Source organism: Actinosynnema sp. NPDC050436 (assembly GCF_040655415.1).
GTDB lineage: Bacteria > Actinomycetota > Actinomycetes > Mycobacteriales > Pseudonocardiaceae > Actinosynnema.
Map to the genome: position 1 here is coordinate 114,634 of NZ_JBFAJV010000001.1, position 57,671 is coordinate 172,304.

At 74.9% G+C, this 57,671-nt stretch carries 47 protein-coding genes (2 of these 47 only partly in view); 27 read left to right on the forward strand and 20 right to left on the reverse strand.

Annotated features, from left to right (window positions below; all coding sequences use genetic code 11):
* Together AB0I60_RS00540 and AB0I60_RS00545 are read right to left on the reverse strand one after the other, a co-directional pair.
* Positions 1-752, reverse strand: the 5' portion of a protein-coding gene (locus AB0I60_RS00540) for a lipase family protein (RefSeq protein ID WP_360724609.1). Its footprint begins 67 nt before the window's first position; 752 of the gene's 819 nt are visible here — the first part of the coding sequence; it begins with the start codon at positions 750-752; the stop codon falls past the left edge of the window.
* A 219-nt stretch (positions 753-971) separates the two neighbouring features.
* Positions 972-2,297, reverse strand: a complete 1,326-nt coding sequence (locus AB0I60_RS00545; protein ID WP_360724611.1) for a hypothetical protein — start codon at positions 2,295-2,297, stop codon at positions 972-974.
* 329 nt (positions 2,298-2,626) lie between these two features.
* Here AB0I60_RS00545 and AB0I60_RS00550 point away from each other — a divergent pair, with 329 nt between their 5' ends.
* The gene (locus tag AB0I60_RS00550; RefSeq protein WP_360724613.1) at positions 2,627-3,772 is read left to right on the forward strand and encodes a histidine decarboxylase; all 1,146 of its coding nucleotides are present in this window, start codon (positions 2,627-2,629) and stop codon (positions 3,770-3,772) included.
* A gap of 12 nt (positions 3,773-3,784) precedes the next feature.
* On the opposite strand, the gene AB0I60_RS00555 is transcribed toward AB0I60_RS00550, so the two are convergent.
* The 4 genes from AB0I60_RS00555 to AB0I60_RS00570 form a co-directional block, all read right to left on the reverse strand.
* Positions 3,785-6,895, reverse strand: coding sequence for an amidohydrolase family protein (locus AB0I60_RS00555; RefSeq protein WP_360724615.1), 3,111 nt, complete (start codon positions 6,893-6,895; stop codon positions 3,785-3,787).
* A gap of 322 nt (positions 6,896-7,217) precedes the next feature.
* Positions 7,218-8,297 carry a hypothetical protein gene (locus AB0I60_RS00560; protein WP_360724617.1) on the reverse strand — a complete coding sequence of 360 codons (1,080 nt, stop codon included), beginning with the start codon at positions 8,295-8,297 and terminating at the stop codon, positions 7,218-7,220.
* A 306-nt stretch (positions 8,298-8,603) separates the two neighbouring features.
* On the reverse strand, positions 8,604-9,260 hold the full coding sequence (locus tag AB0I60_RS00565; protein ID WP_360724619.1) for a hypothetical protein: 657 nt from the start codon (positions 9,258-9,260) through the stop codon (positions 8,604-8,606).
* Positions 9,261-9,514: 254 nt separating this feature from the next.
* Positions 9,515-9,739 (reverse strand): hypothetical protein, encoded by a 225-nt coding sequence (locus AB0I60_RS00570; RefSeq protein WP_360724621.1) that lies wholly within the window; start codon positions 9,737-9,739, stop codon positions 9,515-9,517.
* A 316-nt stretch (positions 9,740-10,055) separates the two neighbouring features.
* Between AB0I60_RS00570 and AB0I60_RS00575 the strand changes: the two genes are divergently transcribed.
* Positions 10,056-10,652, forward strand: a complete 597-nt coding sequence (locus tag AB0I60_RS00575) for an SRPBCC family protein (RefSeq protein WP_360724623.1) — start codon at positions 10,056-10,058, stop codon at positions 10,650-10,652.
* A gap of 52 nt (positions 10,653-10,704) precedes the next feature.
* Here the strand turns inward: AB0I60_RS00575 and AB0I60_RS00580 are convergent, their stop codons facing one another.
* A complete protein-coding gene (locus AB0I60_RS00580; RefSeq protein WP_360724625.1) occupies positions 10,705-13,500 on the reverse strand; it encodes a BTAD domain-containing putative transcriptional regulator in 2,796 nt (931 codons plus the stop codon).
* Positions 13,501-13,613: 113 nt separating this feature from the next.
* Entirely contained in the window at positions 13,614-14,837 is a 1,224-nt protein-coding gene (locus tag AB0I60_RS00585) for a cytochrome P450 (protein ID WP_360724627.1), read from the reverse strand.
* A gap of 400 nt (positions 14,838-15,237) precedes the next feature.
* On the opposite strand from AB0I60_RS00585, the gene AB0I60_RS00590 reads away from it, so the two are divergent.
* From AB0I60_RS00590 to AB0I60_RS00615, 6 genes are read left to right on the forward strand one after another with little or no spacing between them, the layout of a single operon-like run.
* On the forward strand, positions 15,238-19,011 hold the full coding sequence (locus AB0I60_RS00590) for an amino acid adenylation domain-containing protein (protein WP_360724629.1): 3,774 nt from the start codon (positions 15,238-15,240) through the stop codon (positions 19,009-19,011).
* A gap of 26 nt (positions 19,012-19,037) precedes the next feature.
* Positions 19,038-19,700: a hypothetical protein gene (locus AB0I60_RS00595; protein WP_360724631.1), complete on the forward strand. Its 663-nt coding sequence runs from the start codon at positions 19,038-19,040 to the stop codon at positions 19,698-19,700.
* A gap of 21 nt (positions 19,701-19,721) precedes the next feature.
* Positions 19,722-20,948, forward strand: a complete 1,227-nt coding sequence (locus AB0I60_RS00600; RefSeq protein ID WP_360724633.1) for an FAD-dependent oxidoreductase — start codon at positions 19,722-19,724, stop codon at positions 20,946-20,948.
* Positions 20,949-20,962: 14 nt separating this feature from the next.
* Complete coding sequence (locus AB0I60_RS00605; protein WP_360724635.1) at positions 20,963-21,736, forward strand: HisA/HisF-related TIM barrel protein; 774 nt, start codon at positions 20,963-20,965, stop codon at positions 21,734-21,736.
* A gap of 5 nt (positions 21,737-21,741) precedes the next feature.
* Positions 21,742-22,698, forward strand: a complete 957-nt coding sequence (locus tag AB0I60_RS00610; protein ID WP_360724637.1) for a zinc-dependent alcohol dehydrogenase family protein — start codon at positions 21,742-21,744, stop codon at positions 22,696-22,698.
* 59 nt (positions 22,699-22,757) lie between these two features.
* Positions 22,758-23,075 (forward strand): hypothetical protein, encoded by a 318-nt coding sequence (locus AB0I60_RS00615; protein WP_360724639.1) that lies wholly within the window; start codon positions 22,758-22,760, stop codon positions 23,073-23,075.
* A 63-nt stretch (positions 23,076-23,138) separates the two neighbouring features.
* Here AB0I60_RS00615 and AB0I60_RS00620 read toward each other — a convergent pair whose 3' ends face one another.
* Both AB0I60_RS00620 and AB0I60_RS00625 read right to left on the reverse strand, forming a co-directional pair.
* Positions 23,139-23,543 (reverse strand): hypothetical protein, encoded by a 405-nt coding sequence (locus tag AB0I60_RS00620; RefSeq protein WP_360724641.1) that lies wholly within the window; start codon positions 23,541-23,543, stop codon positions 23,139-23,141.
* Between the two features lie 80 nt (positions 23,544-23,623).
* The gene (locus AB0I60_RS00625; RefSeq protein WP_360724643.1) at positions 23,624-24,397 is read right to left on the reverse strand and encodes a hypothetical protein; all 774 of its coding nucleotides are present in this window, start codon (positions 24,395-24,397) and stop codon (positions 23,624-23,626) included.
* A gap of 176 nt (positions 24,398-24,573) precedes the next feature.
* Here AB0I60_RS00625 and AB0I60_RS00630 point away from each other — a divergent pair, with 176 nt between their 5' ends.
* Both AB0I60_RS00630 and AB0I60_RS00635 read left to right on the forward strand, forming a co-directional pair.
* Positions 24,574-25,509, forward strand: a complete 936-nt coding sequence (locus AB0I60_RS00630; RefSeq protein WP_360724645.1) for a hypothetical protein — start codon at positions 24,574-24,576, stop codon at positions 25,507-25,509.
* Positions 25,510-25,827: 318 nt separating this feature from the next.
* Positions 25,828-26,112, forward strand: a complete 285-nt coding sequence (locus tag AB0I60_RS00635) for a hypothetical protein (protein WP_360724647.1) — start codon at positions 25,828-25,830, stop codon at positions 26,110-26,112.
* Between the two features lie 75 nt (positions 26,113-26,187).
* On the opposite strand, the gene ligD is transcribed toward AB0I60_RS00635, so the two are convergent.
* Entirely contained in the window at positions 26,188-28,188 is a 2,001-nt protein-coding gene (gene ligD, locus AB0I60_RS00640) for a DNA ligase D (RefSeq protein WP_360725738.1), read from the reverse strand.
* A gap of 472 nt (positions 28,189-28,660) precedes the next feature.
* Here ligD and AB0I60_RS00645 point away from each other — a divergent pair, with 472 nt between their 5' ends.
* The 6 genes from AB0I60_RS00645 (at position 28,661) to AB0I60_RS00670 (ending at position 37,549) form a co-directional block, all read left to right on the forward strand.
* Complete coding sequence (locus AB0I60_RS00645) at positions 28,661-28,933, forward strand: hypothetical protein (RefSeq protein WP_360724649.1); 273 nt, start codon at positions 28,661-28,663, stop codon at positions 28,931-28,933.
* Positions 28,934-29,265: 332 nt separating this feature from the next.
* Entirely contained in the window at positions 29,266-32,292 is a 3,027-nt protein-coding gene (locus tag AB0I60_RS00650; RefSeq protein ID WP_360724651.1) for a BTAD domain-containing putative transcriptional regulator, read from the forward strand.
* 372 nt (positions 32,293-32,664) lie between these two features.
* Entirely contained in the window at positions 32,665-34,197 is a 1,533-nt protein-coding gene (locus AB0I60_RS00655) for a bifunctional 3-(3-hydroxy-phenyl)propionate/3-hydroxycinnamic acid hydroxylase (RefSeq protein ID WP_360724653.1), read from the forward strand.
* A gap of 213 nt (positions 34,198-34,410) precedes the next feature.
* Positions 34,411-34,989, forward strand: a complete 579-nt coding sequence (locus tag AB0I60_RS00660; RefSeq protein ID WP_360724655.1) for a hypothetical protein — start codon at positions 34,411-34,413, stop codon at positions 34,987-34,989.
* A gap of 117 nt (positions 34,990-35,106) precedes the next feature.
* The gene (locus AB0I60_RS00665) at positions 35,107-36,363 is read left to right on the forward strand and encodes a signal peptidase I (RefSeq protein ID WP_360724657.1); all 1,257 of its coding nucleotides are present in this window, start codon (positions 35,107-35,109) and stop codon (positions 36,361-36,363) included.
* 658 nt (positions 36,364-37,021) lie between these two features.
* Positions 37,022-37,549 carry an SMI1/KNR4 family protein gene (locus AB0I60_RS00670; RefSeq protein ID WP_360724659.1) on the forward strand — a complete coding sequence of 176 codons (528 nt, stop codon included), beginning with the start codon at positions 37,022-37,024 and terminating at the stop codon, positions 37,547-37,549.
* Here the strand turns inward: AB0I60_RS00670 and AB0I60_RS00675 are convergent.
* Positions 37,542-38,213 carry a DUF1062 domain-containing protein gene (locus AB0I60_RS00675; RefSeq protein WP_360724661.1) on the reverse strand — a complete coding sequence of 224 codons (672 nt, stop codon included), beginning with the start codon at positions 38,211-38,213 and terminating at the stop codon, positions 37,542-37,544. The genes AB0I60_RS00670 and AB0I60_RS00675 overlap by 8 nt on opposite strands.
* A 411-nt stretch (positions 38,214-38,624) precedes the next feature.
* On the opposite strand from AB0I60_RS00675, the gene AB0I60_RS00680 reads away from it, so the two are divergent.
* The 3 genes from AB0I60_RS00680 (at position 38,625) to AB0I60_RS00690 (ending at position 41,020) form a co-directional block, all read left to right on the forward strand.
* Positions 38,625-39,608 (forward strand): serine hydrolase domain-containing protein, encoded by a 984-nt coding sequence (locus AB0I60_RS00680; protein WP_360724663.1) that lies wholly within the window; start codon positions 38,625-38,627, stop codon positions 39,606-39,608.
* 94 nt (positions 39,609-39,702) lie between these two features.
* On the forward strand, positions 39,703-40,212 hold the full coding sequence (locus AB0I60_RS00685) for a hypothetical protein (protein ID WP_360724665.1): 510 nt from the start codon (positions 39,703-39,705) through the stop codon (positions 40,210-40,212).
* Positions 40,213-40,222: 10 nt separating this feature from the next.
* Positions 40,223-41,020, forward strand: a complete 798-nt coding sequence (locus AB0I60_RS00690; RefSeq protein ID WP_360724667.1) for a class I SAM-dependent methyltransferase — start codon at positions 40,223-40,225, stop codon at positions 41,018-41,020.
* Positions 41,021-41,047: 27 nt separating this feature from the next.
* On the opposite strand, the gene AB0I60_RS00695 is transcribed toward AB0I60_RS00690, so the two are convergent.
* Complete coding sequence (locus tag AB0I60_RS00695) at positions 41,048-41,449, reverse strand: MerR family transcriptional regulator (protein ID WP_360724669.1); 402 nt, start codon at positions 41,447-41,449, stop codon at positions 41,048-41,050.
* Positions 41,450-41,498: 49 nt separating this feature from the next.
* On the opposite strand from AB0I60_RS00695, the gene AB0I60_RS00700 reads away from it, so the two are divergent.
* A complete protein-coding gene (locus AB0I60_RS00700) occupies positions 41,499-42,383 on the forward strand; it encodes an NAD(P)-binding domain-containing protein (RefSeq protein WP_360724671.1) in 885 nt (294 codons plus the stop codon).
* 99 nt (positions 42,384-42,482) lie between these two features.
* On the opposite strand, the gene AB0I60_RS00705 is transcribed toward AB0I60_RS00700, so the two are convergent.
* Positions 42,483-42,851, reverse strand: coding sequence for a hypothetical protein (locus tag AB0I60_RS00705; RefSeq protein ID WP_360724673.1), 369 nt, complete (start codon positions 42,849-42,851; stop codon positions 42,483-42,485).
* 189 nt (positions 42,852-43,040) lie between these two features.
* Between AB0I60_RS00705 and AB0I60_RS00710 the strand changes: the two genes are divergently transcribed.
* Positions 43,041-43,787: a phosphatase PAP2 family protein gene (locus tag AB0I60_RS00710; RefSeq protein ID WP_360724675.1), complete on the forward strand. Its 747-nt coding sequence runs from the start codon at positions 43,041-43,043 to the stop codon at positions 43,785-43,787.
* Between the two features lie 34 nt (positions 43,788-43,821).
* Here AB0I60_RS00710 and AB0I60_RS00715 read toward each other — a convergent pair whose 3' ends face one another.
* Positions 43,822-44,253, reverse strand: coding sequence for a hypothetical protein (locus AB0I60_RS00715; protein WP_360724677.1), 432 nt, complete (start codon positions 44,251-44,253; stop codon positions 43,822-43,824).
* Positions 44,254-44,302: 49 nt separating this feature from the next.
* On the reverse strand, positions 44,303-44,794 hold the full coding sequence (locus tag AB0I60_RS00720) for a hypothetical protein (protein ID WP_360724679.1): 492 nt from the start codon (positions 44,792-44,794) through the stop codon (positions 44,303-44,305).
* Between the two features lie 278 nt (positions 44,795-45,072).
* Here AB0I60_RS00720 and AB0I60_RS00725 point away from each other — a divergent pair, with 278 nt between their 5' ends.
* The 6 genes from AB0I60_RS00725 (at position 45,073) to AB0I60_RS00750 (ending at position 52,211) form a co-directional block, all read left to right on the forward strand.
* Positions 45,073-45,936 (forward strand): amidase family protein, encoded by an 864-nt coding sequence (locus AB0I60_RS00725; protein WP_360724681.1) that lies wholly within the window; start codon positions 45,073-45,075, stop codon positions 45,934-45,936.
* Positions 45,896-46,717: an alpha/beta hydrolase gene (locus tag AB0I60_RS00730; protein ID WP_360724683.1), complete on the forward strand. Its 822-nt coding sequence runs from the start codon at positions 45,896-45,898 to the stop codon at positions 46,715-46,717. The genes AB0I60_RS00725 and AB0I60_RS00730 overlap by 41 nt, the downstream gene beginning before the upstream one ends.
* On the forward strand, positions 46,714-47,154 hold the full coding sequence (locus tag AB0I60_RS00735) for a MarR family transcriptional regulator (protein ID WP_360724685.1): 441 nt from the start codon (positions 46,714-46,716) through the stop codon (positions 47,152-47,154). Before AB0I60_RS00730 ends, AB0I60_RS00735 begins: the two co-directional genes overlap by 4 nt.
* Before the next feature lie 361 nt (positions 47,155-47,515).
* Positions 47,516-47,953 carry a hypothetical protein gene (locus tag AB0I60_RS00740; protein WP_360724687.1) on the forward strand — a complete coding sequence of 146 codons (438 nt, stop codon included), beginning with the start codon at positions 47,516-47,518 and terminating at the stop codon, positions 47,951-47,953.
* Positions 47,954-48,618: 665 nt separating this feature from the next.
* On the forward strand, positions 48,619-50,715 hold the full coding sequence (locus AB0I60_RS00745; protein ID WP_360724689.1) for a molybdopterin oxidoreductase family protein: 2,097 nt from the start codon (positions 48,619-48,621) through the stop codon (positions 50,713-50,715).
* A 32-nt stretch (positions 50,716-50,747) separates the two neighbouring features.
* Positions 50,748-52,211, forward strand: a complete 1,464-nt coding sequence (locus AB0I60_RS00750) for an FAD-dependent oxidoreductase (protein WP_360725739.1) — start codon at positions 50,748-50,750, stop codon at positions 52,209-52,211.
* 49 nt (positions 52,212-52,260) lie between these two features.
* Here the strand turns inward: AB0I60_RS00750 and AB0I60_RS00755 are convergent, their stop codons facing one another.
* The 4 genes from AB0I60_RS00755 to AB0I60_RS00770 all read right to left on the reverse strand — a co-directional run.
* A complete protein-coding gene (locus AB0I60_RS00755; RefSeq protein ID WP_360724691.1) occupies positions 52,261-53,538 on the reverse strand; it encodes an NAD(P)-binding domain-containing protein in 1,278 nt (425 codons plus the stop codon).
* Positions 53,539-53,540: 2 nt separating this feature from the next.
* Positions 53,541-54,614 (reverse strand): S-adenosylmethionine:tRNA ribosyltransferase-isomerase, encoded by a 1,074-nt coding sequence (locus tag AB0I60_RS00760; protein WP_360724693.1) that lies wholly within the window; start codon positions 54,612-54,614, stop codon positions 53,541-53,543.
* A 368-nt stretch (positions 54,615-54,982) separates the two neighbouring features.
* Entirely contained in the window at positions 54,983-55,774 is a 792-nt protein-coding gene (locus AB0I60_RS00765) for a class I SAM-dependent methyltransferase (protein ID WP_360724695.1), read from the reverse strand.
* A gap of 242 nt (positions 55,775-56,016) precedes the next feature.
* A protein-coding gene (locus AB0I60_RS00770) for a multicopper oxidase family protein (protein WP_360724697.1) crosses the window boundary here: on the reverse strand, positions 56,017-57,671 show its 3' portion. It continues 409 nt past the right edge of the window; only the last 1,655 of its 2,064 coding nucleotides appear in the window; the start codon falls outside the window, past its right edge; its stop codon occupies positions 56,017-56,019.

The window sequence follows — 57,671 nt, forward strand, 5'->3', positions numbered from 1 at the left end:
CCCGGGGCGAACGGGTCGGCGGTCATGCCCTTCGCGCGGTCGAACAGGTTCGACACCACCGGCATCGAGTCGTGCACCCGGCCGTTCGAGTCGATGTAGCGGATCTCCTTCACGTGCTTGAAAACCGGCTCCGGCGGGGACTGGGCCACGATGTCGTTGTTGTTCACCACCCGGAAGGTGCGGTTCTCCAACGCGCTGTCGTACGCCTTGGCCAGAGCGGCGTCGCACGTGCGGGGCTGCCCGAACGTGTAGACGCCGTCGGCCGAGAGCTTGGGGTCCTCGAAGTGCAACCAGGCGGCGGCCAGCATCGCCAGCGCACCGCCGAGGCTGTGCCCGGTGAACCAGATCGTCTGGTCGGCGTCGCGCAGTTCGGTGATCGCTTCGAGCACCTGCGGGAACACCGCCGTCACCGCCTGGGCGAACCCGTAGTGCACCAATCCGGTCCGCGCCGGGCCGGGCCACGGCGGCGTGGTCGCGTCCGAGAGCCAGTCCCGCAGCTGGACGGGTTCGGTGCCCCGGAAGGCGGTGACCACCATGGTCGAGTTCGCCATCGTGTAGCCCTGGGTGTCGCTGAGCGCGAACGGCGGCGAGAACGTCGAGCAGTGGTGGCGCACCCGGTCGAAGCCCCACTCCGCGGCGGTGGCCTCGATCCGCTCTTCGTCCTGGTAGGCCAGTTGCGCGGCCTTGGCCATGCAGTACGCCTGGCGCGCGTCGTACCCGGTGACCTGGTGGTTGAGCGTGGGTGCCGACATGGCTGCATCCTCACGAAGTCGTGGTGTCCGAAGGCGGCGGCGGCTCCGCCACCCCTCCGTGCCTACCCAGGCCGCACCCACCTCGCCACCAGCGCGTGCGCTGTTCACCCCACCGAACCGCCGCGTCACCCACCCGACTGGATCGAACCCGGGCCACCACCGCGCAACGTCGTGAGTGGACAGTTCACCCTGAACAGTCGCACAGGAGTGCCGAGGGTGTCAGCAGGCCAGCCGACCCGCGCGGTGCAGGGCGTCCCGCACGACCACGTTGTCGCGGTGCCCGCGCAGCCGGCGCTGGAAGGTCTCGAACGCCAGGTCGACCCGCGCCGAGTGAATGCGCGGGTAGTCGTCGAGGAACCGCTGCCAGGTCGCGCAGGACTGCTCCAGGCGGCCCTCGCGCAGTTGGAGGGCGGCCAGCAGGTGGACGGTGAGCATCCGCGAGCGGCGCTCGGCCTCGGGGCGGTGGCGCAGGGAGTCGCGCAGCGCGGCCTCGGCCCGGTCGCCCGCGCGCATGAGCGCCAGCGCCTGCCCGGTCAGGTGCGCCACGTCCGCGCGGTCGGTCCGCTCCACCGGGCGTCCCCCGCCGTCGACCCGGCCGACCCACCGCTGCGCCTCGGACAGGCACGACAACGCGGTCTCCCGGCGCGCGAGCGCCGCGTGCGCCACGGCCGCCTGCCCGAGCGCCACCGCGCGCGTCCCGGGGGTCGCCGCGTCGCCCATGCGGGCCACGGCCGCGTCGGCGAGTTCGGCGGCCTGCCGGTAGTGGCCCAGGAACCACGCCTGGACGCTCATCCCGCGCAGCACCACCGCGTGCGCGGTCGCGTCACCGGCCTCGGCGGCCAGCCGCAGCGCCGCGCGGTAGTAGCGCTGGGCCAGGTGGTGGTGCAGGTCGTCGAAGCACATGAACCCGCTCAGGTAGGCCAGCGCGGTCACCCCGCCGAGCAGCGCCCGCCGGTGCTCGCCGGTGCAGCCCGGCAGCCACGCCGTGACGTCGGTGGCCAGGTAGGCGGCCAGCGCCAGCCGCGCGTGCCCGCCGCCGAACGCCTGGTCGGCGGCGGCGAACGCACCTTGCATGGCGCGGACCGCCTCGGCGTTGCCGCGTTGCGCGCCCCGGTGCCGGCCCGCGCGGCGGGGGCGCCGGCCGCCGGCCCACTCCGGTGCGACCGTCCACTCGACCCGGAACGGCTGCTCGTGCAACGAGGTCCGCCGCGCCGGGTCCAGGTCGGCGGTGACCAGCCGCAGCAGGTTCGTGGTGGCCGACGGCTCCTCGGCGACGGGGTCGGCGGGCTCGTCCCCGGCCACGCCGAGGTCGGCGGTGCGGACCGGGCGGCCGAGGCGCCGGGACAGCGCCTGCGCCATGAACGCGGGGACCGGCGGGCGCGGGCGGCTGCCGGAGAGCCAGTGCGACACGGCGGTGCGGTCGTAGCGCAGGACGATCCCGACCTCCAGCGCGACCCGGTTCACGGCGAGGGCGAAGTTGTGGTTGGTCCACCGTGCTTCCCCGATCAGCGCGCGCAGCTTCTCGTTGTGCTCCCTGCTTCGCAATGCCGATTCTCCCGACCGCCTCGACCGGTGCCGCGCACCGGCCGCACACCGCCGGAGCGCGTGCCGCACGCACCCGGCGGACGCGGGGCGATCACGCGGTCCGACCCTTGACAGTCAAGCACAGCAGCAAAAAAGCCAAAATCGGTCCTTCGGGTGAGGGCGGTGAACAGCCTGAACGGACCTGTCCGCCCGGACGGCGAAGCGCTACTTTCTTCCTGCAACGGCACCGGCGCGGCGCACCGGTCGCGGGAACTGCGCCGGCGGGTCCGGCGGTGGGCCGGGCCCGGGCCGGTCGTACCCGCGCGCCACCGCCGTGGAGGTAGTCGACCGTGGAACTGTTCGACAGCGAGCAACTGCGCATCGGTGAGGACGGCAACCAGGACGTCGAGCCGCTGGCGCGCACCGCGCGGTGGATGCGCGAGGAGCGCGACCACATGCTGGGCATCCCGGTGAACCTCGACTTCGACCACCGCCTGCTGGCGGACTTCCTCGCCGTGCACGGCAACAACGTCGGCAATCCGCGCGAGGAGAGCTTCTACCGGATCGACACCAAGCCGTTCGAGGTGGCGGTGCTGGACTTCTTCACCGCGCTGTCCGGCGGCGACCCGCAGCGCACCTTCGGCTACCTGACCAGCGGGGGCACCGAGAGCAACATCTACGCGACGTGGGTGGCGCGCGAGCGGTACCCCGACGCCGTGCTGTACGCGTCGGCCGAAGCGCACTACTCGCTGCCCAAGCTCGCCCGGCTGCTGCGGATGCCCTACGTGGCAGTGCAAACCCGCGACGACGGCACCATGGACACCGTGGCGCTCGGCCGGGAGCTGGCCCGCAACCCGGGACGGGCGGCCGTGGTCGCCGCCACGATCGGCACCACCGGCCGGGGCGCGGTCGACGACCTGCCCGGGGTGCGGCGCGCGCTGGCGGCGGCGGAGGTCGAGCGGAGCTGGGTGCACTGCGACGCGGCGTTCGGCGGGCTGCTGGCCGAGTTCGGCGACGAGCCGATCCCGTGGAACCTGGCGTCCGGCGCGGACAGCGTCGCCATCAGCGGGCACAAGGTGATCGGGTGCCCGGTGCCGTGCGGCGTGGTCCTGGTCCCCGAGGAGGACGTGGCGGCCGTCCGGGGCGAGGGTGTCGCCGTCGGCACCGACGACGACACCGTCACCGGCTCCCGGGACGCGCTGGCGCCCGTCCTGCTCTGGTACGAGCTGCGCCGCCTGGGCCGCGCCGGGGTGGCCGACCGGGTGCGGCACTGCCACCGCACCGCCGACCACGCCCAGCGCGGTCTCGCCCGGCTCGGCCGCAACCCCAGCCGGGCGCACGGCAGCACCATCGTGCTGTTCGACGCGCCGCCACCCGACTTCTGCCACCGCTGGCACCTGGTGCGCGACGAGGAGCACGCCGCGCTCGTCGTCATGCCGCACGTGACCGAGCAGCACGTGGACGCGCTGTGCGAGGAACTCGCCGCAGCGGGCTGACCGGGTCCCGGGTCAGAGGCCCACCACCGCGCCGGCCTGCACCACGAAGTCGACCCGCCCCATCACCGCCACGTCGGCGAGGGGGTCGCCGGGCACCGCGACCAGGTCGGCGGTGGCACCGGGCCGAACCCGGCCGAGGTCGGCGCGCTCCAGCAGGTCGGCGGCGACCGACGTGGCGGCGCGGAGGGCGCGCTCGGGCCGGATGCCGATCCGCGCCATGGCGGTGAACTCCCGCCAGGTCTCGTCGTAGGGCACCACACTGGCGTCGGTGCCGTAGGCCAGCAGCACGTCGCTGTCGGCCAGGACCCGCGAGGAGGACAGCAGCGCCTCCGCGCAGTCCCGGAACTTGACGCGCACCGGCTCCGGCTTGCCCTCCCAGAACTCGTCGTCGTCGAGCCGGTCGAGGTGCTGGAACACCGCCTGCAACGTCGGCACCAGGTACACCCCGCGCTCCACGAGCAGCGCGAGGGTGTCGGCGGAGGCCATGTTCGCGTGCTCGACCGAGCGCACCCCGGCCCGCACCGCGCGGCGCACCGCCTCGTCGTTGAACGCGTGCACGGCGCACGGCAGCCCGAGGTCGGCGGCGGCGGCGACCAGCGCGTCCACCTCGTCCTGGGTGTAGGTCACCGCCGCCGGGTGGTCGGCGGGCGAGGCGAACCCGCCGCTCGCCGCGAACTTGATCCAGTCGGCCCCGACCCGGGCCTGGCCCCGGACCTGCCGGACGACCTCCTCCACGCCGTCGGCGACGGTCCCGACCTCGACCCCGAACCGGGTGGTCAGGTCGGGTTCCTTGTCACCGTGCCCGCCCCGGGCGGAGATGATGTTCGGCGCGACGACCAGGCGCGGCCCCGGCGCGATCCCGTCGCGGACCGCGTCGCGCAGGTCGACCGTGATGGGCTGGTCGGCGGTGCCCAGGTCGCGGACCGTGGTGAAGCCGTGGGCGAGCAGGGTGCGCATGGTGGGCAGCGCGCGCAGGGTCTGCTCCGCGACGGAGGCGGTGTTGAGCCCCTCGTCCAGGACGTGCACGTGGCAGTCGATCAGGCCGGGCAGCAGGGTGTGCCCCGGCAGGTCCACCTGCCGCGCCGGCGGAGCCCCGGCCGCCTCCGGGCCGACCTGCTCGACCCGGTCCCCGCGCACCAGCACCCGGGCGTGCGAGGCGGGGTGCATCCGCTCACCGTCCCAGAGGCGGTCGGCGGTGATCAAGTACTCGTCGGACCCGCCCGCCCTGGGCCGTGTCGTGGCGGGCGCCCCGCCGCCCCCGACCGAGCTGTCGTCGGATGCCCCGGGTGCGTCTTCCCCGTCGTCGGCATCGTCGGCGGGGGCTTCGGGCGTGGCCTCCCCGTCGTCGGCGTGGGTGTCCCCGGCGCGGGCGCGTCGGTCGTCGATCTCGGCGGGCGCGAGCGGGCGGTGCCGCTCCTCCAGCCAGAAGTCGCCCGGCCCGGGGTTGTCCGGCGAGGTCTCGCCGCCCAGGTAGCGCAGCACGCCCCAGGCCGCGTTCAGGCCGGAGGACATCGCGTGGTCGAGCCAGCCCGGCGACCACGACAGGTCGTCGCCGGCGAGGAACAGCGGGTTGGCCGGCTCCCCCGGCACCGCCGCCGCGCCCCCGGCGTCCTTCACGAAGTGCGCGAACAGGTCCCACAGGTACGGGTACTCCCCCGGCCGCGAGAAGCGGCACAGGCCCCGGAAGTTGCGCTCCCGCTCCCAGGAGATGGTGCGGGTGGCTCCCCCCGCGACCTGGCGGCGCAGCTCGTCGGCCACCTCCGGGTGGATCTCGGCGAGCTCCCGGACGAACGCCGCGACCCGCTCCTCCTTCGACGACGAGCCGATCTTCATCGCGTCCTCGGCCCAGGTGAAGCTCAGCACCAGCACGGACCGCCGGCCGCCCGGCTCCGCCGGCTCGCCGTAGTCCAGCGTGTAGGCCGCGCGCGGCAGCCGGTCGGTCAGGGTCGCCCCGTCGAGGCTGGTGCCCTCCCAGAACGGCGTCGTGGTCACCAGGGCGGTCTTGGCCGACTGCCAGTAGCTCGTCCGGCGGACCGCCCGCAGCAGCCGGGGCCCGAACGGGGCCGGGCCGTCCGGGCGCAGCGGGCGCAGCCGCACGGAGGTCTCCAGCACGTGCAACTGCGGGGTGAACACGACGGCGGGGAACCAGTCCGCGTGACCGTCCTCGTCGTGCACGACGACACCCTCCGCGACGTCCTCGCCGACCTCCAGCGCCGTCACCGCCGGGCGCAGAGCGCCGTCGTTGACCTCGGCCAGGCTGGTGACGCGCCCGTCGGGCAGGGTCGCGCGGTGCGTCCAGAACGCCTCGGCCAGCGCGCTGAACCCCTCGCGCAGGTGGAACGCCTCCGCGCCCTCGGTGGCCAGCAGCAGCCGCAGGACCTCGGGGAACCCGAGGTCGAAGAACGAGTCCCAGGCCGCCGTGGCCACCCCGGCGGTGCCCAGCACGCGGGCCTGGTCCCAGGTCAGCCCGGCACCGCCGGGGTCGAGCAGGAACCGCTGGAAGCTCCACCGCTCGTAGCGGGCCAGCAGATCGGCCCACCGCTGCCGCACGCCGGCCAGGTCGCGGTCCGCGACCGCGCGGCGCAGGTCGGTCACGCCGATCCGCTCCAGCGCGCCCAGCCACGAGGTGTGCGCCTCCCGGAGCACGTCGTCGTCGGCGTACAGGTCGGTGATGCCGCGCGCGGTGCGGGTGCGGCCGTCCACGTCGAGGACCGTGCGCGGCGTCACGTCCTCGGCGTACTCGTCGCGGAACGGCTGCCAGTGCAGGCCGAACAGGTCGGTGTACCCGCGCAGCAGCTTGGCCGAGTCGGGGACGCGCATACACCCCAGCTCCACCACGGCGGAGTCGGCGGGTGCCAGCCGCACCGAGTGCATCCGCCCGCCCAGCCGCCGGCCGCCGGGACCGCCCGGTGAGCGCTCGGCCTCGTACAGCACCGGCGTGCAGCCGACGCGGAGCAGCTCGTAGGCGGCGGTCAGCCCGCTGCCCCCGGTGCCGACCACGGCGACGCGGGCCCCGAGTGCGCTCGCCGGCAACCGGCCGATGCGCCGCCCGTCCGCCACGTGCGCGGCGTAGTCGAAGGGGAAGTCGACCTGGAGGTCGGCGGCGGGTGGCTGTGCGTTCACCAGGTCGCTCCTCGGGACGGGGCCGGCCAGTGCGCCGGCTCGGTGGTGGCGCTCGGTCCGGCGTGGCGTCGGCGGGATCGTCCCGATGGCCCTCTGCGGTCTTGTTCCCCAGTCGACCATTTCCCACGCGAGGTGGACAAGGACTGGTGGAGGGCCTGGTGTTGAACGTGTTGAACGCGCCGGGCGCACTGTCCCCCGGCACGCCGATCGGCCCGTGGTCGTTGCGGTGCAACGCTTTGCGCCGTTCAAGGTGCGCATCGCGCCGGCCGCGACCACGGGCCGGTCGGCTGTCCGGGTCGACCCCGGTCCCGGTGCTCCCGGCTCAGCGGAGGCCGGCGGGCGTGCCGAGCGCGGCGATGTCCGGCGCTGCGGCCGGCGTGAGGTGGACCGTCCGGACCTGCCCGGACGCCTGGTCCACGACCACCGTCAACGCCGTGCCGGTCGGGGCCTGCGCCCCACGGGGTCGCGGCACCGAGTGGGCGCGGAAGTCACCGTCGAACTGGTACACCGCCAGCTCGCCGTCCGCGCGGATGTCCGCCGCCAGCAGCGCGTTGACCGGGTCGCGGTCGCTGCGCACCACCCGGGCGTTCTTCGGCTCGCCCATCGTCCTGGCGACGCGCAGCGCCTCGTCGGCCGGCGACAGCGCCGGCTCCGGCCCGCGCTCGACCGACTCGGGCTGCCCGGCGAGCGCGGGGATGTTGCAGCGGGCCCGCATGTCCTTGGGCTGGGACACCCAGACCGTGTAGCACGGCGAGGCGGTGGGGTTGTCGTCCGGGGCCGGGAAGCTCGGGGTGGCCCACCCGGTGTACCAGTTGCCGTTGCCGGTGTGCCGCCACTTCAACTTGCCGCCGGTCATGCTCGACTTCACGTCGCTGCGCGTGTACTCGTGGCCGACCTCCAGGAAGGAGGTCGACGCGGGCGTGGAGGACCAGGTGCTCTTGGTCGCGCCGTTGAGGATGAAGCTCCACGAGCCGGAGCCCTCCTGCAAGCGCACCATGGCCTTGGTGTTGAGCGTGGCGGTCTCCAGGCAGCGCAGCTGGAAGCCGGCACCCGGGTAGCTCGCGGCGGTGAACCAGTGCGTGCCGCTGCACGCCGCGCCCACCGCGCGGATGACCCCGGCCTCGACCCAGCTGATCGGAGAGCCGTCGAAGCCGACCCACATCTCCGAGGTCTCGAAGTGCGGACCGGGACCGGGGACGTTCAGGGAGTACGTGCCGAGTTCGGTCTCGGCGCCGGAGACGTCACCGTGGGACCAGCGCAGGGTGGCGTAGCAGTGGTTCTCCCAACTGCACGCGGCGTTCGCGGCGGGCGGTGCGGCCGACGCGGTCGGCAGCGCGGCCGACGAGGTGAGCAGCACGGCGGCGAGCGCGCTCGCCAGGAGGGACTTGCGACGACGTGACATGGACACCATCTCCTGTGGAGGGAACGGGTGCTGCCGCCGTCGACGAGCAGTCCTGGGCGCTTCCCCCCTGGAAGTGGCAGACCCGCGCCGGGAACGGCGGCACCAGAAGGATGTCCGCCGGTCACCGCGCCGACAAGCGATCCGCCGTCCGAATACGTGCGGAACAGTGCGCGGGCCGGAACACGGGAGGTGGCCGGGCGATCGGGACGTGGAGGGGTTCGGAGCGCCGGTGTGCGCGGGCGCTGGGGCGGCACTGCTGCGGACGCCTGCCGCCCCGATCCCCGAACGCGCTCCGCCGGCGCGCGGTCAGCCGGCGACGTAGCGCCAGTAGCCGGTCAGCAGGTCCGGGATGGTGCCGGCCGCGCGGGTGACCCGCTGCTCCGGCTCACCGTCGGCCAGGCCGTAGTCAACCACCTCCGCGAGCCGCCCGGTCAGCTCGGCCGGCTCCTCGGAGTAGTTCTCCAGGAAGGTCACCAGCGACGCCGGCACGGTGTCCAGCTTGCCCAGCGCGTCCACCAGCTCGCGGGCGACCGGCGCGTAGAGCTGGAAGTCCGTGTGCACCCCGAGCGCCACCTCGGCGGGTCCCGCGTGGACGGCCGCCCACGTCTCGGCCAGGCTGAAGTCGAGCACCGCCGGCTCCATCTCCGAGTCGCGCAGCCGCTGGGTGTCCAGCCCGACGTCGCCCACCACGCTGTCCGCCAGCAGGCGTCGCTGCGCCAGGTACAGGACGGCCAGGTTGGCGAACAGCGCCGCCGGGACCTCGTGGCGGTAGCGCACCACCATGGAGCCGAACTTGTAGATCTCGGCGTCCAGGATGAGGAACTCGCCGGTCACCAACCGTTGCAGTTGCGCGGTTTCCACCTCCCCCGCCCGCGCGGCGGCGAGGAAGTCGTTGCTGTCGAGCTGTTCCCGGACCGGCAGTCGGGCCTGGTTCTCCTCGATGATCCGTGCGGCGTCGGCCACAGCCCTGCCTCCCAAGGGGTAGGTCCCCGACCCCGCGCCCGCCCCGTGCGGGCCGTCCGGTCGTCGGTGACGAACCCACCCTCGCGCCGCACCGCACCCCCGGCCACCCGGCCGGACACCATCGGCCGCGTCCATCGCGGTACGCCAGCGCGGCCTGCGGCTGCGGGTGCCGGACGGCCGACGCGCGGCACCCCTCGGCAACGGTCCGGCGACCCCGCAGAAGACGAGCACTGCCCACCTTCTGCGGCGGAGGGCTACCAGACGTCCCGGACGCGGGGCTGGACCTCGACGATGTTGGCGCTGTCGACGACGGAGAGGTCGCGTCCCGGGCGCAGCACGGCCACCCACAGGTGCGTGGTCTCGGGGTCCAGGACGGGCTCGCCGATGACGACGCCGTGGATGAACGCGGCGGGGTCGAGCACGTCGGGGTTGAGGTAGGTGACGAGTGCCCCTGGGGGTGGGCACGGCGTGGCGGTCATGGCCGACTCCCGTGGTGCGTCACGTCGGCGGACCGTTGCCCTCACCCCGGCGTTGGCGAGGCGACCACCGACTGTCCCATGTGGATTCGGGTAGCCGGCCGGCGTCCACCGAAACCCGGTGCGCCCGGGTCGTGCCGGATCCGGTGGGCCTGCTCCCCAGGCCCCTCCCCGATCGGGTGAGGCACCGGGCGGGCCGCTGCGGCGCGTGCCCGCGCAGGCCGGATGTAGGTGGTTTCCACCGACGCGACCGCGTCCGGGTGGGCGGCACGCTCGGGTCCCCGGCCGTCGACCCGGCCGGTGGACCCAGGAGGAACCCGTGATTCGCTCCACCACCACGCCCCGCCGCCGCGCGGGAGCGCTCGTCAGCCTGCTCGCCGTCGTCGGGACCCTCGGCACCGCCGCCCCGGCCCAGGCCGCGCCCGGCACCGGGGCGCCGCTCACCTGTCGCGGGCAGGGCGTCGACCCGACCGCGAAGGCCCGCCACCGGGCCGAGATCCTCATCACCGCACCCCTGCACCGGGTCTGGGACCTCCAGACCGACGTGGAAGCCTGGCCCACCTGGCAGCGGCCCGCCGCCCCGATGACCGTGGAACGCCTGGACCACGGCCCGCTGCGCACCCGCTCGCGGTTCCGGGCCACCGTCGCGCTGCCCACGTCGCCGCCGGCCGCGATCGTCATCACCTCCACCGTCCGCCAACTCCAGCACGGCCGGTGCCTGCGCTGGACCGGCCCCGCCGACGGCCCCGGCTTCCACGTCGACGGCGTGCACGTCTGGACCTTCGTCCCCGTCGCCGGCGGCGTGCTCGTCCGCACCGAGGAGACCCACACCGGCCCTCAGGCCGACGAGGACTCCGACCTGGGCCTCGACACCTGGCTGGCCGACCTCAAGGCCGCCGCGGAGAAGCCCTGCTGACCGGTCCGGGGCCCCGGGCCGGCCGTGGACGTGGGCGGCGGCCGGTCGCGCTTCAGGGGTCGAGGACGCCCAGGTGGCGGCGGAGGCGGTCCGCGTCGTCCTGGCGGCCCTGGTCCTCGTACAGCGCAACGGCTTCCTCCCACGCCTCGCGCGCCCCGCCGGGCCGGCCCAGCGCGGCGTGGGGGTGGCCGATGCCGTCGAGGGTGTTGGCCAGCTCGTAGGAGTGCCCGAGCGCGCGGTAGAGGACGAGTGCCCGCCGGTAGTGCCGCACGGCCTGCTCGTGGCGACCGGTGTGGTGGTCGATGTGGCCGAGGCAGGCGAGCAGGTCGGCCTCGCCGCCGGGGTTGTGGTGGTGGTCGTGCACGCCGAGCGCCGACCGGCACAGCTCGCGGGCGGTGGCGTGGTCGCCCAGGCGCGCGGTGCACCACGCCACCGTCGTCAGCGCCACCGCCTCCCACACCGGCTGGTGCAGCGTGCGGTACAGCTCCGTTGCCGCCCTGGCGTGCCGCAGGGCCACCCGGTCGTCGCGCCGCTCCCACGCCTCCGCCAGCGAGTGCAGCGTGCTCGCCTGCTGGAGCACGTCGCCCTGGCGCTGCGCGAGGGCCAGCGACCGGTCCAGGTGGTCGACGGCCTCCGGGTGCCGGCCGAGCTGGACGTAGGCGCGGCCCAGGTTGCGGTGCGTGCGGGTGCGGGTGGCCGGGTCCGGCAGGTCCACCGACGTGTCCAGCGCGGCCTGCCAGGTGGTCGCGTTGTGGGCGAGGTGCCCGCGCCGCCGGTGGAACTCGTTCAACGACCAGGCGAGGTGCCACACCGCGTACGGGCGGTGGTGGGCGGCGGCGAGGTGCTGGACGGCCAGCAGGTGCCGGTGCTCGGCGTCCAGCCACGCCATCGCCGCCGGGTCGTCGGGCAGCGGCAGCGGGCGGGTGCCGGGCGCGGCGGGCTCCGGCTCGACCAGCAGGGTGTGCGGTGCCAGGACGCAGTGCGCGGCGTGCGCCGTGTGCAGGTAGAAGTCCACCACGCGGTGCAGCGCCGCCGACCGGGCGGTGGCCGGGAGTTCGTGCGCGAGCGAGGTGGCGTAGGCGCGCACGAGGTCGTGCATGGCGTAGCGCCCGCCCGGCCGGTGGTCCAGCAGCGACGCGTCCACCAGCACCCGCAGCACGGCGCGCGCCGCCGCCTCGGGCAGCCCGACGAGGGAGGCGGCGGCGGGCAGCCCGATGTCCGGGCCGGGCGCGATCCCCAGCAGCGCGACCGCGTCGCGTTGCGCGCCGCTGAGCCGGCGCAGCGACCAGGACAGCACCGAGGGCAGGCTCGCGCCGGGGTCGGCGGCGTCCTCCAGCGCCCGCACGCCCGACGCGCGCAGCCCGGCGGCGACCTCGGCCGGCGACAGGTGCGACCGGACGCGGGCGGCGACCAGGCCCAGCGCCAGCGGGAACCCGCCGCACAGCGCGGTCAGCTCCGCGACCTCCGCCTCCCGCGCGCCCGCACCGCCCAGCGCCTCGGCCAGCACGGCCCGGGACTCGTCGTCGGTGAGCACGCCCAGCCGCAGCGGGTGGGCACCGCACCGGGCGACCAGCGCGGGCAGGCGGTGGCGGCTGGTGACCAGCACCGTGCACGACGGGCTGCCGGGCAGCAGCGGCAGGACCTGCTCGGCGTCGGCCGCGTTGTCCAGCACGACCAGCATCCGCCTGCCCGCGACCAGGCTGCGGTAGCGGGCGGCCTGCGCGTCCGGGTCGGTCGGGATGCGGGTTGGGTGCACGCCGAGCGCGTCGAGGAAGCCCCGGATCGCCGTGCCGGGCGGCATGGGGTGCCGATCGGGGCTGAACCCGCGCAGGTCCACGAACAGCTGCCCGTCCGGGAAGCGGTCGAGGTGCCGGTGCGCCCAGTGCAGCACCAGCCACGTCTTGCCGATCCCGCCCGCGCCGGACACCGCCGAGACGACCACGGTGGCCTGCCGGCCGGCGGACGTCGCGGCGTCCAGCACGGCGCTCACCGAGGCCAGCTCGTCCGCCCGGCCGGTGAACGACCGGGGCGGCGCGGGGAGCTGCCGGGGCACGTCCGGGCGGGCGGTGGTCGACACCGCGCCGGCCGGCGGCGTCAGGCGCGGGTCCGCCGCCAGCACTCGCCGGTGCAGCTCCCGCAGCCGGGGACCTGGCTCGGTGCCCAGTTCGGTCGCCAGGCGGGCGCGCAGCACGCGGAGGTGCTCCACGGCGTCGGCCCGCCGCCCGTCGCGGTACAGGCCCAGCACGAGCTGGGCGGCGATCCGCTCGTCCAGCGGGTGCCGCCGCGCACGGTCGGCCAGCACCGGCAGCAGCTCGGCGTGCCGGCCCAGGCGCAGCGCGGCGTCGGCGTGCTCGGACTCGGCGGCGAGGCGTTCCCTGCCCAGCGCGGCGCGCAGCCCGGACGCCCACGCGGTGTCCAGGTCGACCAGCGGGTCGCCGCGCCACAGGCCCAGCGCCCGCTCCCACAGCGGCACGGCCGACTCGTCGCGGTCCGCCGCGCGGGCCCGCGCCAGCAGGTCGCGGAACCGGTGCAGGTCCACCGCCTGCCGGTCGACCACCAGCCGGTACCCGCCGACGCCCCGGTCGATGCGCACCCGCGCGGCGGCCGACAGCGCCGCGCGGAGGCGGGAGACGTAGCTGTAGAGCGTGCCCCGGCCGCGCGTGGGCGGCCGGCCGCCCCAGACGCGGTCGACCAGCAGGTCGACCGGCACCGCCCGGTCGGCCTCGACCAGCAGGACGCCCAGCACCCCGCGCTGCCGGAGGTGGCCGAGGTCGACCGGCACGCCGTCGACGCGGGCCTCCACGTCGCCGAACACCCGGAACCCGAGCGCCGTGCCGGTCTCCTCCACGCACCCAGGGATAGCAGCCCGACCGCCGGCTCCCGGACCGCTCGCCGGGTGTTCCCACGATCGGCCCATGGCGGTGGGCCGCGCGCGGCCCCCGGTCGGAGCAGCCCGGTCCGCTACGAGCCGGTCGCGGCCGGGCGGAGGCGGACCGGCAGGCGGTCGTGGCCGTTGGAGATGAACGAGCGGACCGGGCGCAGCTCCTCCGGCGCCACCGCCAGTTCGAGGTGCGGGAAGCGGTCGAACAGGGCGGACAGCGCGATGTCGGCCTGGAGGTGGGCCAGGGGCGCGCCCAGGCAGTAGTGGACGCCGTGGCCGAACGCGACGTGGGTCTTGTCGGCGCGGGTGATGTCGTACCGCTCGGCCGTGGTGCCGTGCAGGCCCGGGTCGCGGCCGGCGGCGGCGTAGGCGGGCAGGATCGCGTCGCCCCGGCGGATGACCACGTCGCCGAGGTCGATGTCCTCCACCGCGTAGCGCATCGGCACGTTGGTCACGGGTGCCTGCCAGCGCAGCGTCTCCTCGGCGACCTCCCGCCAGGCGCGCTCGCCGGAGCGGACCAGGGCGAGCTGCTCGGGGTGGGTGAGCAGGGCCGCGATGGCGTGGTCGAGCAGGTTCACCGTCGTCTCGTGGCCGGCCGCGACGAACAGCAGCAGCGTGTCGACCAGCTCGCCCTCGGTGAGCCGGCCGTCCTGCTCGCCGTGCGCGGCGATCAGCCCGCTGGTCAGGTCGTCGCCCGGGTCCCGGCGGCGGGTGGCGACCAGGTCGTCGAGCAGCTCGAACATCAGGCGCTGGTTGGCGGCGGCCTCGTCGGGGGTCGTGGTGGTGTCGAACAGGACGTCCACCGCCCGGCGCAGGCCCGTGCGCGACGAATCGGGGACGCCCAGCAGCCGGCACACGACCTCGATCGGCAGCGGGTAGGCGTACCCGGCGCGCAGGTCGGCGACGTCCGGGCCGGCGTCGAGGGCGTCGAGCAGCTCGCCGGCGATCCGGGTCACGGCGGGGCGCAGCGCCTCGGTCCGGCGTGGTGTGAACGCCTTGGACACCAGCGACCGGAGTCTGCGGTGGTCCTCGCCGTAGGTGGTGAACATGGTGCGCACCGAGATCCACATGTGCAGCGGCCACTCCTCGGTGACCCGGCGCTCGCGCCAGTCGGTCCAGTGCCGGCGCGGGTCCTTGGACACCCTGGGGTCGGCGAACAGCTGCTTGATCACGTCGAGCCGGTTGACCGACCAGGCGAGCACGCCGCCGGGCAGCTCGACGCGGGTGACCGGCCCGCGCTCGCGCAGGCGGGCACCCTCGCGGTGGATGTCGTGGCCGGTCGGGTCCAGGGTGTAGGGGTTCATGACCTCCATGGTGGGCACGGTCGGACGGCCGTGGGCACCACCCGACGGCGCTACCCCCGAACGAGGTACGGGCGTCCGAACGGGCGGTCCGCAGACCTGCGGACGGCGGCCGGGGACCGGTCCGGCGCACGCGCGCCTACCCCACCGGGCCCCGGTGGACAAGGGCGGTGGGAGGACCCGCCCCTGAACGGGCGCTCACCGTCCGGGTCGAATTCGGGCCGGCCACTCGGAAAGAGCAGTGCGGCACTGCTGCGGGCGGGCACCCGATCGGCCGCTTGCTGCGCACCGGCAAGAGGAATACATTTGCTGGAAATCTTTCGTTAACGTTGGGGACATCCCCCGGGAAATCATTCTCGCAATACCGTTGCAACTGTGCCGTGCCACGATGAGGGGTTTCGCCGTGGACGATCGGGAATCGACGCGGGCCGAGCACGCGGAACAAGTGCGGAGCTGGAACGCCACCGCCGTGGACTACCCCCGTGACGCGCTCGCGCACGAGTTGTTCGCCGAGCGGGCGCGGGCCGCGCCCGACGCGGTCGCGCTGTCCCCCGAGGACGGTGACGACATCTCCTACGGCGAGCTGCACCGCCGCGTGGAGGGCTTCGCCGCCGTGCTCGCCGAGGCCGGCGTCCGGACCGGTGACTCCGTCGCGGTGCAGCTCGAACGGTCGGTCGGCGCGTACGTGGCCGCCCTCGCCATCCTGCGGGCAGGTGCCCGGTGGGTGCCGGTCGACCCGGAGGACCCCGCCGCGCGGACCGCGTCGATCATGGCCGACGCCGGGTGCCGGGCCGTGGTCGTGCCGGCGCCACCGGACGGGCGACCACCCCCTGGAATCGTCGCCGTGGACATCGCGGAGAGCACCGGGTCCGCTCCCCCGCCGTTTCCGGAACTGACCGCGCGGGACCCCGCGTACGTCATGTTCACCTCCGGTTCCACCGGAAAGCCCAAAGGCGTCGTGGTGCCGCACCGGGGGATCGTGCGACTCGCCCGCAACACCGGACCCGTCGAATTCCGACCGGACGACGTCGGGTGCGCGACGGTCAATCCGACGTTCGACATGTTCGTTTTCGAGTTGTTCGGCGCGGTGCTGAACGGCGCGCGCCTGGTGGTGCCGGACCGGGAGACCGTCCTGTCCGCCGCGCGGCTGGAGGAGCTGCTGGTCCGCGAGCGGGTGACGACGATGTGGCTGGGCTCTGCCCTGTTCCACCAGTTCGTCGCCGAGCGGCCGACGATGTTCCGCCGGTTGCGCCGCCTGGTGGCGGGCGGCGACGCGCTGAACCCGAACGTCGTCCGCAAGCTGCTGGCCGAGGGCCCGCCGGGGCGGCTGGTCGACGGCTACGGGCCGACCGAGAACTCCGGGTTGAGCACGGCGCACGTGGTCGACGCCCTGCCCGCCGGGGCCGAGTCGGTGCCGATCGGGCGGCCGGTCGACAACTCCACCGCGTACGTCGTCCGCGAGGACGGCGCGCTCGCCGGCGTCGGCGAGGAGGGCGAGCTGTGGGTGGGCGGTGACGGCGTGGCGCTGGGCTACCTGGGCCTGCCGGAGCTGACCGCGCGGAGGTTCGTGCCGGACGGGTTCGGGGACGGGGACGTCCTCTACCGGACCGGGGACGTGGCGCGGTGGCGGGCAGACGGCGTGCTGGAGTTCCTCGGCCGGCGCGACCGGCAGGTCAAGGTCGCCGGCTTCCGGGTGGAGCTGCGCGAGGTCGAGACCGTGCTCGCCGCCCACCACCAGGTGGAGGACGCGGTGGTGGAGGTGGTCGAGGACGGGGCCGACGGGCACCTGTGCGGCTGGGTCGTGGCGGCCCGCGACCTGGACCGGGAGCGGTTGGTCGCGGCGGTGCGCCGGCACCTGCGCGACCGGTTGGCGACGTTCATGGTGCCCACCGCGATCAGGGTCGTGGACGCCATGCCGCTCAACTCCAGCGGGAAGGTCGACCGGCGGCGGCTGCGGGAGCTCGGCGGCCCGGAGCCGGCCCCGGTGGAGGAGCGGGACCGCCCGCGCGAGGGCGTCGAGAGCCTGGTCGCGGCGGCGTGGCAGCGGGCGCTGGGCGTCCCCGGGGTCGGGCGGCACGACGACTTCTTCGCGCTGGGCGGCCAGTCCGTGCAGGCCGCCCAGGTCGCGGCGGCGGTCGGCGGCGAGGCCGGCCTCGCACCCGACCGGGCCGGGGCGCTGGTGCGCGCCCTGCTGGCCGACCCGAGCCTGGAGCGGTTCGCCCGGCAGGTCGAGGCGGCGCGCGCCGAGGGGTGGACCGACGGGCGGACGGCTCCGGACTTCCGGGAGGAGGCCCGCCTGCCGGAGGGGCTGCGCTTCCCCGCACCGCCGACCGGCGACGTCGCGCCGCCCCGGCGGGTGCTGCTCACCGGCGCGACCGGGTTCCTCGGCGTGTTCCTGCTCGACCGCCTGGTCCGGGCCGGGACGCCCGAGGTGCACTGCCTGGTCCGGGCGCACGACGAGGACCACGCGCGCCGCCGGATCGCCGGGCGCGCGCGCCGCTACGGGCTGGACTACGACGCGATCGCGGACCACGTCGTCCCGCTGCCGGGCGACCTGTCCGAGCCGCTGCTCGGCCTGGGGGACGAGGGTTTCGCCCGACTTGCGTCCACCGTGGACGCCATCGTCCACAGTGGAGCGTCGGTCAACTTCGCCTACCCGTACGAGTCGTTGCGGGCGGCCAACGTCGACAGCGTCCGCACGCTGCTCGACCTGGCCGCGCGCGCCGCACCCAAGTCCTTCCACCACGTCTCGACCATCTCGGTGCTGACCGGGTACGCCGCCACCGGCACCCGCTACGTGCTGGAGGACCAGCCCCTCGACTTCCCCGAGCGGCTGTCGGTGGGCTACCTGGAGACCAAGTGGGTCGCGGAGGAGCTGGTGCGCGCCGCCGCCCGGCGCGGCCTGCCGGTCTCCCTCCACCGGCCGGCGGAGATCACCGGCGCCCGCGATCGCGGCACCTGGAACACCGACACCTTCCTGTGCGCGTGGCTCCTCGCGGTGGTGGAGACCGGTCGCGCGCCGGACGTCGCCCTGCCGCTCGACTTCGTGCCCGTCGACTGCGCCGCCGAGGCGATCGTCCACGTCGTGCGCACCGGCCGGCACGACGGCCGCACGCACAACCTGACCAACCCGCACCCCGCGCGCCTGGACCTGCTGGTGGACCGGCTGCGCCGGCGCGGGTACCCGGTCCGCGCAGTCCCCTACGCGGAGTGGGTCGCGCTCGTGGCGGAGGGCAGCAGGCAGGACCCGCGCCGGCCGATGACCCCGTACCTGCCGATGTTCACCACCGAGGTGCCGGGCACGGCGGGCGGGCCGACCGTGGAGGAGATGCAGTTCGCGGAGCACTTCCCCGCCTTCAGCCGCACCAACACCCGGCGGGCCCTGGCCGGCTCCGGCCTGCGCCTGCCCCCGGTCGACGCCGGACTGCTCGACGAGTACCTGGACCACCTGGTGGACTGCGGCTTCCTGCCACCCCCTCCGGGCAGCGGGACGCCGGAGAGCACCTCGCAGGACGACGTCGCCCCGGACGGGTCGCCGACGTCGGGCGGCGCGCTCGCCGATCGACTGGTGCCCGACCTGGCCGGGCACGTCGCGGCGAACCCGTGGTACGCGGCGGCGCTGCACGACGACCTCGAACCCGGACGGCTGCGCGACGTGCTCGTCCGCGAGGTCGCCCTGCGCCGGGCCGAGGTGGACGCGTACACGCGGCTGGCGCACCGGCTGCGCGGCACGCCCGCCGGCACGGCGTTCGCGCGCACGGCCGACGCCGCCGGGAACCTGCTGACCGGGGCGGAAGCCGCCGCCGAGTCCCTGGGCCCGCCCGCCCCGGACGACGTCACCACCGACCTGACCGGGTTCCTCGCCGGCCTGGCCGCCGACGCGGGGGCCGGTGCCGCCGCAGCGGCCGTCCGAAGCGCGTCGGCGCTGCACGCGGCGGTGTGCGCGGAACTGGGCCTGGCCCTTCGGCGCGGCCCCGCCCCCGAACCGCTGCTCCGCTACCTCGACGCGTCCCGGGACGCGGCGGCCCCGCCGTCCACCGCCTTCGGCGAGGCGATCACCGAGGCCGCCGCGCGCGGCGAGGACCCGGACGCGATCACCCGGACCGCACACCGGGTGGACGCCCTGCTGCACGCCCACTGGGCCGGGGCCGCCCCGGCGGGCGGACCCGTGCGGTGAAACCCGCCACCGACCGAGGAGCACCCATGACGACGCACACCGAAGCAGCAGACCTCGCCGGCCGGCTCCGCACGCTGCGCGAGGAGCACCCGGTCGGCAACGCGGTCCTGGACAAGATCGCGGACGGCCGCCTCTCCGAGGACGACCTGCGCGGGATGGTCCTGACCGAGATCCAGGCGCACCAGGCGGAACTGGTCGCCTACGGGGTGGGGTTGGCGAAGTACCCGCACACCCCGGCCACGACGTTCTTCACCCGCATCACCGACCTGGTCGCCGCCGCCACGCCCAAGCTCCGGGCGTGCGCCCACGCGCTCGGGCTCGGCGACGCCGACCTCCGGCGCCGGCAGCCGGACCCGACGATCTACGCGTTCAGCGGCTGCCTGTCGTGGATCGCCGTCACCGGGCGGCAGGCGTCGCTGGCGCTGGCCCTGCACACGGACATGACGGTCTACTTCCCGGACTGCCTGGCGATCTCCGCCGGGGCGCGGGAGTCCTCGCTCACCGTGCCGGACGAGTTCTACGAGTACTACGAGGGCACCGCGTCCGAGGACCTGCTCGCGCTGGCGCTGGAGGTGGCGGACGACGGCCTGGCGCGCGGCGACGACCCCGAGGAGGCCGTCTTCTCGGCCCGGCTGCTCGAAGCCACCATCGGCCAGTTCTGGCGGGCCGCCGCCGGGGCGTGGCGCTGAGCGCGGCGGGCGGAGGACGTCGTGCGGGTGGGCATCGTCGGGGCGGGGATCTCCGGCCTGGTCACCGCCTGGCTGGTCGACGGGCGGTGCGACGCGGTCGTGCTGGAGGCCCGGTCCCGGGTCGGCGGCAACGCGCGGTCGGTGGCGGGGTGGGCCGCCGGCGTGCCCGGCGCGTTCGACCTGGGCACCCAGGAGGTCGCGGCGGACGACTCCGGGCCGCACGCCGCCCTGCTGGCCGCCCTCGGGGTCGACGGGCGGCACGTGGTCGACGTCCCGTCGTCCCACACGTTCACGGCGGGCGGGACCACCGCCCCGCTGCTCGTGGACGACCACCCGGGCCGGCCCGCGCACGTCGGACGGGGTCCGCTGCGGGAGCGGGTGCGGGCCTTCCTCGACGGGATGGGCCCGACCCCGGACCGGGACGTCCCGTTCGGCGCGGTGCTGGCTCCCCTGTCGCCGGCACCGGCCGTGCGGGACCACGTCCTGTGCGCCCTGCCCGCGAGCCTGTTCGGGTGCCCGGTGGCGGAGGTGCCGCGACTGTCCGCGCCGGTGGTCCTGGCCTACCTGCACGGCGTCGCCGACGACACCGCGCCCCGCGTGCGCGTGCTGCGCGGCGGGATGGAGAGCCTCGCCTGGGCGTTGGCCGCGCAACTGACCTCCACCGAGATCCGCACCGACGCGGAGGTCGACCGCGTCGAACCGGCCCGCGACGGGTACGTGCTCGTCGACGCGGCGGGCCGCCGCTGCGCCGTGGACCAGGTGGTGCTGGCCGTGCCGCCGCCCACCGCCGTGCGCCTGCTGCCCGCCTCGGTGCCCGGCCCGGCGGTCCCGTTGCGCCGCTTCACCTCCCGACCGGTGCGCTACGCCCTGCACCTCGACCCCGCGTACCTGCCCGGGGACCGCGCGCTGTGGTCCACCCACAACGTCGTCGCCCACGACGGCTGGGCGGAGACGAGCACCTGGTGCGGCCCCTCCCACGGCGTGGACGTGTTCAAGAGCCAGATCACCCACCGCGCCCCGCCCCGCCGGGTCCTGGCGACGAGCACCTTCCAGGCCCTGACCCCCACCACCGACGTGGTCGACGCCCAGCGGGAGCTGGCCGCGTGGCAGGGCCGCGAGGGACTGCACTTCGCGGGCCACCACACCACCGGGCCGGGCGACCAGGACAGCGCCATCGCCTCGGCCGTCGCGGTGGCCCGCCGGATCGCGCCGGGCAGCACCCGCCTGCGCTCCCTGCCCGCACCCTGACCCCGGAGGACGCCATGCCGGTCACCGACCCCCCTGCCCTGGTCGACCTGCTCATCCCGTGCGTGGACGTGTCGGCCGGGCGGTCCACCGAGGCGACCGGCGTGCCCGGCGTGCGCGACCCGTGGGACCCGGTCGAGCTGGTCGGCCACTACGCCGACGGCGGCGTGCGGCGGGTGCTGCTCGACGTGGTCGACACCTGGGAGCGGGTCGAGGACGCGGCGCGGGTCGTGGCCGGCGCGGCGGCCCGGGTCGACGTCCTGGTCTCCCTGCACGACGGCCGCGTCCCCTCGGCCGAGGGCTGCGCGCGGCTGCTGGACGCCGGGGCCGCCTCGGTGGCGGTCAGCACGAGCGCGGTGGCCGACCCGCGCACCGTCGAGGACGCTGCCACGCGCTTCGGCCCGGAACGGCTGGTGGGCGTGGTCAACGCCCGGTACCGGCGCGGCGGCGGGGACGGCTGGACGGTCTACGTCGACGGCGGCGACGAGGCGACCGGGATCGACGCCGTGTCCTTCGGCCGGACCCTGCGCGACCTGGGGTGCGGGGCGGTGATGGCCAACTGCGCCGACCGGGAGGGCACCGGGCGCGGCTTCGACCACGCGCTCACCCGCGCCCTGGTCGAGGCCACCGGCCTGCCCGTGATCGCCTCCGGCGGCAGCCGGACCGTCGAGGACCTGCGCCGGGGCATCACCGAGGGCGGCGCGTCCTACGTGCTGGCCAACAGGATGCTGCACTCCGGCTCGGTCGCGGTCGCGGACGTCCGGCTCGACCGGTCGCCGGGCGGGGCGTGACCGCCGTGCGCAGCGTCGTGTTCTCCCGGCACGGGCCGGCCACCGAGGTGCTCTCCCCCACCGAGCGGCCCCGACCCAGGCCCGGGGCCGGCGAGGTGCTGGTGCGGCTCCGGGCCCGCCCGGTCAACCCGTCCGACGAGCTTTTCGTGCAGGGCCGCTACGGGCGTCCGGCGGTGCTGCCGGCCGTGCCGGGCTTCGAGGGCGTCGGCACCGTCGAGGAGACGACGGACGGCGGTCCCGCGCCGGGCAGCCGGGTGGCCGTGTCCGCCCAGGGCACCTGGCAGGAGTTCGTCGCGGTGCCGGTGGCGGACGTCGTCCCGGTGCCCGACGGGCTGTCGGACGCGGTGGCGTGCCAGCTCACCGTCAACCCGCTCACCGCGCTGCTGCTGGTCCGGCAGCTCGCGCTGCGCCCCGGCGACTGGCTGCTGCTGACGGCGGCCCGGTCCTCCCTGTCCCGGATGGTCCTGCACCTCGCGCGCCGGGACGGGGTGCGGTGCGCCTGCGTGGTCCGCAGCGGCGGCGCGGCGCTGCCGGGAGCCGCCGCCGTGGTCGACACGTCGACCGACGACCTGGTGGGTCGGGTGCGCGAGGTGACCGGGGGCGAAGGCGTGCACGCGGTGCTCGACGCCGTGGGCGGTGAGGTGGGCAGCGCTGCCGTGCGCTGCCTGCGCGACGGGGGCCGGGCCGTGGTGATCGGCCTGTTCGACGGCGGCCCGGTCGCCGTGGCACCGCAGAGCCTGGTGTTCGCCGACATCTCCGTGCGCGGCTTCTGGCTGCCGTTGCAGCTCGCCCGCGAGTCGGAGGAAGTGCGCGCTGAGCTGGTCGGGCAGGCCGTGGACCTGCTGGGCACGCCCGGTTTCGCGGCACCCGTGGCCGCGACCTACGACCTGTCCGACGCCGCCACCGCCCTCGACCACGTCCGCCGGCCGGGCCGCCGGGGCAAGGTGATCCTGACCGGCTGACCGCACCGACCCGACGACCGCTGACGAGCCCCTGAACCCTGCTCATCTAGGCTGCGGCCGTGGACAGAGACTCGGTCGCCGCCCTGTTCGAGGAGGCCGTCGACCGGGCAGCCGCCGGCGAGCACGGCGCGGTGGTCTCGTGGACCTCCGGCGAGGACCGCTGGGTCCAGGTCACCTGGGACGCGGTCAACCTCGCCTACCCGCACGGGCGCAGCCCCGAGGAGGTGCTCGCCGGCATCGCGCTGCCGGAGTACGTGACGCTGCGCGGCTGGGAGGCGGGCTCCTACGTGACCTTCGACCACGGGGCGCACGACACGACGGTCCTCGCCGACTTCGTGGTGGCGTGCACCGAACGCCTGTGGCGGCCCGCCGCCTGATCCCCGCACCCCGCTCGCGCTCGCCGGGACCGGGTCGGCAGGCCGCGCACCGACGTCAGCCCGCTACCTGATGCGCCGGCAGTCGTGGCCCCGCACCCACAGCGACCCCTCGGCCCAGCCCGACTCGCACCTGAACGCCCTGCCCTTGCCGTCGGTGATGACGAAGTGCTCCAGCGGACCCCAGTGGTCGGTGTCGCACTCCCGCCCGAAGACCGAGTTCCCCTCCGTGTCCAGGTCGTGGCACTTGATCACCTGGTCCGGGTCGGCGACGTCCGCCGCCGCCACCCCCGGGACGAGGGCGACGAGCGCCGCCCCCAGCAACCCGACCGCCGTGACCCGAACCCGGCCGTACTCCCGCGTGCTCCGCATCGCCGCTCCCGCTCCTGATCTGCCGGACACCGAGTCGTGCCCGCCGCCCCAGCGCAGCAGCAGGAGCCGGCCGGTGCCGCGCCACCAGGGCGATTCCACCCGGCAGGTCACGGTGGCCACCCGTCCGTGCCGGCGGTGCGCACCCGTGGCACCGGACCGGTCGACCGGACGTGGCCCGGTCAGTCCGCCAGGCCGGCTCGCGCGCGGATCAGGGCGGCGAGCGACTCCGGGTCGTCCGCCGGGATCGGCCACACCTCGCCGTCCGCGAACCGCAGGAGCAGCACCCTGCCCGGCTTGATCTTCCAGGTCCGGCGGCCCGTGCTCAGCGTGTCCTCGGCGGTGATCTCGGACGGCGCCACCCGGGTCAGGTCGGCCCAGCGGCGCCCCTCCTCCCGGTCCTGCGGGGCGGACGTCGGCGACCCGACGACCAGCGCGTCGCCGCCGATGCCCAGCACGATCCGCGACCTCGGCGCGTGGAACGGCACCTCCAGCGCGGACTCCGCCAGCTCCTGCCGGGGCACGGCCCCGAACGCGGCGTTCGCCGACGAGCCGTGGAAGCGCCACTGCCAGCGCACGGCCACCACAACCAGCCCGGACACCACCGCCACCGCGAACAGCCACACCAGGCCGCCGGTGATCGGCCACAGCAGCACCATCAGCCCCGACCAGAGGACGGCCAGGCCGCTCATGAACGCCAGGGACACCGCGCCGCCCCACACCGCCGGCCGATCCGAGCGCGAGAGCTCGCGCCACCCGTTGACCAGCAGGAAACCCGACGCCAGCGCGACGATCCCCATCACGGCGACGAACCCGACGCGGTAGCCGCCTCGCGTCACCACCGTGCCCAGCACCAGGAACACCCCGGCCACCAGCCACGGCATCACCGCCAACAGCTTCACCGTGCCGCGCAACCACTCCACCGCGCGACCGACCTCGTCAACCCCGGTCCCCACCGCTCTCCCCTCACCGATGCCCAGCCACTGCGACGCAGTCCGCGCGCGCCCGGTTCCGGCCTCGGCCGGCGGGCGCGCGGGCGCCCCCGTGACTGCCCGGAAGGGCAGCCCCGGCCGGCGGTGCCGGGAGCATACTGACGTCGGACCTGCCCGTCGTTCGGCTGGAGGAGGTCGTGGTGCGCGCAGTCCCGGACGCGGAGCGGGCCGCAGCGGTGCCCGGTGGTCCCGCCGTGGGCCGCAGGGTCGACGGCGTGCGCGCACACCCCTTGGCCGCGCTGCAACGGGCCGCCGGCAACCGGGCCGTGTCGGGCCTGGTGCAGACCGTGCAGCGGTGCGGCGGCGAGGTCCACCCGGGCTGCTCGTGCGCCGAGGAGGCGAACCGGCCCGCCGTGCAGCGGAAAGCCCCCGGAGCGGCGAAGAAACCCCACAAGGGCCCACCTCGCCCGGCCCTCGGCTCGTGCCACCCGGTGCAGGACGACCTGCGCCCCACCGCACCGTGGGCCGACCTCCAACGGGGCTACCGGTCGCGCTGCGAGTCGACGGTCGGCGGCGCGGTGGACGACCTCCTGCACGGCAGGGTGCCGCGACCCGACCCGAGGTCCACAGTGGACTGCATGTGCGCGGTGGGCGACCCGAGGACGGTGGCGGTCGCCGCCATGGCCCGCGTCCTGGCCGCCGGACCGCTCGCCGCCGCCCTGTTCTGGCACTTCCTCGGCGCGAGCGGCAGCGAGGTGACCATCGACGTCGCCGACATGATCGCCCGGTCCGGCGGCGTGCGCGAGAAGATCCGCCGTTCGACCGGTGCGGGCGGCACGAGCGGCACGACGAGGTTGGAGCAGAGCGACTACCGCGACGCCGACCTCCAGTTCGCCTACGGTGCCATCGACTGCGTGCAGTGGATCGTGCAACCACCGGTCCGCCGCAACTGGCGGCGTGACGGGACCACGCGCATCGAGGTGAAGATGCTCGACTACTACGAGTTCCACCCGGCCCGCCCCGGTGTGAGCCAGTGCGCCCACGCGGCCTGCGTGGAACTGGTGGCCCGAGGGGGCGCGAAGAACTTCTGGACCCGGGGCAGCGCAACCGTGACGTGGGCCCGACTGCGCGCGTGACGCGCCGCCCGGGAGCCGGTACCGGAGCGGTCCGGAACGGGGCTGTGCGAGGAGACCGAGGTGCCCAGCGGTGCGGTGCACCCGGTCCTCGCACTCTCGCACCGAGGCTCACGATCGTGTGGCGCGGCAACCGACCGTGACTCCGGCTCCCGGCGGGATCCAGGGCCGACCGGAGCGGAGCGCGTTCGACCGTCACCCGACCAGGGATGCTATGACCCTGGCAGCCACACGGACGGGTGGCGTGAGTCGGATCGTCGGCTGAATTCCGGCTGCGCGGGAACACCTCTTTCCGAGTACGACCGACCACTTGGAGGAGTCATGAACCACCGCATCGCCGGCGCGCTGATCGGTACCGCCCTGGGACTGGCCACGTTCGCGGGTTCGACGATCGCGGCCACGGCCGCCGCACCCGACCCCGCCGAGGTGAGGCAGGACGAAGTATCCGAGTTGATCTGCGAGATGCTGGGCGAGCTGGGCTTCCTCGACCACCCGGAGCTGGCGGACTTCGTCGAGGAACTGGGTTGCGACGAGACGAGCCCGACCTCCACCACCACCACGACCAGCACCACGACGTCGCCGCCGTCGAGCAACGGGCGGCGCTGAGGCACGACGCGACCGGGGCCCGTCGCCGCGTCAACGGGCCCCGGCTCGACAAGTCCACTGTGGACTGAAAGTCGGTCATCCGCCGGACCGGGCAGGCAGGGGCGCCCCGGTGGTGTCGAGGTCGGCCAGCAGGTCGCCGACGGTGTCCATGCGGGCGAGGACGTCCTCTGCGGTGAAAACGAGCTGCGCGGGCTGACGACAGGCGCGCACCTCGTCCCACGTGACGGGGGTCGACGCGGTCGGGTGGTCCCGCCCGCGCAGGGAGTACGGCGCGACGGTGGTCTTCGCCGGGTTGTTCTGGGACCAGTCGAGGAAGACCCGACCCGTGCGGTGCGACTTGCCCATCACGGCGGTCACCGCGTCCGGGGTTTCCCGGGCCAGGCGCTGCGCCACCTGCTTGGCATACGTCGAGGGAGCGTCGGCGCGGTCGGTGACGATCGCGGCGTAGAGCTGCATCCCCTTGCTGCCGGACGTCTTCGCCAGAGGAGTGAGGCCGTCCGCGACCAGGACGTCGCGCACCCGCTCGGCGACGCGGCAGCAGTCGACGATCGTGGTCCCCTCGCCGGGGTCCAGGTCGATCACCAGCCGGTCGGGCGGGCGCGGTGCGCCGTCCGGGCCGACGGTCCACTGGGGGACGTGCAGTTCGAGCGCGGCGAGGTTGGCCGCCCACACCAGGGACGGCAGGTCGTCCAGCAGCGGGTACTCGACCGGGGCGCCGGAATCGCGCGAGCCGGAACCGGCGAGCCGGACGGTCCGCAGCCAGTCGGGGGCACCGGCCGGGACGTTCTTGCCGAACCAGCTCTGGCCCTCCACGCCGTCCGGCCAGCGCACGACCGTGACGGGCCGGCCGCGCAGCCGTGGCAGCAGCAGCGGCGCGACGGCGGTGTAGTAGTGGACGACCTCGCCCTTGGTGAACCCGGTCGCCGGGTACATGACCTTGTCCAAGTTGGACAGTCGGAGCCGCGTCCCGTCGACCCGGACGGTGATCCGGCCGCCGGGCCCGACGTCCGCCGCTGCGGGGGCGTCTGCCGTGCCGGGGTCCTCGGTTGGCGGAGGGGTCGGAGTGCTCGCGGTGGTGGTGTGATCGTCTTCGGGGGCAAGGACCTCGCCCGGTGAACGGTCTTCGCGCAGCCCGCGCCAGGCCGTGTGGCGCAGGCGGCCGGCCCGGGTGAACGTCCGGTACACGACTTCGCCGACCAGGCGCGGTTCGACCCAGAGCGCGCGGGCGACGTCCTCGCGCGGCGGGGTCGTGGCGAACGGGTGCGTCCGGCGCTCCAAGGGTTTCAGGGCATCAAGCAGGTCCGCGCGCTGCGCCCGGCTGAACCCGGTGCCGACGTCGCCGAGGTAGACCAGGTCGCCCGTGACCGGGTCGTGGGCACCGAGCAGCAGACCGCCGAGCGAGCCGGACAGGCCGCCCCGGCCCGGTCGCCACCCGCAGACCACCACCTCCTGCGTGCGCACCAGCGGGTGCTTCAACCAGGACTCCGACCGCCGCCCCGGTTCGTAGGCGGAGCGGCGGAGCTTCGCCACCAGACCTTCGTAGCCCGCCTCGCCCGCGCGCCGGAGCAGGAGTTCGGGCGTGAGCCGCTCGACGCGCAGCCGGTCGTAGGTGAGGGCCCGGACGACCCCGACCCGGTACGGGTCGGGCATCGGCAGCGCCGCGAGCATCGCGCGGCGCTCGTCGTAGGGGCGGCGCAGCAGATCGTCCTCGCCCAGGCGCAACAGGTCGAACGCCAGGAACCGCACGTCCACGCCGCTGCCCGCCCCGCGCGGCGGGAGGTCGCGGCGCCGCCGGTGCCGGCCGCGACGTTCCTGCAACAGCCCGAAGTCGATCCGCCCGTGCTCGTCGTAGGCGACGACCTCGCCGTCGAGCACCCCCGCCCGACCGGCGAAGACCTCGGCCACCGGACCGGTCAGCTCGGCGAACTCCGTGGTGAGGTCCAGCCCGTTGCGACTGGTCAGCGCCACCGACCCGGCGCGGGAAACCCGTGCGGCGCAGCGGTAGCCGTCGAGCTTGTCCTCGAAGGACCAGTCCGGCCCGGACGGCAGCCGCCCGCCGTCCGGCGTCGCCAGCATCGGCTCCACCCACGCCGGCGGTTCGCACGGCCCCCGCTGCGAGTTGGCGGCCACGGCGACCTCCGGGTCCGGCCGGCGGGCTCCCGGTGCGCCCGCGCGCCGGACCAGACGATAACCCGGATGGCCTAGTGCCGCCCGGTCATCGGCACCCCGCGCACGGCCCCCGACCGCCGGCGCGGACACGACCGCCCGGCGGTCCCGCACGAGCCGCGAAGAGCCGGTTCCCCCGCGCACCACCACGTTCCGAGAACCGAACACCGCTACCGCACGTGCAGGACGGTTGCCGGGACTCATCCGGAAGTGGGGGTTCGCTTGCGGCGACGGCGTCACGGTCGTTCGTCCGGACACCACCTCGACTGCCAGTCATCCCTGTACGTGGCTCCGGACCACCTGATGGTGACCGGCCCACGCCCTAACGTCGATTGCGGGTGCCGAAGCGCGCACCCGCCAACCGTCAGGAGGAGCACCAATCATGTCGATCATCCGACGAGCACTGCTGATCGTCCCGGCGTCCATCGCGGCCCTCGCGCTGTCCGGTGCGGTCGCCCAGGCCGACACCTCGCTCACCAACGGCGACGACAACAGCGTGAGCAGCACGACCACGAACAACCAGGGCACGTGGATCGACGACTCCTTCAACGAGATCAACACAGTCGACGTGGACATCGACTGGGACGAGACCAATCACCACCACCACCACGGCCACGGCCACGACGGCGCGGGTGACAACGGCGACGACGACTGACCAGGTCAGTTCCGCGAGGGCCGAGGTAGGCGTCCTACCGCACGGCCCCGACGGGCGGCTCCCCACCCCGGGGGCCGCCCGTTCCGCGTCTTCCGGCGTGACCGCCGGCACCGAGCGGGTCGTCCACCCGCGTCCCCGCCCGCTCCCGGTCCGGCCGGTGCTCCTCGCCACCCGGCCACTCGTCGCCCGGCCACACCGGTGATCGGCACCGGGTAAAGTGGACGCGTCCGGTGGCGGCGTCCTCCCGGGACGGTCGCGGGTCCGGCGCAGGCGTCGTCCGGTGGTGCTCCCGCCGCGCTCGTCCGGCAGGCCGGTCATCGGGGGTCCACGTCGTGCGGTTCGGGGTGCTGGGGCCGCTGCGGGTGTGGCGCGACGGCGTCGAGCTGCCCGTCGGCGGACCGCGACAGCGCGACCTGCTGGCACTGCTGCTGTTGCGCCGCAACAGGTTCCTCACCACCGACTGGCTGGCCGACGCCCTGTGGGACGGTCGCCCGCCCGCCAGTGCCGCCGTGACGCTGCGCACGCACGTGGCCGGTCTGCGGCGGGTCCTCGAACCCGGCCGGGGCCACCGGGAACCGGCCGGGCTGCTGCGCGGTCGCCCCGGCGGCTACGAGCTGGTCGTGCCGCCGGACGCGGTGGACGCCGCCCGCTTCACCGCCCTCGCCGACGACGCGGCGGCGGCGCTCGCGGCCGGTGACGTCCCGCTGGCCGAGCACCGCTACCGCGCGGCGCTGGCCCTGTGGCGCGGGGACGTGCCCACCGGGCTGGCCGCCGTGCGCGCCGAGGTCGCCGGCCTGGCCGAGGCGCGGCTCGCGGCGGAGGAAGGTCTGCTCACCTCGGCCGTGGCGCTGGGCCGGCACCGCGAAGCCCTCCCCGACCTGCGCCGCTTCGTGACCGACCACCCGGAGCGCGAGACCGCGCGGGGCCGGCTGATGCTGGCCCTGTACCGCGCCGGGCGGCAGGCGGAGGCGCTGGCGGTCTACGACGAGGGACGGCGCGTGCTGCGCGACGAGCACGGCGTGACGCCCGGCGAGCCGCTGCGCGCGCTGCACCGCCGCATCCTCGCGCAAGACGTGCCGGACGACCCCGAACCACGCCACCGCCGCCTCACGCCCGAGGTGCCGACGGCACCCGGACCACGCCACCGCGACCCCGCACCGGAAGCGCCGGCAGGCCCCGAGGCGCGCGTCACCGTGCCGAGCGGGGTGCGGATCGTGGGCCGGGCGCGTGAACTGGCGCTGCTCGACGACGTGCTGGACGCGGCCCGGCGGGTCGGCGGGCGGTTCGCGGTGCTGGTCGGCGAGGCGGGCATCGGGAAGACCAGCCTGGCCCGGGTCGTCGGGGCGCGCGCCTCGGCGGCCGGCACGCCGGTCGTGTGGGCGCGGTGCCCGGACATCGGGCCGATGCCGCCGTTCTGGCTGTGGACGCAGGTGGTGCGCGCGCTGTCGCCGGACGCCGACGACCCGGCCCTGGCCGGCTTCCTCGGACCGCTCGCCGCGGACCACCCCGACCGCGTGGACGCGACCGCCCGGTTCCGCGCCTACGACGCGGTGACCGCGCTGGTGCACGCGGCAGCCGCGCCCGCCGGCCTGGTGCTCGTGCTGGACGACCTGCACGCCGCAGACCCGGACTCGCTGCTGCTCCTGCGCTACCTCGCGCCCACCGTGGAGGCGTCGCGCGCGCTGGTGCTCGTGACGCTGCGCCCCTACGAGCACGACCCCGGCCTGGTCGCCGCGCTCGCCGACGTGGCGCGCTCCCCCGGGCACCGCCGCGTGCAGCCCGCCGGGCTCGACCCGGGCGCGGTGGCCGAGCTGGTGCGCGAGCACACCGGCGCGGCACCGTCGGCCGACGCCGTGCAGCGGCTGGTCACCCGCACCGGCGGCAACCCGTTCTTCCTCACCGAGCTGCTCACCTCGCCGGACGACCCGCCGGCGAGCGTCCGCGACACCGTCCGCCGCCGCCTGCACGCCCTGGACGACGCCACCCGCGACTGCCTGGACCTGCTCAGCGTCGCCGGCCGCGACCTCGACGTCGCCGCAGTGGGCACCCCGTCGCCCGCCGCCGACCACCTGGTCGCCGAGACCGCGCCGGGTGTCGTCGGGTTCCGGCACCCGCTGTTCGCCGAGGCGGCCTACGCGGACCTGTCCCCGACCCGGCGGGCCGCCCTGCACGCCCGCCTCGCCGACACCGCCGGAGACCTGCTCACCCCGGCCGAGCTGGCCCACCACTACGGCCGCGCGCGGGACCGCCGCGCCGACCACCTGCGCTGGACGCTGGAAGCCGCCGAGGACGCCACCCGCCGCCTCGCGTTCGAGGACGCGCTCACCCACCTCGACCGGGCGGCGGACCTGCTCACCGACCCGGCCGAGGAGCTGGCGGCCCACCTGCGCCGGATGTCGCTGCTCCAGATCGTGGTCGGCGTGGGCAGCGACGCGGTGGCCGAGGCCGCCGCACCCGCCCACCACCTGCTGGTCCGCCGGATGCCACCCGACGCCCCGGGCGTGGACACCGCGCTGTGGGCGCTGGGCGAGCTGGCCTGCAACCGCGCCGACTTCGCGTTGGCGACGGACCTCGCCACCCGGTTGCGCGCACTCGACAGCGGCCCGCTCACCAGGACCGCCGCGCACTACCTGCTCGGTGCCGCCGCCTACTTCACCGGCCGGCTCGCCGAGGCCGAGGACCAGCTCACGACCGCTCTCGACCACCTCGACGAACGCCTGCTGCGCGGGCAGACCGGCCGCACGCCGACCCTGGCCGTGCACGAGTTCCGGGCCCTGGTGCGGTCGCTGCGCGGCCTGGACGCCGGGCCGGACCTGGTCGCCGCGCGCAGCCTGGCCGAACGCACCGACGACCCGTACGGGCGGGCCAACGCGGAGCTGTTCGCGGGCTGGGCGGCGCTCCAGGAGCACGACGCGGACGCCGTCGAGCGGGCAGCCGGCACGTGCCGCCGCATCGGGGCCGAGAACCACATGACGCACTTCGTCACGACCGGCGACTTCTTCGCCGAGTGGGCGGCCGTGCGCCGGGGCGACGCGTCCAGGCTCGCGGCCCTGCGCGCCGCCGCCGACGGCATCTACCGCCCGGGGCTGCGCGCGACCCGCACGATCACGATCGCGGCCGTCGCCGACGCCCACCTGGTCGCCGGTCACCACGAGCGGGCCGCCGCACTCGCCGACGAGGGCCTGGCCACCGCGCGGGAGGTCGGCGAGCAGGTCCTCGCCGCCGAACTGCACCGGGTGCGCGGCCTGGCCGGGCCCCACCCGCAGGACCTGGCCACCGGCCGGGCAACGGCCGAGGCCCAGGGCGCCCACCTGCTCCTGGCCCGCTTCCCCCGACACCCCGACCACCCGCTGTCGTGACCGGCTGACACCTCGACCGACCGGGTCCCGGCCGGGCGGTGCCCTTGCCCACCGGGCGACCCGGCCGGGCGGCGAACGGGCAGGGCGGGAGCGGGCGGGCTGGACGGGAGCGGGCGGGCCGAGCGAACGGGCTGGGCCGGGCGAGGCGCGGCCGATGAGCGGGCGGGCGGAGCGGACTGGGCGAGGCGCGGCCGATGAGCCGGCCGGGGCGGGGCGAGCGGAGCGGGTGGGGCCGGGGCGGGGCGGGGTGGCGTTGGCCGAGGGCGGGTGGGGCGGGAGCGGTGGGGCGGCCGGGTCGGGCTCCACACGACCTCCACACGACTTCCACAGCCCTGCGGTGCGATGGCCGCCACCACAACGTCAGGGGGTCCCATGTACGAGGCCGTCGTCATCGGGTGCGGGCCGGTCGGCGCGCTCACCGCCAACCTGTTGGGCGTGCGCGGCGTGCGCACCCTCGTCGTGGAGCGGAGCGCGGAGCCGCACGGGCAGCCGCGCGCCTTCTCCTGCGACGACGAGGCGCTGCGCATCTTCCAGCAGGCCGGCCTGCGCGAGGAGGTCGAGCGGGACACCTACCCGCCCCGGCGGGCGGAGTACGTCAACGCGCGGGGACGGGTGTTCGCGGAGATCGCGTTGGACGAGATCGACTTCGGCCTGGGCGCGAAGCCGCTGCACTTCTTCGACCAGCCCCGGCTGGAGGCCGCGCTGCGGCGGGGTCTGGCGCGGTTCCCGCACGTCACCCTGCGCACCAACACCGAGGTGACCGGCCTGACCGGGCACGACGACCACGTGACGGTCACCCTGCGCGAGGACGGCCGGGCGACCGAGGTCGACACCCGGTACGTGCTGGGCGCGGACGGCGCGCGCAGCACCACCCGGGTGGCCGCCGGCATCGCGCTCCGGGGCGCGTCGGACACCGAGCGGTGGCTCGCGGTCTCCGGTGACGTGCAGCCGGGCGGCACCCGGGTCGACGCCACCCGGTTCGTGTGCGACTGGCGGCGTCCGGCGTTCGTGTCACCGGGTGCGTTCGGCACCCACCGGCTGGAGTTCATGCTCCTCGACGGCGAGGACCCGGAGGCGATGACGAGCCCCGCCGCGATCCGCCGCCTGGTCGCGCCCTACGTGGACCCCGACCGGTTCGCGGTGACCCGCGCCGTCGTCTACGCGTTCCACCACCTCGTCGCGGACCGCTGGCGCGACGGCCGGGTGTTCCTGCTGGGCGACGCCGCGCACCAGATGCCGCCGTTCCTCGGCCAGGGGCTGTGCAGCGGCCTGCGGGACGCGGCGAACCTCACGTGGCGCCTCGCGCAGGTGCTGCGCGGCGACGCCGAGGACGCGCTGCTGGACGGCTACGAGGCCGAGCGCCGCCCGCACGCCGAGGAGATGGCGCTGACCAGCGTGCGGCTGGGCCGGGTGTTCCTGGTCCGCAACCGGGTGGCCGCCGCCGCCCGGGACGTCGCGCTGCGCGCGGTGCAGGCCGTGCCCCGGGTGCGGCGCGCGATCCGGCACTTCGAGTTCAAGCCCCGCCCCGCGCTGCCGGGCCACCGGGGCACGGTGGGCACGATGTTCCCCCAGCCCGACGTCGCCGTCGAGGGCAGGCGGGTGCCGCTGGACGACGTGCTGGGTGCCGAGTTCGCGGTGGTCGGGCCGGGGGTGGACGCGGTGACCGCGCTCACCTGGCGGGGTCCGGTGGCCCGGTTCGCGCGGGTGGTGCCGGCGGGCTCGGGCGCGGCGGGCGACATCACGACCGTCGAGGACGTGGACGGCACGCTGTGCGCGTGGTTCGCCGCCCACGGCGCGGACGTCGTCGTGCTGCGCCCGGACCGGTTCGTACACGCCGTAGGGACCGGGCCGGCCGTGTCCTGGACGGGCAGTGCCGAGGCGTCGGGCGAGGCCGCCCGGCGGTAGCAGGCCGGATCCCCGCACGGCGTCCACTGTGGATCTTGAGAGTCCACAGTGGATCTTGCGCACGCGTGAAGTCCTGATCTTGCAAGGGAAGTGGGGACGCAGTGCGCCGGGTCACGGTGCTCCGCATCACCCGTGACCTGCCGTACGAAAGGAGTTCATCGCGCGTCTACCCCCTTAGCCTGGTTACGCCAGTCCTCGGAGGAAATGAGTGTGATGACCAAGTCCACGCGCGCCAAGTCCGTCGTCCGCTACGCGGCGGCACCGCTGGGAATCCTGCTGTCCGGTGTGCTCGTGCTGGTCGCGTCGCAGGCCGCGTTCACCGCGCAGACCTCGACCGGGTCGAACTCCTGGAGCACCGGCACGATCGACCTGACCAACGACCACGAGGGCAAGGCCGTGTTCGCGGTCGACAAGCTCGCGCCGAACACCGGCGACAGCAAGGACGTGGTCGTCACCTACACGGGTGACTACCCCTCGGACATCCGGCTGTTCGCCACCTCCCCGGTCGAGCCGACCGGGCCGCTGGCCCAGAACATCACCCTGACCGTCCAGCGCGGCACCGGCTCCGGCGCGTCCTTCACGCCGGACCAGAACGCGCGGTGGACCGGGACGCTGGCCGCGTTCGACGCGGTCGGCTCGTACGCGAACGGCGTGCTCGGTTACCAGACGCCCGGTTCGGTCGCCAAGACCTTCCGCATCGCCTACGACTTCTCGCCGACCGGGGACACCTCCGGCCTGATGGGCAAGAACACCGGCGTCACCTTCACCTGGGCCGCCGAGACCACGTCCTGACGGCGAGCCCCCGCGTCCTGACCGGACGACGACCTGACCCGACCACGACCAGGCGAGGGCCGAGCGATCCAGCACCGCAAGGGCACCGCGCGACCGCCGGCCGGCACCTGGCCGGCGGTGGTCGTGCGGGCCGCGTGCCGCGCGGTGCTCGGGGTCGTGGTCGGCCTCGTGCTGTGGTCGCTGCTGCCGCCGCTGATCGGCTGGCACAGCACCGCCGTGGTGTCCGGCTCGATGTCGCCGCGCGTCGAGCGCGGTGACGTCGTGGCGGCGTCGCCGATCCGGGGCGAGGAGGTCACCGCCGGGCAGGTCGTGCTGTTCACCGACCCGGGCCCGCAGGACCGCCGACTGCTGCACCGGGTGCAGACGGTGAACACGGACGGGACGCTGGTCACCAAGGGCGACGCGAACCCCGACCCCGACCCCACCCCGGCGACCCCCGACGACGTGCTGGGCCTGGCCCGGCTGCGCGTCCCGTGGGTCGGCTACCCCCTCACGTGGGCCGGCGAGGGCCGGTGGCTGCCGCTGGTCGCCGCCGCCGGCGCGCTGTCGCTGCTCACGGCCGGCGCGTTCGGCCCGGGTCCGCGCAGCACCACGCGGGCCGTGGCGGCCGGCACCGCGCTGGTGGTGCTGGTCGCGGTCACCGCGACCACGGCGCGGGCCGGCTTCACCGACACCACCGCGACCGCCGCGACCTGGCGAACCGCGCCGTTGGCCGGCTACCCGGCGGCGGTCCTGGCCGACCGCCCCCAGTACTACTACCGCCTGGGCGAGACGGCGGGCCCGACCGCCCAGGACTCGTCGGGCAACGGCTTCCACGCCGAGTACCGGGGTGCGCCCCAGTACGGCGTGGCCGGGGCGCTGCCCTCCGATCCGACCGCGAAGGCCGCCGCGTTCCCCGCCAACACCGGCCTCGGCTTCACCACGACGACCGCCCGCACCGCGCCGTCCGTCTTCACCTGGGAAGCGTTCCTCAAGGCCGACTACACCTCGTCGGAGAGCACGCTGTTCCAGTTCGTGTCGGCCGGCGGCGCGGCGACCTACCGGATCGTGCTGCGCGGCGGCGAGATCAGCCTGCTCCAGAACTCGTCTAGCCAATTGCTGGCCCTGGCGTCGGGCTACCTGTCCAACGGCGCGTGGCAGCACGTCGCCGTGGTGGTGTCGGCGAGCACCGCGCAGGTGTACGTCAACGGCAAGGCGAGCCCGGCGGCGGCGCTGCGCGTGCCGGGCCTGTCCGTGCCGGCCTCCCGGGTCTCGTTCGCCGGCCCGGAGGGTGCGCCGGCGGACAAGCCGTACAAGGGCACGCTGGACGAGGTGGCCCTCTACCCCCGAGCCCTCACCGCCGCCCAGGTCCAGGCGCACTACAACGCCCGCTGACCCGCCCGGAGCAGGGTGGGGAACCCGGTGGCTCTCGGTTCCCGGCAGGCGGGCGGCGCCGGGGAGTGTCCGAACGGCCACCTCCGCCTGGTGGTGTGTCGAACCCGCGCCTTGGGCGGACAACCTCGCCGGGCGGGTCCGCTACGACTGGGCCGGCAAGACCGTCGAGGACCTCTGCGACTTCCTCGTGAAGTGGTACGAGTGGCTCGCCGACGAGCGGGTCGCGCCGGCCGACTGCGTGATCACGATGATCGGTGACCAGCTGACCGACGGCACGCAGATCGCGGTCAGGACCGTCGCCATGGACGAGCGGACCCTGCTCGCCGGCTCGGAGCATTCCGAAAGGTTCTACCGACCGAGGACCACGGCGGCGGTACGGCGGTGCCCTGCATCCTGCTGCCCTACACCTACCGCTGGCTGAACTCGACCGCCCCGGTGCAGTTCGAGGAGAAGTTCCGGGGCATCGGTCCCGGCACGCCCCCGGTCCCCGTGGCCAAGGGCCGGCGCATCGGCCCGCTGGGCACGCCCGGCAAGCCCACCTCCTACTTCACCGGCCACCGGCGCGTGCGGGCGCAGCACCTCGAACTCCGACCTCGTCGGCGGGCTTGCACGACGGGCGTGTCCGCCGCCCGGGTGCCGCGTGGTGGAGGATTGCGCCGTGGACGAGATCGCACTCCTGCGCGCCGCTGTCGACGGGCGCGGCGGCGCCCCGCTGGGCTGGGACGCCGTGCGGGCCTTCGAGGCCGCGCACGGCGTCGAACTGCCGGAGCCCTACCGGACGTTCGTCGCGGAGGTGGCCGACGGCGTGCCGGCCGGTCCGCCCGAGTACGGCGTGGTGGAACTGGCCGACCTGCCCCGCGACTGGGGCGCGGGCCGCCCGGAGCGCGTGCTCGCCGAGCCGTTCCCGCTCACCGCGACCTGGGTGTGGGAGAACGACCCCCGCCCGGAGGCGGAGGTCGAACCCCTGATCGGTCCGGTGCACGACCACGGGTCGGTGGTGCTCGGCACGGACGGCTGCGGGATCTACTGGCACCTGGTGGTGACCGGGCCCCATCGCGGGCACGTCTGGTACGTCACCGGCGAGGGCGCGGTCCCGTTCGGTGCCGAGTTCGGCACCACGACCGGGAAGTCGGGCTTCGCCGGGTGGGTGGCGCACTGGGTCTCGGGCGCGGACTGGTTCAGCTGACCCCACCGGCCTCGCGGCCCACCACGTCGTCCTCCGGCGGAACGTCGTCCGGTGGCGGGGCGAGGACGAAGAACGTGAAGTCCTCGCGGGCCTTCGCGTCGACCGCCGCCGGCAGCACGATCCGGCCGGACTCGACCAGGCGCCGCACGGCGGGCCGGCTCAGGCCGAAGCCGGCCGCGAGCAGCTTCCCGACCCGGACCGGAGCCGGGAGCTCGAACCGGACCACGACCCGGAGCGGTTCCGGGTCGGCCAGGTCGGGGAACGGCAGGTCGGTGTCCAGCTCCCAGGTGCCGTCCCAGTCGAGCCGGTAGCCGGTGCGGCCCGCCACCGCCGCGTCGACGACGATCCGGCGGACCGCCGCCGGGTCGTTGTCCTCGAACAGCCGCAACTGCTCGTGGTCCAGCGCCTGCACGTGGACGCGCTCGTGGACGGGGATCTTCGACGTCCGGTCGCACGTCTCGCAGCCGATGAGCATCCAGACGTCGAGCAGCTTGCCGTTCGCGTTCACCCGGAACTTGCCGGTGGGGTGGTGGCGGGTCGACCGGCACGCCACGCACGGTTTGACGATCGCGGGCAGGCCGACCTCCCGGACCACCCACAGCGCTTTCCGGTCGATGCCCGGCCCACCGTGCGCGGGCGCGCGGTCACCTCGGGGTTGGTTCACGGACGGACTCCAGGGTTCACGGGGGCGCGGGCCGTCGCGCGGCACCGCCCCACGGGTCCAGTGACAGCGGTCGGCGCGGTGGGAACGCGCCGACCGGCACGACGTCGGACAGCACGCCGTGTGAGGGGAACCCGCGCCGATCACCGGGCGCGGGCTGCGGGAGGCACGTCAGGGGGAGACGGGTCGCTCGAACCCCGTCCTCGGCCCGCCCGTGCGCTGCTGGTCACTGACCCATGCCCGTCATGATGTGCACGGGCGACCCGCCGGGCAACAGGTTTTCGGCGGGGCGCGGGCGGAAGACCAAAGTCGCCCGGCGGCCGGCCGAAGGGCTCATGTGGAGCCCGAGCCGCGTCACGTACGGTCGGATCTCCTCACGCGCAAGGAGGTCGCGGTGTTGCCCGGTGGTCGGTTGTGACGGTCGTGCACGGTGACGAGGCGCTCGCGCGCACGCTGGTCGGACGTCTCGGTGCGCGGCACCCGGTGTTCGCCGTGGCCACCCTGTCGCCCCGGGGGACGGTCATGGCGACCGTGGGTGCTCCCCCCGACGCGGACTTCGAGCTGGGCTCGATCTCGAAGGGCGTGACCGGCCTGCTCTACGCGGACGCGCGGGAGCGCGGCGAGATCGGCCCGTCGACCACGCTCGGCGAACTGCTGCCGCTCGACGCGGTGCCGGCGGCGGGCGTGACGCTCGCGTCGCTCGGCACCCACCGCTCGGGCCTGCCGAGCGTGCCCGCGTCGGCGTCGACCCTGCGGCGGTCCCTGGCGTTGTGGCTCAAGGGCGCCAACCCCTACGGCGACACGCTCGACGAGCTGGTCACCCAGGCGCGCGGGGTGCGGCTCAAGCGGCCCCGCCCCCGCTACTCGAACCTCGGCTTCGAGCTGCTCGGCCACGCGCTCGCCGCTGCGGCGGGCACGGACTTCCGAACCCTGCTCCAGGACCGGGTCGCGGGCCCGCTCGACCTCGACCCGTGGTACGCGCCGGCCACCCCGGACGACCTGCGCCCCGGCGCCCTGGTCGGCCGGACCAGGTCGGGCCGCTCCCGCCGGCCGTGGACCGGCGAGGCGCTGGGCCCGGCCGGCGGCATCCGCGCGACGATCGGCAGCACGGCCCGCTTCGCCGCCGCGCTGCTGGACGGCTCGGCACCCGGCGTGGCGGCCCTGGACCCGGTGGCCGACTTCACCGGGCCGGTGGTCCGGATCGGTGCCGGGTGGCTCACCATCGAGCGCAAGGGCCGGCTCGTCACCTGGCACAACGGCGGTACCGGCGGGTTCCGCACGTGGCTCGGCCTCGACCGCGCGGCCGGCACCGGCGTGGTCCTGCTCTCGGCGACCGCCGCTTCGGTGGACCAGCACGGCTTCACCCTGCTGGCGGAGGTGACCGGGGAACGCGGATGACCCGCGCTCTGCCGCGCGCACCTCGAGGACTCCGCCGTGCCCGACCCTGCCGGGCCGCGCGGTCGGGTGAGGTGCCCGGGTGTTGGATCAGCGGATGGAACACGTCCGAGTGGAAGCGACCGGGACCGGCAACTTCCTCGATCCCAGTGCCTACCTCAGGCTGTTGCCCACGCTGGTCGGCGCGCTTCCGCCCGGCGCGCGGGCGTTCGCCACCGATCCGGACCACTACGACTTCTCCAGCGGGCGGTGCGTGAAGGACCTCGCGCCCGGCACGCTGCTGCGCGGCACGACCGCCGGCGAGGACTGGCTGCACCTCGGCTTCCGCCACAACTGCTGGAAGCACGAGGAAGACCTCGGCATCCGCTACGTCGGCGTCACCGCTCTCAGCCTCGACGCGGAACCGGGGTCCGACTGGACCCGCTTCGGCGGGGTCACGCTGGACGAGGTCCTGCCCCACGACCACGGGTGCCGCCACGAGATCGGCTTCCTCGGCGGATCGCTCACCGTCGTCAGCCGGGACCTGGTCGCCACCTGGACCGAGGCGGACTGCCCGGAGAAGTCACGGGCCGGCGGTGCGGTGCGGGCGGACCCGTCTCCTGATTAAGGTCGATGGGGTGGACAACGCGCGATTGGCCTCCTCGTTCGGGTCGGCGGCGGGTGCGTACGCCGAGCACCGGCCGGACTACGCGCCTGCGGCGGTGCGGTGGGCGGTGGGATCCGCGCCCGGGGTGCGGGTGCTCGACCTCGGGGCGGGGACCGGGAAGTTGACCGGCGGGCTCGTGGCGCTCGGTGTCGACGTCACCGCCGTCGAACCCGACCCGGCGATGGTGGACGAGCTCCGGCGCGCGGTGCCGGGCGTGCGCGTGCTGCCGGGGCGGGCCGAGGAGATACCGCTGCCGGACGGGTCCGTCGACGTCGTCCTGGCCGGCAACGCCCTGCACTGGTTCGACATGGCCGTCGCCGGGCCCGAGATCGCCCGGGTGCTCGCGCCCGGCGGGACCCTGGCCGGGCTGTGGAACGTCGTGGACGACCGGGTCGAGTGGGTCGCCGGGCTCGAACGCGTCGGCGGTGACGCGGCGATCGGTCCACGGGACACCGTCCGCCGCTGGCGCGCGGCGACGGTCGACCTGCACCTGCCCGCCGGCGACCGCGCCCCGAACCCGCCCGACGAGAGCGCCCCGGACCGGTTCAGGTCGGCGGAGCAGGCCGAGTTCCCGCACGGGCAGCGCCGGACCGCCGACTCGCTCGTGGCCACGCTCGCCACCCGCGCCGGGGTGCTCGTGCTGCCGGAACCGGAGCGGGCGGCGCTGCTCGGGCGCATCCGCGCCTACCTCGCCGGCCGCGCGGAGACCGCCGGCGGCGAGTTCACCCTGCCGATGCTGACCGGGGTCCTGCGCGTCCGGAGGCGGTGACGCCACCGGACGCGCCACGGCCCGCGATCACGCCGGGACGCGCTCCGTGCCGTCGAAGGGCGGGTAGCTGTCGCGGCCCGTCCGCTCGGCCGCGTCGATGTAGTCGGCCAGGGCGTCGCGGGAGCGCGCCAGAGCGGCGAGCTGGTCGTCCAGCCGCCGCATCCGGGACCGCATCGCGGCCAGCAGCTCGGGGCACCCGAGGAGTTCCGGCGCCTCCCCGACCGCGCAGGGCAGCAGGTAGGCGATGTCCTCGGTGGACAGACCGGCACCGAGCAGGTGGCGGATCTGCCGGACCCGCACCACGGCCGAGTCGTCGTACTCGCGGTAGCCGTTCGCGCTCCGGTCCGGCTCCAGCAGCCCTTGGGCCTCGTAGTACCGCAGCTGGTGGGCGGCGACACCCGTCCGACGCCCCAGTTCCCCGATCCGCACGACGACCTCGCTTGACCTTCACACCGGTATCAACGTCCACGATGGTGCCATGGACGAAGAGACCAGCGCACCCGTGACCGTCATCGGGCTCGGGCTGATGGGGCGCGCGCTCGCCAGCGCGTTCCTGAAGGCCGGGCACCCCACCACCGTGTGGAACCGCACCGCCGCCAAGGCCGACGAGCTGCTGGCCGAGGGCGCCCGGTGGGCACCCTCGGTCGCCGACGCCGTGCGGGCCAGTCCCCTGACCGTCGTCTGCGTCACCGACTACCCGACCGCGCACGGCCTGCTCGACGCCGACGACGTCGACCTGACCGGCACCACCCTGGTCAACCTGACCTCGGGCGACTCGACCCAGGCCCGCGACACCGCCCGGTGGGCGCAGCAGCGCGGTGCCCGCTACCTCGACGGCGCGGTGATGGCCGTGCCGAGCACGATCGGTACCCCCGAGGCGGTGGTCCTGCACAGCGGGCCGCCGGCGGACTTCGAGGCGCACCGGCCGACGCTCGGCGCGCTCGGCACCGTCACCCACCTCGGCGCGGACCACGGCCTGGCGGCCCTGTACGACGTGGCCGGCCTGGCGATGATGTGGAGCGTCCTCAACGCCTGGCTGCACGGCACCGCGATGCTGCGGACGGCGGGGGTGGACGCCGCGACCTACGCGCCGTTCGCCCGGCAGATCGCCGCCGGCGTGGCCGACTGGCTGCCCGGGTACGCCGCACAGGTCGATCGCGGCGAGTTCCCGGCCGAGGTGTCCGCGCTGGAGACCGACGTGCGGGCGATGGCGCACCTGGTCGAGGAGAGCCGCGCGCTGGGCGTCAACACCGAGCTGCCGGAGCTGATCAAGGCGCTGGCCGACCGCGCGATCGCGGCCGGTCACGCCGGGGAGCAGTACCCGGTGCTGATCGAGGAGTTCAGCCGTCCCCGGCAGGACTGACCGACCCACCGCGTCCGACCCACCGCGTCCGACCCACCGCGTCCGAGCCACCGCGTCCGAGCCACCGCACCGGCTCCGGGGCGGTGGGCGGGCGCGCGGTCAGGGACGGGGCAGCAGGCCCAGGCTCTTGACCTCGCGCACGCCCGCCACGCCCACCGTGACCCGGACGCCCGTGCCGGGCCGGAAGTTGCAACTGGTCACGCAGGTCGTCCCGCTGATCGCGGTGCGGGTGACGCCGTCGCAGGTGATCACGGGGTAGGAGTTCGCGATCCCCGAGCTGGTGGACGTCACCAGCACGCCTGCGGTGGTCGCGGAACCCGGGTCGCACGAGTAGGTGTACTTCACCCAGGCGCTGCCGTTGCCGTACGCCTCGACGACGGTGACCGAGGGTGCCGCGTGCGCCGTGCCCGGCACCGCGCCGAGGGCCAGGAGAGCGAGGGTCGCCGCGAGTGTCCGACCTGCCTGCACAGTTCCTCCCGAGGGGTTCCACGTGACGGTGAATCGAGAGCGCACGGGTTCGGAACCGTTGCGCCACGGGGATTGTTGTGGTCGGGCGCGGCGGGCGGGTAGCCACCGTCCGCAGCAATCCGCCGGGTGCGCCCACCGGCGCGGGCCCGGCGGCCGGTCGGTGGCACGGCCCGCGTACCGTGGGGGCGCGTGCCGCACTTATCCTTTCGAGACAAGCGTTTCGCCTGGTACGTCGAAGCGCCGCTGCTGGTCGTCGGGTACTTCGCGTTCGGCCTGGCCCGTGCTGCGGTCGACCGGGGCGACCCGGCCGCCACCGACAACGCCCTGCTGGTCCAGGGTTTGGAGCGGTTCCTGCGCATCGCGGTCGAGCAACCGCTCAACCAGGCGATGACCGGCCACCCGGTCGCCATCCACCTGACGGGGTACTTCTACCGGTTGAGCGTGGTGGCCGTGCCGATCATCCTGATCTGGCTCTACCTCACCAAGAAGGAGCACTACGGCCGGCTGCGGACGGCCCTGGTGGTGATGATGCTGGCGGACGTCCTGCTCGTGTGGGCGTTCCCCGAGGCTCCCCCGCGCTTCGCCCAGCCCGGCATCGTCGACCACCTGGCCGAGTACGACATCCTGTTCTCGGCCGAGTCGCGCGTGCCCCGGCCGGGGGTGAACCTGTTGGCCGCCATGCCGAGTATGCACGTCGCCTGGACCACCTGGTGCGGGTACGCGCTGTGGTCCACGCTGCGCGCGCACCGACCGCGTCTCGCCTGGGCGGCATGGGCGTTCCCCGCACTCACCGCGATCGTCGTGCTGGTCACCGGGCACCACTACGTCCTGGACATCCTGGCCGGAGTGTCACTGGTCGCTTTCGGTCTGGTCGTCGCGAAGCGCTCGGCCGGGATGTCCCAGCCGAGCGTCTCGTCACCGTGCTCACCGCCCTGACCGGGACTCCCGAACGCACCCGGACGGGACGGGGTCAGCGTCCCCCGTCGTCCGGTGTGCGCATCGACTCGGCCACCGAGCCGCCCGGCTCGTCCGCGAGCTGACCGCGTTCGGCGGCTTCGCGGTGGACCTCCGCGTCGTAGGCGTCCCGGGCGTCGAGGCTGACGACGTCGTCGCGGTTCTGCTCCCCCGCCGCCGGTTCGCCGCTCGCGGGCTGGACGTCGGGCTGCTCCTCGTCCAACCTGTCGGCCAGGGGGCGCGGGTGGGACTGCTCGTAGGGCGTCATCCCGTACTTGTCCACCCCGGACCAGTGCTCGGGCGGATCCATGCCCGCTTCCAGCGGGTCGAGCTTGAGGCGGTCCTCGTCCAGGTCCTCGGCGCTGTTCAACGCCGCCGGGTCCGTCTCCACGGCGTCCGGCGGCCCGGTGTCCTGGGGCGCGTCGGGCGTGTCGAAGTCGCTGGTCACTGTTCCCTCCTGGTGGTCGTCCGGGGTGCGGGCGTCGCCCGGGTCCGGCTCACGCGGGTTCTCCGTGCAGCACGAGCTCGTCGATCCGGGCGACGACCACCTCGGGTGCGTCCGCCATGATCAGCTCGATCGGCTCCACCAGCTCGTACCGGCCGCTCGCGGACGGGCCGGGTGCGTGCGCGGTGCTGAACCTCGCCGCGTCGCGGGTGGTGGCGCGGACGGTGCCGCCCGGCTGGTCGACGGCGGCGTCGAGCGTGATGACAAGGTCGCCCCCATCTGCCGTCGACACGCCGTCCGACCCGTCCCCGCCCTGTTCCAGGGTCACGGTGCCGCCGTCCTCCGGCCCGCCCGCGTCGGGCAGGTCGGCAACCAGCCGCAGGCCGGACAGCCGCGCGGCACCCCCGTCGGCCTTGGACGTGAGGGTGCCGGTGCCGCTGAAGTCGACCAGCACCGGCTTGGACCGCAGGGTCAGCTCGACGTCGGACGCGTGGCAGCGCAACGCCGTCCCGGCTCCGGGTCGCGGGAGGTCGGTACGCGACATGGGGCACCTCCTGGTGGGTGAACGCGCTCGAACCGCTGTCGGCCGGGTCTACCCCGAACGGACGTCTTCAAACGGGGCGGCGGGCCGCCCGCACCTGTCGGGTGACCCGCGTCACGACCCCGGTGGACCACGCCCGGTTGCACGGGCCGTGGGCGTGCGGTCTGCGCGGGAGGGAGTGGTGCAGGGCGTGCCCGCAGTCGGGTCCGGGCGACATGGTCAGCGACTGCGGTCCGCTCCTGCCGTTTCCCCAGGGCTGACCGACCCGTCTCCAGTCCGAAGTGGACGGATGGTGGATCCAACCGCATCCAGCGGTCGAACCGAAGGTCGACGCGGTGGTGCGGGTCAACCCGGTCGCGGTCGAGCCGGCACGGCAGAGCGACGCCCGGCGGCGCGCGCAGACCGGTCGGAGGCATTCCTCGTGGCTGAGGGAGAACATGGACACCGCCGACCGGCAACCGACCACGGCCGGCTCCACGGCGTTGGCGGCGTCGAAGCCCGAGCGGGACGCGTTCCCGGTCGCCCGGCTGCGGGACGCCGGCGCGGTGGTGCCGGGGAAGGCGAACCTGTCGATCTGGTGGAACTTCCGGAGTTCCGACGCCATCGCGGGCCGGAGCGCGACCGGCGGCCAGACCCGCAACCCCTGCGTGCTGGACCGGAGCCCGTGCGGGTCGTCCAGCGGTTCGGCCGCCGCCACGGCGGCGAGCCTGGCCGTGGTGACCATCGGCACGGACAGCGACGGTCCGGTGGTCCGCCCGGCCGCCGGCGCCCTGCCGGCGGACCCCCGTGCCGCGCTCAAGCGCGACGCGTTGCGAGGCAAGCGGATCGGCGTGTGGCGCAAGGGGCACACCGGCCTCGACCCGGACGTCGACCGGGTGTTCGACGCGGCCGTGGCGAAGCTGCGCGACCTCGGCGCCACCGTGGCGGAGGGCGCGGACGTGCCCGGCACCGACCCGCTTCACCGATCCCGACCTCCTCGGCTACGCCCACGCCCACGAGCAGGCCACCCACGCCCGCAAGGCCCCGCGCTACCTGCCGACGGCCCGCTGACCGGCCGCACGGACCAGCGCGCACGACCACGGCCATGTGCGCTAGATTTGGAAAATGGTAAATCTGGATCGGGTGCTCCCCCGCGCCGGCGGTGAGCTGCGCTACGGCGACCTGCCGGGCGAGCGGCGGCCGGTCGTGCTCACCCACGGGGCGGGCATGGACCACCGGATGTTCGACGCACAGGCGCGGGACCTGCACGGGGCCGGCCACCGGGTGGTCACCTGGGACCAGCGCGGGCACGGCGCGTCGACCCTCGGGCCGGGCACCCGGTTCACCGCCGCCTCGGCGCTGGACGACCTGGTCGCCCTGCTGGACCACCTCGACCTCGACCGCCCGGTCCTCGTCGGGCACTCGCTGGGCGGGAACCTCTCGCAGGCGCTCGTCCGCCGCCTCCCCGACCGGGCGCACGCGCTCATCGTCCTCGACGCCACCTGGAACGCCGGCCCCCTCACGCCGGCCGAGCGGTTCCTGCTCCCGCTCGCCGCCCCGTCCCTGGCGCTGATCCCGGCCGCGCGCCTGCCGGGCATGATGGCGCGCGCCTCGGCGGTGACGCCGGAGGGGATCGCCGAGTGCGAGGCGACCTTCGCGCGCATCCCCAAGCGGGTCTTCCTCGACGTCTGGCGGGCCACCGCCGCCCTGGTGGACCCGGACCCGGACTACTGCACGCCCGTACCGCTGGGGCTCGTCCGGGGCGACCGCGACCGCACCGGCAACATCGCGGCGGCCATGCCCCGCTGGGCGCGGGCCGAGGGCGTGCGCGAGCACGTCGTCCCCGACGCCGGGCACGTCGTCACCCTCGACGCGCCGGAAGCGACGTCCCGCGCGATCCGGGACATCATCGACGGGTGGGCGGCGGGCGGAGGGCGACCGGAATGACGGACGACGAGGAGCGGGCCGCGTTCGTCACGGCGATGGGCGACACGCTCACGTCGTGGCACCTCTCGCGGGCCACCGGGCGCGTCTACGGGCAACTGCTGCTCAACGCCGACCCGGCGTCGCTCGACGCCCTCGGCGCGGCCCTCGGCCTGAGCAAGGGGGCCGTCAGCGTGGCCGTGCGCGAGCTGGTCTCCTGGGGCCTGGCCCGCACCATCCCGCAGCCGGGCAGCCGCCGCCTGCTGGTCGAGGCGTCGGGCGGGTTCGAGCAACTGCTCGCCGCCAGCCACGAGCGCACCCGGTCCTTCGTGCGCGTGCTCCAGGACGGGTCGCGGCACGCCGGGGCGGAGCGGGCCCGGACCCGGCTCGCGGAGGTGGCCGAGTTCTTCCAGTCCTATGTCGAGGCCGGGGACGAGATGCTGCGCCGACGCCGGCGGTGACGTCTTCCGTATGCGGTGTGCGAAAAACCGCGCCGTCCTTGCACCTGAGCGGAAAGCTCGTGTCCGTCCCACTTCCGTGTTCACCCGGACGGGTTGATGCCTGTCCCGACCGGCGGTGGGACTATGTGTGCGGACGGCGAGGCGCTCGTGTCGGCGGGGAGTGACGACACCGAGCTGTGCCGGAACACCTGACGCCGAAGGTCACCGCCTGCCGGTTCCGCGCGGCCCCACGACGGTCGGCCCGACGACGGTCGGCCCCACAACGGCCGGCCCTCAGCCCGACCGGGGCGGCAGGAGGCGGAACCCGTGCAGGTCCGCGGCGCCGACCTCGTCCGCGCAACCAGCGACAAGGGGGAACACGATGAGATTCACCGCCAAGCTCGCGGCTGTCCTGACCACGACCGCCGCCGCCACGCTGCTGGCCACCGCGACGGCCTCGGCCGAGGCCGCGACCGCCGCGCCCCCGTGGTGGGCCGACCCGGCGACCTGCGCCAACCCGCTCACGGCGGTCCAGCGCACGGTCGACGGCCGGATCGTCCAGGTCCGCTACGGCACCTGCGGCGGCGCGCAGTACGGGTGGGGCCGCATCCTCAACTACACCGGGCCCGAGTTCATCCGCTTCGAGGTCGACCTGAACGGCGACCGGGTCGCGGACGACTTCTCCACCTACACGGCGGGCAGCCGCAACTACACCCAGGGCTACCCGACGAGCCCGAATCCGGCGCGCGCCTTCCGGGCCTGCTACGTGGCCGACCCGAACGGGACGTGCACCGGGAACAACGCCACCGCCTGGTGGTGATCGGCCGGCCGTGACCGCGCGGCCGTGACCGACCGCCTGCCGACACCAGGCACCCGGGGTTCCGCGAGGCGGAAAGCCGCCTCGCGGAACCGCTTCACGCGCTCGACCGTCCACAGCAGAGCGACATCTCCTCGTATGTCCTCTGTGGACCATCGGGAGCTCCGGGGTGGACGGTCGCGGCACCGCCGGAACACCGGAGCCGGACCGACCGCGACGGCGATTCCACCTGTCGGGACGAAGTCGCCGGTCGTGGACGGCAGACGACTTGACGGTCCGCCCGTGAGCACCTTTCCGGTGAATTCGGACAAACCGGTATTGCACCCCTGTTACCCGCCCCTGCTCCGCACTACGGCGGAAAGCGGCGGTACCGGAACAGTGACCACCGGGTGTCCCAGTACGGCCGTACGGGCGAGCAACCGACACGCCGAGGACAACACCCGTGCGCCCCTTTCGAATGGAATCCACCATTTGACACGATCCGCTCAACACCCTCCCGACCAGGAGTTATGTAGATTTTCAACCGCCTTGCAATCCTCTCCGCCCGGTCCGGTTTGGCCAGGTTTGTCGGCCTTGTTTCGTGTTGGTCCATTACCGTGAAACGGTTGCGGACGCGTGGACAGCCGGACCTCCTCCCCCGATGCTGAGTCCATCGCGGAGGTGGATTGATGAGCGGTCGGGTCATCGCGCTGTCTTCGACGGAAACCCATTGCCCTTATTGTGCGCTGCAATGCGGGATGACCGTCGACGGGAGCCAGGACGATATAGGGGTGCGGCCGAGGGATTTCCCCGCCAACGGCGGTGGGCTGTGCCAGAAGGGGTGGACGGCGGCGGCGGTGCTGACGACACCGGGGCGGTTGACGACGCCGCTGGTCCGGACCGACCCGGCGCGCGGGCTGGAGCCGACCGGGTGGGACCCGGCGCTGGACTTCGTCGCCGCGCGGCTGGCCGCCATCAGGGCCGAGCACGGGCCGGGTGCGATCGGGGTGCTCGGCGGCGGCGGGCTGACCAACGAGAAGGTCTACCTGCTCGGGAAGCTGGCCCGGGTCGCGCTGCGCACGCCGCACGTGGACTACAACGGCCGGTTCTGCATGTCGGCCGCCGCAGCGGCGACGATCCGCGCCTTCGGCGCCGATCGCGGCCTGCCGTTCCCGCTGACCGACCTGGCGGCGGCGGACGCGGTGCTGCTGGTGGGCGCGAACGTGGCCGTCACCATGCCGCCGTTCGTCCAGCACCTGCGCCGCGCCTCGGACGCCGGCGGCCTGATGGTGGTCGACCCGCGCCGGTCGGCCACCGCGCGGCAGGCCGGGGTGCACCTGCAACCCCGGCCGGGCACGGACCTGGCCCTGGCGCTGGGCCTGCTGCACGTCGCGGTGGTCGAGGGGTACGCCGACGAGTCCTACGTGCGCGACCGGACCTCCGGTTTCGAGCAGGCGTGGCGGGTCGCGGCGCGGTGGTGGCCGGAGCGGGCGGAGCGGGTCACCGGCGTCTCGGCGGCCGACCAGCGGCTGGTCGTGCGGCTGCTCGCGCAGGCGTCCAACGCCTACGTGCTGACCGCGCGGGGCACCGAGCAGCACTCCAACGGCACCGCGATGGTGTCCGCGTGGGTGAACCTGGCGCTGGCGCTGGGCCTGCCCGGCGTCGCGGGCTCCGGCTACGGCACGATCACCGGCCAGGGCAACGGGCAGGGCGGCCGGGAGCACGGCCAGAAGGCCGACCAGCTGCCGGGCTACCGCAAGATCGACGACCCCGCCGGCCGCCGGCACGTCGCCTCGGTGTGGGGCGTCGCCGAGGAGGACCTGCCGGGCCGGGGGCGGTCGGCCTACGAGATCCTCGACGCCGCTGGGCGGCCCGGCGGCGTGCGGGCGCTGCTGGTGTTCGGCACCAACCCGGTGGTCTCCGCGCCCGGCGCGGGCCAGGTCGCCGACCGGCTCGCCGCGCTGGACCTGCTGGTGGTGGCGGACTTCGTGCGCTCCGAGACCGCCGGCATCGCGCACGCGGTGCTGCCGGTCACCCAGTGGGCCGAGGAGACCGGCACCATGACCAACCTCGAAGGCCGCGTGCTGCTGCGCCGGCAGGCGCTGGACCCGCCGGAGGGGGTGCGCAGCGACCTCGACGTGATCCACGGCCTCGCCGTGCGGCTCGGCCAGGCCCCGGGGCACTACCCCACCGACGTCGAGGCGGCGTTCGACGAGCTGGCGCGCGCCAGCGCCGGCGGGCCGGCCGACTACTCGGGCATGAGCCACCAGCGGCTGCGCGACGGCGACAGCCTGTACTGGCCGTGCCCCGGCCCCGACCACCCCGGCACGCCGAGGATGTTCCTCGACGGGTTCCTGCACGCCGACGGGCGGGCCAGGTTCGCCGCCGTCGACCACGTGGAGCCGCCCGAGGTGCCCGACGCGCGCTTCCCGCTGTGGGCGACCACCGGGCGGCTGTTGCAGCACTACCAGACCGGGACCCAGACCCGGCGGGTCGCCGAGCTGGCCGACGCGGAGCCGGAGGTCTACGTGGAGGTGCACCCCGACACGGCCGCCCGGTTCGGGCTCGCCGACGACTGCCCGGCGCGGGTGACCTCGGCGCGCGGCAGCACCTCGGCGCGCGTGCGGTTCGAGCCGACCATGCGGCTGGACACCGTGTTCCTGCCGTTCCACTTCCCCGACGCGCAGCGGGCCAACCTGGTCACCAACCCGGCGCTGGACCCGACCAGCCACATCCCGGGGTTCAAGGCGTGCGCGGTCCGCCTGGACCCGGAGCCGGCCCGATGAGCGCGGCGGCGGTGACCCGCCCGCTGCACGTCGTGCCCGCCCGGCGGGTCGTGGTCGTCGGCTACGGCATGGCGGGCGCGCGGCTGGCCGAGGAGGTCCGGGCGCTCGACCCGGACGGCGCGCGGGTCGCGCTGACCGTGGTCGGCGCGGAACCGCACGCGGCCTACAACCGGGTGCTGCTGTCCACCGTCCTGGCCGGCGGGGTGGGGGTGGACGCCGTCCGGCTGCACGAGCCCGACTGGGGTCCCCGCAACGGGGTCGACCTGCGGGTCGGCACCGAGGTCGTGCTCGTCGACCGCGCGGCGCGGGAGGTGCGGCTGGCCGACGGGCGGGCGCTGCCCTACGACGCGCTGGTGCTCGCCACCGGCAGCAGCCCGTGGATGCCGCCGGTCGAGGGGCTGCACGGCCCGGACGGGCGGCCGGCACCGGGCGTGGTGGCGTTCCGCGACTTGGACGACTGCCTGCGGATCCTCGCGGCGGCCCGCCCCGGCGCCCCGGTCGCCGTGCTGGGCGGCGGGCTGCTGGGTCTGGAAGCCGCGCGCGGCCTGGTCGGGCGCGGCAACCTGGTCACCGTGGTGCACCCGCTGGGGCACCCGATGGAGCGCCAGCTCGACGCCGGCGCGGGCCGGGTGCTGGCCGACGCGCTGGGCCGCACGGGCGTGGAGTTCCGCTTCGACCGGCTGGCCCGCCGCTACCGGCCGGGCAGCGGGCTGGAGCTGGACGACGGCAGCGTGGTGCCGGCCGAGCTGCTCGTCGTCTCGACCGGCGTCCGCCCGGAGGCGGAGCTGGCCCGCGCCTGCGGCCTGCTGGTGGAGCGCGGGGTGGTGGTGGACGACGCCCTGCGCACCAGCGACCCGAGCGTCTACGCGCTGGGCGACTGCGCCGAGCACCGGGGCGAGGTCAACGGCCTGGTCCAGCCCGCGTGGGAGCAGGCGACGGTGCTGGCCGCGCTGCTCACCGGGGCCGACCCCGGCATCCGGTACCGGGGCACGCCGGTGGTCACCCGGCTCAAGGCGCGCGGCATCGACCTGACCTCGCTCGGCGAGGTGCACGTGGACGTGGGCGAACCGGGCGTCGAGGTGCTCCGGGTGGAGGACCCCACGCGGGGCCGGTACGCCAAGATCGTGCTGCGGGACAACCTGGTCGTCGGCGGGGTGCTGCTCGGCGTCCCGGACGCCGCCGCCACCGTCACCCAGCTCTTCGACCAGCGCCGGCCCGCCCCGGACGACCGGCTGGCGCTGCTGCTCGGCCGGGCCCTGGTCACCGGCTGCGCGGCGACGGACCCGGCGGATCTGCCCGCGACCACGCTGGTGTGCCGCTGCAACACCGTGCGGAAGGAACAGCTCGTCGACGCGTGGAACACCGGTGCGCGGGCGGTCGGCGCCCTGGCCACGGCGACGAGGGCCACCACCGGCTGCGGCACGTGCCTCGACGTGGTCACCGCGATCGCGGACTGGCTGGCCACCCGCAAACCCGCGCCCGACCTGGCCGGGTGACGGGACCGGGCTGTCCGGTGTGGACCGACCCGGCTGCGCGACCACGCCGTCAGGAGTCGGCGTGGTCGCGCAGCCGGGTCGCGATGTGCGCGGCGTCGAGCGGGAAGCCGGAGACCGTGCCCGAGGAGCAGGTCCGGAGGCCGTCGAAGCCCAGCCAGAAGAAACCGTCCACAGTGGTCTCGCAGGTGTCCGGGAACCCGCGCGCGTCCAACGACCGCCGCACCTCCTCCACCCGGAGCCAGCCGAAGTCGGCGGACCAGCCGGTGGCCCACACGACGGTGGTGATGCCGTTGTCCCGCAATGACAACGACCCCGGTGGCGTCGACTCCAGCAGTGGCCGGTGCGGCTCCCACGCCGGCTCGGGGGTCGGCGGCGGGTACGCGGCGCGCTCGGCGGGGTCCAGTGCGGCGACCCACCCCTCGATCCGCGCCAGGACCTCGCGGTAGCCCCGCTCCGCGTGCGCGACGTTGGCGTGCAGGTCGTCCCGGAACATTACCGTCGCCCCGTCCTCCGCGACGCCGGCCAGCCCGCCCAGCAGGCGCACGCCGAGGCGGGCCAGCGAGTGGTGCGAGAGCGGGTGGTCCTGGCCGACGACCGGCATCGGGTCGTGGCGGTCGCCGCACCTGTCGCGGGGCGCCCACAGCGAGCCGATCCGGTCCAGCCAGAACATCACGTCCTCGCCCCGGTGGTCGCGCGGTGTGCCCGCCACCCGGGACGTGGCCAGGTGCACCTCCCGGCCGGCGTGCGCCAGCTCCTCGGCGAGCTGCATCCCCGTCTGCCCGCCGCCGACCACCAGGACCGCGCCGTCCGGGAGCGCGGCGGGCTTCGTGTACGTCCCGACGCGCAGTTGGCGGACGGCCGGGTCGAGGTCCGCCGCGCAGCGCGGGAGGGCCGGGACCTGGTGGCGGCCCGGCGCGGCCACCACGTTGAGCGCGGCGTAGCGCCGGGGGCCGTCGGCACCGGCCACCTCGACCAGGAACCGCCCGGTGCCGGTGCGCGACACCGACCGGACCTCGCTGCGCTCGCGCACCGGCAGGCGGCGGCGCGCGACGCACTCGTCCCAGGCGCGCACCATCACGTCGAGCGGGACGCCGCGCGCGCGGTCGGGCAGGTCGTCCACCTGGCCCGGCAGCCGCGAGAACGCGACCGGCGAGTTGATCGTGAACGAGTCCCAGCGCGCGGACCGCCACTGCTCCAGCACGCGCGCCTTCTCCAGCACCACGTGCTCGCGCCCGGCGCGCTGGAGTTCCAGGCTCATGCACAGCCCCGCGTGGCCGCCGCCGACGACCACCGTGTCGATCCGCTCCTCAGGAGTCGCGCCGCCCACGGCTAGACGATCAACATGCTGTCGCCGAACATGTCGAACTCGTACCCGCCCCGGTCGAGGATCTCCGCGTAGGAGTCCATCACCAGGTCCTTGCCCGCGAACGCGGCGGTGAGCACGAGGTGGCTGGACCTCGGCCGGTGCAGGTTCGTCAGCAGGACGTCCACGACCTTGAACCGGAACCCGGGGTGGATGTAGAGGTCGGTCCACGCCCGCCGCGCGGCGATCGGGGCCTTGGGCTCGTGCGGGGCGGCCAGCGTCTCCAGCGTGCGCATGACCGTGGTGCCCACGGCGACGACCCGCCGCCCTTCGGCCATGGCGCGGTTGACCTTCCCGGCGGCCTCGGCGTCGACCTCGAAGTACTCGGACCGCACCTCGTGCTGCTCGACCTCCTCCGCGCTGATGTGGCGCACCGCGAACGTCTCGGTGGCTCCCACGTGGAGGGTGATGTGGGCGAACTCGACGCCCTCGGCGGCGAGGCGGGCCAACTGCTCGCCGGAGAAGTGCAGACCCGCCGACGGGATGTCCAGCGAGCCGGGCTTCGCGGCGTAGACCGAGCGGTACGCCTGCGGCGAGTCCCGCCAGTGCGCCGGGTCGAGGTGGACCGTGTCGTCGACCCGGCGGCCGAACCGGTCGAGCACCTCCGGGAGCCGGTCGGCGGGCGCGAACCCGACCCGCCACAGCCCGTCCGGTTGCGGCTCCAGGAAGGTGCAGGTGAATCCCTCGTCGTCCACCGAGGTCGCGGTGAGGCCGGGGAAGGGCTGGGCGGAGGTCGTGCGGGCGATGGTGGTCCCGTCCGGCTCGTGGCCGTACACGACCACGTCCACGACGTCGCCCCGGTGGTCCCCGTCGGGCCGGAACGCCAGGGTGTTCGACAGGACGTAGCTGTCGTTGAGCACCACCAGGTCACCCGGCCGGAGGTAGTCGTGGATGCGCGTGAAGACCGTGTGCCCGATCGACCCGGCCACCCGGTCCAGCACCACCATCCGGCCGGTCCCCCGGCACTTCCCGCGCAACTCGCCGGGATCGGAGGGCAGGACCCCCGACGTCGCGTCGAAATCGAATTCCTCGGTCCTCATGGCACGCCACTCCCCCACGGTGAATGGTCGGGAGATCGATGACGCACCGCCACCGGATTCGCGCTCCCGATCGGGCGGGAGGCCGGCCGACCGGTGGTGGAAAACGGTTTTCCGAATGGCGACCGAGATGACTCGGGCACCGAGGTGTTGCGTCCGCTCGATATTCCCACGAGCAGGGAGAGCAACGTCAACCCGCTAACGGGTGATCTACTGCGTACCCGATCGGTGGATTCAGGCGCTGTCGCCGGATCCCCGCCCGGAGGCGGGGACCGGCGAACCGCGCGCCGCCCGAGGGGAGGCGGCGATGAGGCCGGGGCGGACCCGTACCGGAGGGCCCCGGCGATCGTCGTGGGTGGCCGCGCCGGGCGTTAGGCCGATTTCTCGAAAACGGTGACCACGGTCGGCCGGGAATCGTCGACGGGGACGCCGCTCAACCCGCCGTACTCGGCGACCCGGCGCAGCCCGGAGGCGGCGGCCAGCTCCAGCAGCCGCTCCTCGGCGATCAGCAGCACGCGCTCGGTGAAGACCTGGACGTCCTCGTCGTCGATCCAGACCTCCCGGCAGTTCCAGCGCTCGCCCACCAGCTCGGAGAACACGACCATGCCGCGCCGGACGCCGGGGTAGGGCAGGTACATGCTGCCCCCGTTGTCCTCGATCCGCCGGACCCAGCCCAGGTTGTGCGTCTCGGTGACGAGCTGCCCGCCGGGGGCCAGGTGCTGGGCGAAGGTCCGCATGGCGTCGAGCTGGGCCGCCTCGTCCGCAAGGACCGCCAGGCTGCCGCACACGCACAGCACCAGGTCGTACTCCTGCCCGTCCCGGTAGTAGAGCATGTTGCCCAGCCGGGGCTCGATCGACGGGTCCTCGTGCCGGCCCAGGATCTCCAGCATCTGCTGCGAGGCGTCCACCCCGACCAGCGAGGCCCGCACGCCCTGCTCGCGCAGCCGCTCGGCGAGGGGCACGAGGACGCGCCCGGTGCCGACGCCGAACTCCAGCACGGACGCGGTCGCGCGGTCGCGGGGGACCTGCCGCGACAGCCAGTCCAGCTCGGCCGGTTCGAGCGCCGGGAAGATCGTGTCGTACACCTCGGAGAAGCGCTTCCCGTAACTGTCGCTGCCGCTCAGTTCTCCGGGGTGGTACACACCTTCAGCCTTTACCGTCACAGCTCGACACCCTCCGATTGTGCGATGACCCCGACGTAATTCCCACCGCGCTGTTCAATTCAAAACTAGCACGCCCCCGGTAGAACGTCCAGTCACCGGATGTCAGATGTGAAAATCACGCACCGGAACATTAAGAATTCATTGGCCGCATTGCCCGGCCACCCCGAATACCGGCGTGAACCACCCGGCGTCAATTCGGGAACACGGCGCGTCGGGGTCTCACGGCCCCGACGCGCCCGGGATCAATGCCCGTGCCCGGAACCCGCCGCGTGCCGACCGCCGAACGGGCTCGTCACGCCGTCGTAGCGCAATTGCAACATCATCCCCTCGTGGACGTGCGGCAGGTTGTGGCAGTGATTCATCCAGATCCCGGGATTCGTGGCCCGGAACGCGACCTCCCACACCTCGCCGGGCCGCACGTCGAAGGTGTCCACCCACAGCGGGCTGCCGGTCGACGGCCGCCCGTCCCGGGACAGCACCAGCACCGGGTGCCCGTGCAGGTGCCAGGGGTGGGTCTCCCGGCTCCGGTTGACCACGGTGAACCGGACGGTGTCGCCCTCGGTGACGAGCTGGTCGGGGATCGACGGGTGCCCCCGGCCGTTCACGGTCTGCGCGTAGGCCGGCGACCCGTCGACCACGGCCAGTCCCCGGTCGAGCACGAGGGTGAAGTGCCGGTCGGCGGGGTCGGTGCGCAACCCGACCGGGATCGGGGTCCCGTAGGTCAGCAGGTCGAGTTCGGGCCACCCCGAGGTGTCCTCGTCGGCGTCCTTCGTGGACGCGTCGTCGGCTCCGGGCCTCAGCCGGACCATCACGCCGCCGTCGACCGCGAGGGCCACGGGCGTGGCCGGCATGGTGAACACGAGGTCGTACCGGCCGCCGGCGGGCAGGTGCAGGGACACCCGGCCGACCTCGCCCGGCTGCTCCAGGTCGCGGCCGTCGACGGCAACCACCCGGAACGGGGTGCCCGCGAGCGTGAACCGGCGCGGGTCGGAGTCGGTGTTGATCAGCCGCAGCCGCACCGGGGTGCCCGGCGGCGCGGTGTGCTCGCCCCCGCCCGCGACCGTGACGCCGCCTTCGAACGTGTGCACGGGCAGGGTGAGGTCCACTTGCGCACCGGCCGGCTCTTCCCGCTCCCGCACGACGAAAGCGCCGTACAGCCCGCGCCGCACGCCCACGTGGGACGCGTGGTGCGTGTGGTACCAGTAGGTCCCGACCTGGTCGGCGCGGAACCGGTGCACGAACTCGCCGCCGGGTGCCACCACCTCCTGGGTGACCCCCGCCGCGCCGTCCTCCCCGCACGGCAGGTCGTAGCCGTGCCAGTGCAGCGTGACGCCCTCCTCGACGTCGTGGTTGACCAGCTTCACCACGAGGAGGTCGCCCCGGTTCGCGGTGATCGGCGGTCCGGGCACCGCGCCGTCGAAGGTCCAGGCGTCGAAGTCCCGCCCGGAGTCCAGGTGCCCGGAGTCCAGGCGCACGGTGGCCTTGCGGGCGGTCAGCACGTGCTCGCGCCGCACCCCGCCGGGTCCCGGGGTGTCGGCACCGCGCAGGTCGGCCACCGAGACGGCCGGCCGCGCCGCCGGCCCGGGGCCGCCGCCCTGGTCGGCCGCCACCGCGCCGGGCCACGCCACCAACCCGATCCCGGTGCCGGCCGCGCCCACCGCGACCGCGCCGCCCGCGACGCCGAGGAAGCGGCGGCGGGACACCTCCACCGCACCGCCCCCGGCGTCCGGCTCCCCGACCGCGCCCGCGTCCTCATCCGGTGCCACCGCAGGGCTTTCCGCCCGGTCGGTGCCTGAAGCGGCCTGACCCGGAGGTGCCGGTTCGGGGTGATCCGGGCTGGGGGTGGTGAGCACGCGCTCGGTCAGCAGCGCGCCCGCGACCACCGACGCGAACGCGA

Bases quoted from the DNA above. Each gene is read 5' to 3' on its own strand.
- AB0I60_RS00585 (WP_360724627.1), bottom strand. From the start codon at position 14,837: ATGAACCCCTACACCCTGGACCCGACCGGCCACGACATCCACCGCGAG.
- AB0I60_RS00730 (WP_360724683.1), top strand. From the start codon at position 45,896: ATGGTAAATCTGGATCGGGTGCTCCCCCGCGCCGGCGGTGAGCTGCGC.
- AB0I60_RS00635 (WP_360724647.1), top strand. From the start codon at position 25,828: ATGAACCACCGCATCGCCGGCGCGCTGATCGGTACCGCCCTGGGACTG.
- AB0I60_RS00745 (WP_360724689.1), top strand. From the start codon at position 48,619: ATGAGCGGTCGGGTCATCGCGCTGTCTTCGACGGAAACCCATTGCCCT.
- AB0I60_RS00655 (WP_360724653.1), top strand. From the start codon at position 32,665: ATGTACGAGGCCGTCGTCATCGGGTGCGGGCCGGTCGGCGCGCTCACC.
- AB0I60_RS00605 (WP_360724635.1), top strand. From the start codon at position 20,963: ATGCCGGTCACCGACCCCCCTGCCCTGGTCGACCTGCTCATCCCGTGC.
- AB0I60_RS00660 (WP_360724655.1), top strand. From the start codon at position 34,411: ATGACCAAGTCCACGCGCGCCAAGTCCGTCGTCCGCTACGCGGCGGCA.
- AB0I60_RS00760 (WP_360724693.1), bottom strand. From the start codon at position 54,614: ATGAGGACCGAGGAATTCGATTTCGACGCGACGTCGGGGGTCCTGCCC.
- AB0I60_RS00560 (WP_360724617.1), bottom strand. From the start codon at position 8,297: ATGTCACGTCGTCGCAAGTCCCTCCTGGCGAGCGCGCTCGCCGCCGTG.
- ligD (WP_360725738.1), bottom strand. From the start codon at position 28,188: ATGCTGGCGACGCCGGACGGCGGGCGGCTGCCGTCCGGGCCGGACTGG.
- AB0I60_RS00735 (WP_360724685.1), top strand. From the start codon at position 46,714: ATGACGGACGACGAGGAGCGGGCCGCGTTCGTCACGGCGATGGGCGAC.
- AB0I60_RS00645 (WP_360724649.1), top strand. From the start codon at position 28,661: ATGTCGATCATCCGACGAGCACTGCTGATCGTCCCGGCGTCCATCGCG.
- AB0I60_RS00720 (WP_360724679.1), bottom strand. From the start codon at position 44,794: ATGTCGCGTACCGACCTCCCGCGACCCGGAGCCGGGACGGCGTTGCGC.
- AB0I60_RS00685 (WP_360724665.1), top strand. From the start codon at position 39,703: ATGGAACACGTCCGAGTGGAAGCGACCGGGACCGGCAACTTCCTCGAT.
- AB0I60_RS00700 (WP_360724671.1), top strand. From the start codon at position 41,499: ATGGACGAAGAGACCAGCGCACCCGTGACCGTCATCGGGCTCGGGCTG.
- AB0I60_RS00595 (WP_360724631.1), top strand. From the start codon at position 19,038: ATGACGACGCACACCGAAGCAGCAGACCTCGCCGGCCGGCTCCGCACG.
- AB0I60_RS00570 (WP_360724621.1), bottom strand. From the start codon at position 9,739: ATGACCGCCACGCCGTGCCCACCCCCAGGGGCACTCGTCACCTACCTC.
- AB0I60_RS00740 (WP_360724687.1), top strand. From the start codon at position 47,516: ATGAGATTCACCGCCAAGCTCGCGGCTGTCCTGACCACGACCGCCGCC.